The sequence below is a fragment of the Amycolatopsis pithecellobii genome, assembly GCF_009707865.1.
Classification (GTDB): domain Bacteria; phylum Actinomycetota; class Actinomycetes; order Mycobacteriales; family Pseudonocardiaceae; genus Amycolatopsis_E; species Amycolatopsis_E pithecellobii.
In genome coordinates, this window is record NZ_WMBA01000064.1 from 1 (window position 1) to 44,938 (window position 44,938).

Annotated in this window: 45 protein-coding genes; 23 read left to right on the forward strand and 22 right to left on the reverse strand. The window is 68.5% G+C overall.

Going from position 1 to position 44,938, the window contains the following annotated elements:
- Window positions 1-576: 576 nt before the first annotated feature.
- Together GKO32_RS30400 and GKO32_RS30405 are read right to left on the reverse strand one after the other, a co-directional pair.
- Entirely contained in the window at window positions 577-792 is a 216-nt protein-coding gene (locus tag GKO32_RS30400) for a hypothetical protein (RefSeq protein WP_154760353.1), read from the reverse strand.
- Window positions 793-876: 84 nt separating this feature from the next.
- The gene (locus GKO32_RS30405) at window positions 877-2,250 is read right to left on the reverse strand and encodes an NYN domain-containing protein (protein ID WP_154760354.1); all 1,374 of its coding nucleotides are present in this window, start codon (window positions 2,248-2,250) and stop codon (window positions 877-879) included.
- A 90-nt stretch (window positions 2,251-2,340) separates the two neighbouring features.
- Here GKO32_RS30405 and GKO32_RS30410 point away from each other — a divergent pair, with 90 nt between their 5' ends.
- Window positions 2,341-4,050: a DEDD exonuclease domain-containing protein gene (locus GKO32_RS30410; protein WP_154760355.1), complete on the forward strand. Its 1,710-nt coding sequence runs from the start codon at window positions 2,341-2,343 to the stop codon at window positions 4,048-4,050.
- A 3-nt stretch (window positions 4,051-4,053) separates the two neighbouring features.
- Here GKO32_RS30410 and GKO32_RS30415 read toward each other — a convergent pair whose 3' ends face one another.
- The gene (locus tag GKO32_RS30415; RefSeq protein ID WP_312868806.1) at window positions 4,054-4,461 is read right to left on the reverse strand and encodes a RidA family protein; all 408 of its coding nucleotides are present in this window, start codon (window positions 4,459-4,461) and stop codon (window positions 4,054-4,056) included.
- 38 nt (window positions 4,462-4,499) lie between these two features.
- On the opposite strand from GKO32_RS30415, the gene GKO32_RS30420 reads away from it, so the two are divergent.
- Window positions 4,500-5,141 carry a TetR/AcrR family transcriptional regulator gene (locus GKO32_RS30420; protein ID WP_154760357.1) on the forward strand — a complete coding sequence of 214 codons (642 nt, stop codon included), beginning with the start codon at window positions 4,500-4,502 and terminating at the stop codon, window positions 5,139-5,141.
- Between the two features lies 1 nt (window position 5,142).
- On the forward strand, window positions 5,143-5,424 hold the full coding sequence (locus GKO32_RS30425) for an Lrp/AsnC family transcriptional regulator (protein WP_312868807.1): 282 nt from the start codon (window positions 5,143-5,145) through the stop codon (window positions 5,422-5,424).
- Window positions 5,425-5,475: 51 nt separating this feature from the next.
- Here the strand turns inward: GKO32_RS30425 and qcrB are convergent, their stop codons facing one another.
- Genes qcrB through ctaE form a run of 4 tightly spaced genes read right to left on the reverse strand, consistent with a single transcriptional unit; the run spans window position 5,476 to window position 9,784 of the window.
- Entirely contained in the window at window positions 5,476-7,140 is a 1,665-nt protein-coding gene (gene qcrB / locus GKO32_RS30430) for a cytochrome bc1 complex cytochrome b subunit (protein ID WP_154760359.1), read from the reverse strand.
- Window positions 7,137-8,291, reverse strand: a complete 1,155-nt coding sequence (gene qcrA, locus GKO32_RS30435) for a cytochrome bc1 complex Rieske iron-sulfur subunit (RefSeq protein WP_154760360.1) — start codon at window positions 8,289-8,291, stop codon at window positions 7,137-7,139. The genes qcrB and qcrA overlap by 4 nt, the downstream gene beginning before the upstream one ends.
- Window positions 8,288-9,106 carry a cytochrome bc1 complex diheme cytochrome c subunit gene (gene qcrC, locus GKO32_RS30440; RefSeq protein ID WP_154760361.1) on the reverse strand — a complete coding sequence of 273 codons (819 nt, stop codon included), beginning with the start codon at window positions 9,104-9,106 and terminating at the stop codon, window positions 8,288-8,290. The genes qcrA and qcrC overlap by 4 nt, the downstream gene beginning before the upstream one ends.
- Window positions 9,107-9,154: 48 nt before the next feature.
- Window positions 9,155-9,784, reverse strand: a complete 630-nt coding sequence (ctaE, locus tag GKO32_RS30445; protein ID WP_154760362.1) for an aa3-type cytochrome oxidase subunit III — start codon at window positions 9,782-9,784, stop codon at window positions 9,155-9,157.
- Window positions 9,785-9,868: 84 nt separating this feature from the next.
- Between ctaE and GKO32_RS30450 the strand changes: the two genes are divergently transcribed.
- The 3 genes from GKO32_RS30450 (at window position 9,869) to trpD (ending at window position 11,779) form a co-directional block, all read left to right on the forward strand.
- Entirely contained in the window at window positions 9,869-10,282 is a 414-nt protein-coding gene (locus GKO32_RS30450) for a hypothetical protein (RefSeq protein ID WP_312868808.1), read from the forward strand.
- 64 nt (window positions 10,283-10,346) lie between these two features.
- Entirely contained in the window at window positions 10,347-10,757 is a 411-nt protein-coding gene (locus GKO32_RS30455; protein WP_312868809.1) for a response regulator transcription factor, read from the forward strand.
- Window positions 10,754-11,779, forward strand: coding sequence for an anthranilate phosphoribosyltransferase (trpD, locus tag GKO32_RS30460; protein ID WP_154760364.1), 1,026 nt, complete (start codon window positions 10,754-10,756; stop codon window positions 11,777-11,779). Before GKO32_RS30455 ends, trpD begins: the two co-directional genes overlap by 4 nt.
- A 64-nt stretch (window positions 11,780-11,843) precedes the next feature.
- Here trpD and GKO32_RS30465 read toward each other — a convergent pair whose 3' ends face one another.
- Both GKO32_RS30465 and ctaC read right to left on the reverse strand, forming a co-directional pair.
- Window positions 11,844-12,263, reverse strand: coding sequence for a cytochrome c oxidase subunit 4 (locus GKO32_RS30465; protein ID WP_154760365.1), 420 nt, complete (start codon window positions 12,261-12,263; stop codon window positions 11,844-11,846).
- A gap of 28 nt (window positions 12,264-12,291) precedes the next feature.
- Window positions 12,292-13,188 carry an aa3-type cytochrome oxidase subunit II gene (gene ctaC / locus GKO32_RS30470; protein ID WP_246244958.1) on the reverse strand — a complete coding sequence of 299 codons (897 nt, stop codon included), beginning with the start codon at window positions 13,186-13,188 and terminating at the stop codon, window positions 12,292-12,294.
- A 157-nt stretch (window positions 13,189-13,345) separates the two neighbouring features.
- On the opposite strand from ctaC, the gene asnB reads away from it, so the two are divergent.
- Window positions 13,346-15,280: an asparagine synthase (glutamine-hydrolyzing) gene (gene asnB / locus GKO32_RS30475; RefSeq protein WP_312868810.1), complete on the forward strand. Its 1,935-nt coding sequence runs from the start codon at window positions 13,346-13,348 to the stop codon at window positions 15,278-15,280.
- Window positions 15,281-15,595: 315 nt separating this feature from the next.
- Here asnB and GKO32_RS30480 read toward each other — a convergent pair whose 3' ends face one another.
- The gene (locus GKO32_RS30480; RefSeq protein WP_312868812.1) at window positions 15,596-16,585 is read right to left on the reverse strand and encodes a carbohydrate kinase family protein; all 990 of its coding nucleotides are present in this window, start codon (window positions 16,583-16,585) and stop codon (window positions 15,596-15,598) included.
- Between the two features lie 130 nt (window positions 16,586-16,715).
- Between GKO32_RS30480 and GKO32_RS30485 the strand changes: the two genes are divergently transcribed.
- Window positions 16,716-16,889: a hypothetical protein gene (locus GKO32_RS30485; RefSeq protein WP_154760367.1), complete on the forward strand. Its 174-nt coding sequence runs from the start codon at window positions 16,716-16,718 to the stop codon at window positions 16,887-16,889.
- Between the two features lie 54 nt (window positions 16,890-16,943).
- Here GKO32_RS30485 and GKO32_RS30490 read toward each other — a convergent pair whose 3' ends face one another.
- Window positions 16,944-17,309, reverse strand: coding sequence for a HesB/IscA family protein (locus tag GKO32_RS30490; protein ID WP_154760368.1), 366 nt, complete (start codon window positions 17,307-17,309; stop codon window positions 16,944-16,946).
- A gap of 161 nt (window positions 17,310-17,470) precedes the next feature.
- Here GKO32_RS30490 and GKO32_RS30495 point away from each other — a divergent pair, with 161 nt between their 5' ends.
- The gene (locus tag GKO32_RS30495) at window positions 17,471-18,127 is read left to right on the forward strand and encodes a DUF3043 domain-containing protein (RefSeq protein ID WP_312868813.1); all 657 of its coding nucleotides are present in this window, start codon (window positions 17,471-17,473) and stop codon (window positions 18,125-18,127) included.
- A gap of 45 nt (window positions 18,128-18,172) precedes the next feature.
- On the opposite strand, the gene GKO32_RS30500 is transcribed toward GKO32_RS30495, so the two are convergent.
- A complete protein-coding gene (locus GKO32_RS30500; protein WP_154760370.1) occupies window positions 18,173-19,270 on the reverse strand; it encodes a glycosyltransferase in 1,098 nt (365 codons plus the stop codon).
- Window positions 19,271-19,386: 116 nt separating this feature from the next.
- On the reverse strand, window positions 19,387-20,067 hold the full coding sequence (locus GKO32_RS30505) for an IspD/TarI family cytidylyltransferase (RefSeq protein WP_312868814.1): 681 nt from the start codon (window positions 20,065-20,067) through the stop codon (window positions 19,387-19,389).
- Here GKO32_RS30505 and cobT point away from each other — a divergent pair, their 5' ends adjacent.
- Window positions 20,068-21,126 (forward strand): nicotinate-nucleotide--dimethylbenzimidazole phosphoribosyltransferase, encoded by a 1,059-nt coding sequence (cobT, locus tag GKO32_RS30510; RefSeq protein WP_154760371.1) that lies wholly within the window; start codon window positions 20,068-20,070, stop codon window positions 21,124-21,126.
- A gap of 42 nt (window positions 21,127-21,168) precedes the next feature.
- Here cobT and GKO32_RS30515 read toward each other — a convergent pair whose 3' ends face one another.
- The gene (locus GKO32_RS30515) at window positions 21,169-22,272 is read right to left on the reverse strand and encodes a branched-chain amino acid aminotransferase (protein ID WP_154760372.1); all 1,104 of its coding nucleotides are present in this window, start codon (window positions 22,270-22,272) and stop codon (window positions 21,169-21,171) included.
- A 132-nt stretch (window positions 22,273-22,404) separates the two neighbouring features.
- Here GKO32_RS30515 and GKO32_RS30520 point away from each other — a divergent pair, with 132 nt between their 5' ends.
- Complete coding sequence (locus GKO32_RS30520; RefSeq protein WP_312868815.1) at window positions 22,405-22,689, forward strand: hypothetical protein; 285 nt, start codon at window positions 22,405-22,407, stop codon at window positions 22,687-22,689.
- Here the strand turns inward: GKO32_RS30520 and GKO32_RS30525 are convergent.
- On the reverse strand, window positions 22,658-23,632 hold the full coding sequence (locus GKO32_RS30525; protein WP_312868816.1) for a hypothetical protein: 975 nt from the start codon (window positions 23,630-23,632) through the stop codon (window positions 22,658-22,660). The two genes, GKO32_RS30520 and GKO32_RS30525, sit on opposite strands and share 32 nt — an antisense overlap.
- 77 nt (window positions 23,633-23,709) lie before the next feature.
- On the opposite strand from GKO32_RS30525, the gene GKO32_RS30530 reads away from it, so the two are divergent.
- Entirely contained in the window at window positions 23,710-25,215 is a 1,506-nt protein-coding gene (locus GKO32_RS30530) for a leucyl aminopeptidase (protein ID WP_312868818.1), read from the forward strand.
- Window positions 25,216-25,424: 209 nt separating this feature from the next.
- Here GKO32_RS30530 and GKO32_RS30535 read toward each other — a convergent pair whose 3' ends face one another.
- Window positions 25,425-25,748, reverse strand: coding sequence for an oxidoreductase (locus GKO32_RS30535; protein ID WP_312868820.1), 324 nt, complete (start codon window positions 25,746-25,748; stop codon window positions 25,425-25,427).
- Between the two features lie 187 nt (window positions 25,749-25,935).
- Here GKO32_RS30535 and lpdA point away from each other — a divergent pair, with 187 nt between their 5' ends.
- The 5 genes from lpdA (at window position 25,936) to lipB (ending at window position 31,434) form a co-directional block, all read left to right on the forward strand.
- Window positions 25,936-27,309, forward strand: coding sequence for a dihydrolipoyl dehydrogenase (gene lpdA / locus GKO32_RS30540; RefSeq protein ID WP_312868822.1), 1,374 nt, complete (start codon window positions 25,936-25,938; stop codon window positions 27,307-27,309).
- A gap of 56 nt (window positions 27,310-27,365) precedes the next feature.
- A complete protein-coding gene (gene sucB, locus GKO32_RS30545) occupies window positions 27,366-29,129 on the forward strand; it encodes a 2-oxoglutarate dehydrogenase, E2 component, dihydrolipoamide succinyltransferase (RefSeq protein WP_154760373.1) in 1,764 nt (587 codons plus the stop codon).
- A gap of 72 nt (window positions 29,130-29,201) precedes the next feature.
- Entirely contained in the window at window positions 29,202-30,071 is an 870-nt protein-coding gene (locus GKO32_RS30550) for a TIGR01777 family oxidoreductase (RefSeq protein ID WP_154760374.1), read from the forward strand.
- An 11-nt stretch (window positions 30,072-30,082) separates the two neighbouring features.
- A complete protein-coding gene (locus GKO32_RS30555) occupies window positions 30,083-30,700 on the forward strand; it encodes a phosphatase PAP2 family protein (RefSeq protein ID WP_312868824.1) in 618 nt (205 codons plus the stop codon).
- Complete coding sequence (lipB, locus tag GKO32_RS30560) at window positions 30,697-31,434, forward strand: lipoyl(octanoyl) transferase LipB (protein ID WP_312868825.1); 738 nt, start codon at window positions 30,697-30,699, stop codon at window positions 31,432-31,434. Before GKO32_RS30555 ends, lipB begins: the two co-directional genes overlap by 4 nt.
- A 188-nt stretch (window positions 31,435-31,622) precedes the next feature.
- On the opposite strand, the gene GKO32_RS30565 is transcribed toward lipB, so the two are convergent.
- Window positions 31,623-32,558, reverse strand: a complete 936-nt coding sequence (locus tag GKO32_RS30565; protein WP_312868826.1) for an LLM class F420-dependent oxidoreductase — start codon at window positions 32,556-32,558, stop codon at window positions 31,623-31,625.
- Window positions 32,559-32,571: 13 nt separating this feature from the next.
- Entirely contained in the window at window positions 32,572-33,162 is a 591-nt protein-coding gene (locus GKO32_RS30570) for a TetR/AcrR family transcriptional regulator (RefSeq protein ID WP_154760389.1), read from the reverse strand.
- A gap of 131 nt (window positions 33,163-33,293) precedes the next feature.
- On the opposite strand from GKO32_RS30570, the gene GKO32_RS30575 reads away from it, so the two are divergent.
- The 4 genes from GKO32_RS30575 (at window position 33,294) to GKO32_RS30590 (ending at window position 36,562) form a co-directional block, all read left to right on the forward strand.
- The gene (locus GKO32_RS30575) at window positions 33,294-33,800 is read left to right on the forward strand and encodes a hypothetical protein (RefSeq protein WP_154760375.1); all 507 of its coding nucleotides are present in this window, start codon (window positions 33,294-33,296) and stop codon (window positions 33,798-33,800) included.
- A 73-nt stretch (window positions 33,801-33,873) separates the two neighbouring features.
- Entirely contained in the window at window positions 33,874-34,812 is a 939-nt protein-coding gene (locus GKO32_RS30580; protein ID WP_154760376.1) for an oxidoreductase, read from the forward strand.
- 26 nt (window positions 34,813-34,838) lie between these two features.
- Window positions 34,839-35,840 carry a lipoyl synthase gene (lipA, locus tag GKO32_RS30585; RefSeq protein ID WP_312868827.1) on the forward strand — a complete coding sequence of 334 codons (1,002 nt, stop codon included), beginning with the start codon at window positions 34,839-34,841 and terminating at the stop codon, window positions 35,838-35,840.
- An 83-nt stretch (window positions 35,841-35,923) separates the two neighbouring features.
- Window positions 35,924-36,562 carry a DedA family protein gene (locus GKO32_RS30590; protein ID WP_312868828.1) on the forward strand — a complete coding sequence of 213 codons (639 nt, stop codon included), beginning with the start codon at window positions 35,924-35,926 and terminating at the stop codon, window positions 36,560-36,562.
- On the opposite strand, the gene GKO32_RS30595 is transcribed toward GKO32_RS30590, so the two are convergent.
- Together GKO32_RS30595 and GKO32_RS30600 are read right to left on the reverse strand one after the other, a co-directional pair.
- On the reverse strand, window positions 36,559-37,350 hold the full coding sequence (locus GKO32_RS30595; protein ID WP_312868830.1) for a copper homeostasis protein CutC: 792 nt from the start codon (window positions 37,348-37,350) through the stop codon (window positions 36,559-36,561). The genes GKO32_RS30590 and GKO32_RS30595 overlap by 4 nt on opposite strands.
- Window positions 37,351-37,359: 9 nt before the next feature.
- Window positions 37,360-39,267, reverse strand: coding sequence for an acyl-CoA dehydrogenase family protein (locus GKO32_RS30600; protein WP_312868831.1), 1,908 nt, complete (start codon window positions 39,265-39,267; stop codon window positions 37,360-37,362).
- A gap of 140 nt (window positions 39,268-39,407) precedes the next feature.
- Between GKO32_RS30600 and GKO32_RS30605 the strand changes: the two genes are divergently transcribed.
- Window positions 39,408-40,298 carry a patatin-like phospholipase family protein gene (locus tag GKO32_RS30605; protein WP_154760377.1) on the forward strand — a complete coding sequence of 297 codons (891 nt, stop codon included), beginning with the start codon at window positions 39,408-39,410 and terminating at the stop codon, window positions 40,296-40,298.
- 107 nt (window positions 40,299-40,405) lie between these two features.
- The gene (locus tag GKO32_RS30610; protein ID WP_376766014.1) at window positions 40,406-41,632 is read left to right on the forward strand and encodes a L,D-transpeptidase; all 1,227 of its coding nucleotides are present in this window, start codon (window positions 40,406-40,408) and stop codon (window positions 41,630-41,632) included.
- A gap of 48 nt (window positions 41,633-41,680) precedes the next feature.
- Here the strand turns inward: GKO32_RS30610 and GKO32_RS30615 are convergent, their stop codons facing one another.
- Both GKO32_RS30615 and GKO32_RS30620 read right to left on the reverse strand, forming a co-directional pair.
- Window positions 41,681-42,862: a low temperature requirement protein A gene (locus tag GKO32_RS30615; protein WP_154760379.1), complete on the reverse strand. Its 1,182-nt coding sequence runs from the start codon at window positions 42,860-42,862 to the stop codon at window positions 41,681-41,683.
- 322 nt (window positions 42,863-43,184) lie between these two features.
- Window positions 43,185-44,651 (reverse strand): MFS transporter, encoded by a 1,467-nt coding sequence (locus GKO32_RS30620; protein ID WP_312868832.1) that lies wholly within the window; start codon window positions 44,649-44,651, stop codon window positions 43,185-43,187.
- Window positions 44,652-44,938: the final 287 nt, after the last annotated feature.

The window sequence follows — 44,938 nt, forward strand, 5'->3', positions numbered from 1 at the left end:
GAGTTGGTGGGTGGGGCCTGGAGGGCGGGGAGGGTGATCGCGCTGGCCGGAACTCCGACACCAACCGCGGTGATCACCGCGGCCGCTGCGATGGCTCCTGCGACCACACGCTTGATCGGTTGCGACTGCACGCCGCGCGTGTCTCCTTTGCACTCGGCCACCTGCCGGTCGCCTGCAGAGGTCGGGGGCCCTCTGCTCACCGGAGCAGACACCACACACGTCCGGCGAACGGCATCGACCACGGTGCTCGCCTGATCCCGGCACGGAAGTACCGCACCTGGGTCCTGCCAGCGACAGTGGTTCCGGCACAGCTCCCCGACAAAGCTGTTTCGGCGGCGATCTCGCGTCGCTGTTGCGGGGGTGCCACAGCTACCGGCCGCGAGATCTCGGCTAGGTTACGAAACAGGGGCCGCCGCGTCCAGCAGCAGGCACGCAAAAACTCTGCGTAACCCACGCTTATTCCGTTCAGACCAGCAACGACAGTCCGAGTGTGACTGAGCTAACAATCGCCAGCGTGATGATTACAGACCGTTCGCCGAGGGATTCGACCTCCTGCCGCACTGGGGGATGTGACTGTCAGGCCGCGTGGTCCCGCCGCCGGACCGTCATCGGCACAAGCCGCAGCCGCGGAATCAATCCGCCTTCGGCAAGCGCCTCTATCGCGGCCATTTCCTCGTCGTCCCATTCGATTGCCGGTGGCGCGTTCAACAGCACGCTGACCGCACAGTCGGCGCAGCGGATTCCGCGCGCCACGCAACGGCCACAGTCCACGATCACGGCTTCTTCCTGCATCTCCTGCCTCCTTGTCCCATGTTCGGGCCGGACAGGAAACACGGTAAAGGCACCCACCGACAATTTCGTGCGGGTGTTCGAACGCTAGACGCGGCCGAGCCGGGTCAGCAGCACCGCGGAAGCCACCGGATGCGCACCCGAACTCCTGGTCGAATCGGCCACAGCGCGATCGGACGTGGCGACCACGAGCGGCCGCCCGGGCGGTTCGGCGATGACGAGGGCGCGGATCACGTCGTCGGCCAGCACGCCGGGATCGGAGAACAGGACCCGGACGCCGCGCGGCGCCGCGGTGGGCACCGACAGCACGCCGGCCCCGTCGAACACCACCGTGACTTCCGCGCCGGTCCGCGAGACGAGCGCGCCGAGCTGCCGGATGAGCCGGGTGCGCTGATCGGCCAGCGAAAGCTCGGGATAGCCGGTCTTGGTGACGTTGTAGCCATCCACGATCAGATGGACGGCCGGCAGCGCCAGCAAGTGGTCCAGCGCGGCGGGATCGCGCACCTGCGCCCCCCGTCCGCCGGACGCCGACGCTCCCCGCACCGCGTCCGCGGGACGCCGGCTGCTGGACCCGAGCGACAGCTCGCGCCGTAGCCCGGCGACGGCCCCGTCGATCGTGTCGGCGAGCAGCGCGAGCCGTACCTCGTCGGCTTCCCTGGCCTCGCGTGCCGACTGCCGCGCGATCTCCGCGTCGGTCACCGCCCGCTCCGCGCGCGCCCGCTCCGTCACGACCCGCTGCCGCTCACGATCCAGCTGTGCGGTCAGCGCGGCGATCTCCGCGTCCCGCCTGCCATCGGCCTCCGTCGCCCCGGCCTCGGCCGCCGCGGCGGCGTCCCGGGCCTGACGCAGCATCATGCCCTGCTGGCGCAACCGGCCACGAAGGCGGTCGAGCTCTTCCTCACGTTCCTGGCGGGCAGCCTCGACCGCCTCCAGCGCCTGCGCGAGCTCCTCCCGGGTGCGGGCGAGCTCGGCCTCGAGCTTCTGGTTGCGCGCCACCGCAGCGTCCCGCTCCGCGCGCAGTGCCGTCTCGGCCGCGTTCTTCGCGACCAGCCGGACGCGGGACGTGGCGCTCGACTCGCCGAGCAGGATCGCGGCCGTCGCGGCGACCACGGAATCCTCATCATTGGGATCGAGCGCGTCCTGCCGGTATTCGCGGACCCACTCCAGCACCGCGGTGCGGAACGCCGGCGAGTCCTGCAACGTCGTGAGCAGCGCCGTCGCGCCGAGCCGCGCGCGCTTGGCCGGCGCGAACTTCGCGACCGGGCGCAGCTGCTGCGGGATGTCGACCCTGGGCATCTTGCCCAGCGCCTCGGCGGCCAGCTCGGTGAGTCTGGCTCGGACGGGTTCCGGCAGCTCGCGCCAGGCGAAGGGCGGCGCCGGTTCCGCCTCCGGCCGCTGGGCAGCGTCCGAGGCCAGAAGACCGGGGTCTTCGGGCTCCGTGGCGTGCACTGAGGGCGGCATCCATCCAGGGTAGTCGGTCGGCTCCGAACTTCCCTCTTACTGGGATGCCGCGGCGCGGAATTGTCGGTACCTCTGCTTAGGGTGCCGATCATGCACGGCGCGCATGATCAGCTGACCTTCGACGAGCTGGGCACCCCCCTTCGCGACACCACGTTCGTGGTGTTCGACCTGGAGACCACCGGTACGAAACCCGGCCCCGACGGGATTACCGAGATCGGCGCGGTGAAGGTGCGTGGCGGCCAGGTTCTCGGCGAGTTCGCGACGCTGGTCAACCCGGGGATGCCGATCCCGCCGCAGATCGTCGCGCTGACCGGCATCACCGGCGCGATGGTGTACGACGCACCGCCGATCGCGCAAGTGCTGCCCGCCTTCCTGGAGTTCGCCGCGGGTGCGGTGCTCGTCGCGCACAACGCCCCGTTCGACACCGGGTTCCTCCGCGCCGCCTGCGCCGGTTACGGCTACGCGTGGCCGAAACCGGCCGTGGTGTGCACGGTCCGGCTGGCCCGGCGCGTGCTCAGCAGGCAGGACACGCCGAGCTACCGGCTGTCCGCGCTGGCCGCCCTGTTCGGCGCGAAGACCACGCCGAATCACCGTGCCCTCGAAGACGCGCGCGCCACCGTCGACGTGTTGCACGCGTTGCTCGAACTCGTCGGCCCGCTCGGTGTGCACTCGCTGGAGGAGCTGATCGACTACCTGCCGGAGGTCACCCCGGAGCAGCGCCGGAAACGCGGGATGGCGGCACATCTGCCGGAACTGCCCGGCGTCTACCTGTTCCGCGGCCCGAACGACGAGGTGTTGTACGTCGGCACCACGTCGAACCTGCGGCGGCGCGTGCGCAGTTATTTCACGGGCTCGGAAAGCCGCGGCCGGATCCGGGAAATGGTCGGGCTGGCCCAGCGGGTGGACGGGATCGAGTGCTCGCACGCGCTGGAAGCGCAGATCCGGGAGCTGCGGTTGCTCGCGGCGCACCGGCCCGCGTACAACCGGCGCTCGAAGAACCCGCGCAAGTCGTGGTGGGTGGTGCTGACCGACGAAGCGTTCCCACGCCTGTCGGTGGTGCGCGTGCCGAAGGACGGCGCGCTCGGTCCGTTCGGTTCACAGGCGATGGCGAAGCTCGCGGCGGATGTGCTGGCGAGCGCGTCGGGTTTGCGGACCTGCACCCAGCGCATCTCGGCGGTCGCCCCGTCCGGCAGGCCGTGTGCGCTGGCGGAACTGGGGCGATGCGGCGCGCCGTGTGCCGGGCGGCAGACGGCGGAGGCCTACTTTCCTTCCGTACAGGCGGTGACACAGCTGATCGGCGGCGAAGGCACGGTCCCATTGGAGGAGGCCCGGCGTCAGCTCGACGAGCTCGCCCGTGCGCAGCATTACGAGCAGGCCGCGCGGCGGCGAGACGAGCTGGCGATCCTGGTGCGCGCGGTCGCGAAGGCACACCGGTTGACGGCACTCGCGGCCATCCCGGAGCTGGTGGCGGCCGCACCGGATGGCAAGCGGGGCTGGGAATTCGCGGTCATCCGGCACGGCAGGCTCGCCTCAGCCGGGGTGGCCCGGCGGGGCGTGCCACCGATGCCGGTCGTCGACGCGCTGGTGGCATCCGCGGAAACGGTGACCGCCGGGCCAGGGCCGTTGTTCGGTGCGCCGGCCGAGGAGGCCGGCCTGCTGCTGCGCTGGCTGACCCGGCCCGGCGTGCGTCTCGTGCGGACCGCGATCCCGTGGGCCGAGCCCGCCCGCGGGGTCGGCGGCTGGCAGGACTGGCTCGAGCGCGCCGCCACCGCCACGGCACTGGAACAAGTGGCGAGCTGAGCCTCAGTCGAGAACCGCGATGGCCTCGACTTCAACCAGGATGTCGGGCTCGGCCAGTGCGGCCACCCCGATACCGGTGAGTGGCGGGAGCGAACTGACGCCCAGCTTCGCGGTGGCCCGGTCGACCCCTTCGGCGAACTGGGCCATCTTGTCCGGGGTCCAGTCGACGACGTAGACGGTCAGCTTCGCGACGTTCTCCAGGGATGCGCCGACTTCGGCCAGCGCGGCGCCGAGGTTCAGGTAGCACTGCTCGACCTGGGCAACGAGGTCACCTTCACCGACTTTGCCGCCGTCGGCATCGCGGGCGACCTGGCCGGCGACGAATACCAGCTTCGACCCGGTGGCCACGGACACCTGGCGATAGATGTCGACCTTCGGCAGTTTTTCGGGGTTCACCAGAGTAATGGGCACGCTCAAACTATAGCATAGCTATGCTATAGTTTGACTTCATGGCGAGGGCGAAGGATCCAGCGGTCCGCACCCAGCTCATCGAACGTGCCGCACAGATGCTGCGCACGCGTGAGCCCATCACCCTCCGGTCGCTGGTGGCTGGCACAGGCGTCTCCACAATGGCCGTCTACACCCATTTCGGCAGCATGGACGGACTGTGGAAAGCGTTGCGGCAGGAGGGTTTTACCCGCATGGCCGCCAGGTTCGCGCAGCTGCGGACCTCGGACGACCCGGTCCGGGACCTCACCGCGCTCATCGTCGCCTACCTCGGCAACGCCATGGACCATCCCGACCTGTACCGAGTCATGTTCGACGCGACCTTCGAACTCGAAGACCTCAAGGCAGCGGACGACACCCTGGAGTATCTGGTCCAGGCAGCCGACCGCGGCCGGCACACCGGCCGCTTCCGTGCCGACATCGTCCCGCTGGAACTGGCGACGCAGAGCTGGGTCATCGGCCACGGCCTGGTCTCGCTGGTCGAGCCCGGTCCACTTCCGCGCGAGACCCTCGGCCACGGCATCCTGTTACTGACCGCGCTGTTCACCAATGCCGGAGACGAGCCGGACCGGTGTCGCCGATCAGTCGAGGGCGCCTGGCGGCGATACGATCGGCCCGGCTGCAAACCACCGAGGAGGACGTGACGTGATCACCGCGATCGTGCTGATTCATGCCGTGGCGGACAGCATTCCCGAAACCGCACAGGCCATCGCGGACATCGACGGCGTTTCCGAGGTCTACTCGTGCGCCGGTGACGTCGATCTGATCGCACTGGTGCGCGTGTCCAGCCACGAGGAACTCGCCGACATCATCCCGGCGAAGATCGGCCGCGTGTCCGGCGTCATCGACACCGACACGCATATCGCGTTCCGGTCCTACTCGACCGCCGACACCGAATCGGCGTTCGCTCTCGGCGCCGAAGAATAAGAAGAAGCCGGCTCCCCCATGCGGGAGAGCCGGCTTCTTCATTGACGATTCTCAGGCTTCCGGCGTCTTCCAGCCCGCCGGGACCTCCTCGCTCGAAGCGACTTCGCCATTCTCGTGATGCCCGTTGGTCTCGCGGGCCCGCTCCAGCGCAGCGACCTCGTCGGCCGGGTCGGGTGCGAGCAGCGTGCCGGGCACCGGACGACCCGCGGCGCCGAGCTTGTTCATCTTCTTCGGCACCGACGCGCCCTGGTACTCCAGCGGGATCGCGTGGCCGTGGTCGTCCACACCGCCGAGCGGCTGGTGGATCTCGATGAACTCACCGTGCGGCAGGCGCTTGATGATGCCCGTCTCGATACCGTGCTCGAGCACCTCACGGTCGGCCCGCTGCAAGCCGAGGCAGATCCGGTAGGTGAGGAAGTACGCCAGCGGCGGGAGGACCAGCACACCGATCCGGCCCGCCCACGTGGTCGCGTTGAGCGAAATGTCGAACTGGTCGGCGATGATGTCGTTGAAGCCCGATGCCTCGATGACCCCGAAGAACGCCAGCGCCATCATGCCGATGCTGGTGCGGACCGGTGCGTCACGAGGCCGCTGCAGCAGGTTGTGGTGCGCCGTGTCGCCGGAGAGCTTGCGCTCGATCATCGGATACGCCAGCAGCAGCACGATCAGGACCGGCATGCCGACCGCACCGGCGAAGAACACCGCGGGCACCGTGTAGTTGCCGAGATACAGCTCCCACGCCGGGAAGATACGCAGCAGGCCGTCGGCCCAGGCCATGTACCAGTCGGGCTGCGAGCCCGCCGAAACCTGCGACGGGTTGTACGGTCCGATGTTCCAGATCGGGTTGATCTGGAACACGCCGGCAAGGAACGCGATCACCGCTGTGGTCACGGCGAAGAACGCGCCGGCCTTGAGCGCGAAGTAGGGCATGATCCGGACGCCGACGACGTTCGTCTCCTTGCGCCGGACGCCGGGGAACTGCGTGTGCTTCTGGTACCAGACCAGTGCCAGGTGCACACCGACGAGCGCCAGCATGATGCCCGGCAGCAGCAGGATGTGGATCGTGTACAGGCGGGGGATGATCTCGTTGCCGGGGAACTCCCCGCCGAACAGCGCCCAGTGCAGCCAGGTGCCCATCACCGGGACCGACAGCACGATGCCGGACAGGGTCGCCCGGATACCCGTGCCGGAGAGCAGGTCGTCGGGCAGCGAGTAGCCGAAGAAGCCCTCGAACATGCCGAGCACCAGCAGCAGCACACCGATCAGCCAGTTGGCCTCACGCGGCCTGCGGAACGCTCCGGTGAAGAAGATCCGGAACATGTGGACCATCATCGCGGCGACGAACACCAGCGCGGCCCAGTGGTGCAGCTGACGCACGAACAGGCCGCCGCGGACGTCGAACGAGATGTCCAGCGTGGTCGCGAACGCCCGCGACATCTCGATGCCCTGCAGGTTGCGGAAGCTGCCGTTGTAGGTGACCTCGGCCATCGACGGGTCGAAGAACAACGTCAGGTAGACACCGGACAGGATCAGGATGATGAAGCTGTAGAGCGCGATCTCCCCGAGCAGGAACGACCAGTGCGTCGGGAACACCTTGTTCATCTGGTGCCGCAGGCCCTTGGCCAGGCGATACCGCTGGTCCATGTTCGTGGCGGCCTCGTTGACCTGCCGCTGGACCAGGCTCGAGCCCTTCGTCGGCGTGGTGAGTGAACTCATTGCTTCCGCTCCCAAAAGGCCGGCCCCACGGGTTCGATGAAGTCACCACGTGCGACCAGGTATCCCTCGTCATTCACCGTAATGGGCAACTGGGCCAGCGCGCGAGTGGCGGGGCCGAAAATCGGCTTCGCGTACTGCAGTACGTCGAACTGCGACTGGTGGCATGGGCAGAGGAGCCGGTTGGTCCGCTGCTCGTACAGCGAGACCGGGCAACCGACGTGACTGCAGACCTTCGTGTAGGCGTAGTACTCGCCGAAGTTGAAGTCCTCCTGGCCCTTGCGCTTGACGACGCGCAAGGCGTCCTCGGGCCGCAGGCGAATGAGCATGACCGGCGAGTCGGAACGCAGGAACACCGCGGAGAGAGCCTCCGGGTTGCCGCGCTCGGACTCGCGGAACGGGAACACTGTCTCCAACCCGCCCGCGTCGAGGTCCTCCGGGCGAAGCAGCACGATGTCCTCAGGCCGGCCGGTGTTGCGCCGCATGTACACGACCTCACCGGGGTACTGCGGCTGCCAGGCGGTGTGCCACAGCGAATCCGGGCCGTTGGAGTCCTTCCACGGGTCCTTGATGAAGGACGCGACCGGCAGGCCGATCAGGCCGAGCCCCAGCGCGCCACCCGCGAAACCCATGCTCCGCTTGACCAGCGAACGGCGGGCGATGGTGCTGCGCGAGCCCGCGTCCTCCAGGTGCGCGACGATCGTCTTCTTGTCGATCTCCGGGGAGCCTTTGCCTTCGCCGTCGTGGCGCTCCTGGATCGCGAGCTCCTGGGGCACAAACTTCTTCGTGTACAGCAGGATGCCCACGCCGAGGCCGAGGATCGTCAGGCCCAGCGTCACACCCAGCACCGGGGTGTACAGCGAGTACAGGAAGGTGCCCGACTGGCCGGGGGCCTTGTACTGCCACGGCCACCAGATGAGCCCCACCACGAAGGCGAGCCCGGCAAGGCCCGCGATGGTGAACCACAACGCGATGAGCCGCTCCGCGCGCTTCTCCGCGCGGGTTCCCTTGACCGGCCACGGTTCCGGGTAGTCGACGAGCTCGACACCGTCGAGCTGGCCGCCCAGCTTGAGCAGCTGGTCCCGGTTCATTTCGGCGAGTTCGGCTTCGGAAGGCAGCCGCCCCGCGGTGTCTTCGCTGTCTTCGCTGCTCATGCCCTCGATCCAATCCACAGGGTGATGCCGATCAGCGCGGCGATCCCCACGATCCACGCGATCACACCCTCGGACGCCGGACCGAACCCACCGAGCGCGTCACCACCCGGATTGTTGTTGTTGTCCGACACCGACTTGATGTACGCGATGATGTCCTTCTTCTCCTCCGGCGACAGCTGCCGGTCGGAGAACTTCGGCATGTTCTGCGGGCCGGTCAGCATCGCGGTGTAGATCTGGTCCTCGCTCGCGGGGTCGAGGTTCGGCGCGAACTTGCCCGCCGAAAGCGCGCCGCCGCGGCCGGTGAAGTTGTGGCAGGACGCACAGTTGAGCCGGAACAGCTCACCGCCGCGGGCCGGGTCCTCGCCGCGCAGGGCCGCGCCGGTCTCCGCCGGGCGCTCCGGGCCACCGCCGTTGGCCTGGATGTAGGCGCCGACCGCGTCGATTTCCTCAGGGGTCAGCTTCGGTGGCTTCCGCTCGGCCTGGGCTTCCTGGCGCACCATCGGCATCCGGCCGGACGAGGTCTGGAAGTACACCGCCGCGTCGCCGACACCGATCAGGCTCGGGCCGCGGTCCTGCACACCCTGCAGGTTCGCCCCGTGGCAGGTGATGCAGGTGTTGTTGTAGACCTGCTGACCCAGCCGCAGCTGCGCCGGGTCCTCCTGGGCCTGCGCGGTCTGTGCCTTCGGCACGAAGACCGCGTACACCGCACCGGCCCCGAGCAGCGCGACACCCAGCGCGAGCAGGCCGGCGATCCGCCTGCGCAGCTTGCTACGCGCGCCCGGTCGGCGCCCGGAGGATTTGTTCGTGGTGGTCATCTTGCGGCAACCCTTGCTGTGTGAGGAGTCCGGGACGGGCTGGTGCGGTCAGGGAAGGATCTCGATGACCGCGAACAGGCCGATCCACACGATGTCGACGAAGTGCCAGTAGTAGGACACGACAATCGCCGAGGTGGCCTGCGCCGGTGTGAACTTGCTCAGCTTGGTGCGGATGAGCAGGAACACGAACGCGATGAGCCCGCCGATGACGTGCAGCCCGTGGAACCCGGTGGCGAGGAAGAAGACCGTTCCCCACGAGCCGGACGGGATCGTGACACCCTCGCTGATCAGGCTCGCGTATTCGCCGACCTGCCCGCCGATGAACACCAGCCCCATCAGCAACGTGATCACGTACCAGCGTCGAAGGCCGTAGACGTCGCCCTTCTCCGCGGCGAACACACCGAGCTGGCAGGTGAACGAGGACGCCACCAGGATGATGGTGAACGGCAGCGAGTACGGGATGTCGAGGTGAATCGGCTCGCCGGTCGCCGGATTGATCGGCGGCCAGACACCGCTGGAGTTCTGCGCCTTCACGGTGAAGAACATCGCGAACAGCCCGGCGAAGAACATGAGCTCGCTGGAGAGCCACACGATGGTGCCGACACTGACCATGTTCGGCCGGTTCAGCGAGTGCACCCGCTGGCTGATGTTGGGAGCTGCCGTTGTCACGAGTCGCATTATGTCCTCCCACAATGGAGGCGGCCCGGTCGGGTCTGCGCGTGGGTTGGTCACAACGACGAATGCGAAGGGTGAGGATTGCCGGTGAGTCTGCTCGATCGAGTGCGTGACCTGCTGAGAAAGCCTTCGGAGCCCCTCCTGACACCCGATTCGCCAGGCCTTTCCGTGGTGGCCGAAGCGTTCGAGGTCGCCGAAGCGGACTCGGCGGTGCTGGCAAGGTCACACCTGTGGGAACAGGAAAAACCGGCGGTGTTACGCCATCACCTGACCCTGCCCGCGGACCGGGTCGCCGAAGCCGCGGGCATTCTGGCCCAGGATGGGTGGGAATTACGCACCGTGTCCGAATCGGACGGTGTGCGTACGGTGCACGCCTTGCGGGTCCAGCGGCTCGACGCGTTGCACTGTGCGCAGGAACGGTCACGGATGGCGGGGCTGGCCCAGCGGCTCGGCGGCGACTCGCTCGGCTGGGACGCTTTACAGCCCAACAGCTCTCGGTGAAGCCGGGTCCTGCCGATAGCATCGGGTACATCACAAACAGTACGACGAGGCCGGAGGCCTGATTGTGACCGAGCAGCCCATGAGGATCCTGGTGTTCAGCCACCGCGCAGAGGTCCGTGAGTCGATCATCAACGCGATCGGCCGCCGGCCGGCCACCGACCTCGGCCGCGTCGACTACGTCGAGGCCGCCGGCGTGGCCGATGTGCTGCAGGAGATGGACGAGGGCGGCGTGGACCTGGCGATCCTCGACGGCGAAGCGCAGCCGACCGGTGGTATCGGGCTGTGCAGGCAGCTCAAGAACGAGATTCCCGACTGCCCGCCGATCGTGGTTTCGGTGCGGCGTAAGGACGACCGGTGGCTGGCCACGTGGTCGCAGGCCGACGCGGTGCTCGTGCACCCGCTCGACCCCCTCACCGCGGCGGAAACCGTCGCGGACGTGTTGCGGGGCCAGCGGGTCCCGGCTGTCCGGGCATGACCGAGCACACCTGGCCCGCGCTGCTGTCGCGGCTGATCGAGCGGTCGGATCTGTCCGAAGAGGACACCGCGTGGGCAATGGACCAGGTGATGTCCGGGGAGGCGACGCTCGCGCAGATCGGCGGCTTCGCAGTCGCGTTGCGGGCGAAGGGCGAGACGCCGGCCGAAATCGCCGGGATGGCCGAGGCGATGCTCGCGCATGCCCGGCGTGTGCACGTCGAAGGCCGTGCGGTGGACATCGTCGGCACGGGCGGTGACCGCTCCGGTTCGGTGAACATCTCGACGATGGCGGCCATCGTGGTGGCCGCGGCGGGTGCGCCGGTGGTCAAGCACGGTAACCGCGCGGCCTCGTCGAAGTCGGGCGCGGCGGACGTGCTCGAAGCTCTCGGCGTCGCGATCGATCTGCCGCCGGAGGGTGTCCAGCGTTGTGTCGCCGAGCTGGGCATCGGGTTCTGCTTCGCGCCGGTGTTCCATCCGGCGTTCCGGCACGCGGGCCCGGCACGCAGCCAGCTCGGCGTGCCGACGACGTTCAACCTGCTCGGCCCGCTGACCAATCCCGCGCAGCCGGACGCGGGCCTCATCGGCTGTGCCTACGCGGACCGGAGCGAGCTGCTCGCCCAGGTCTTCGCGCGCCGTGGTGTCACCGCCATGGTGGTGCGCGGGGACGACGGTCTCGACGAGATCACCACCACGACCACCAGCACGCTGTGGCTCGTCTCGGACGGCGAGGTGCGGCAGGAACTGTTCGACCCGCAGTCGCTCGGTATCGCATCCGCGACGCAGGAGGACCTCCGAGGTGGCGATGCGGCGGCGAACGCGGACGTCGTGCGCGATCTGGTGGCCGGAAAACCCGGCCCGGTACGGGAAGCGGTGCTGGTGAACGCCGCCGGTGCCCTCGCCGCGCACGCGGGCTTTTCCGGGTCCCTGAACGACGATCTGTCGGCCGCGTTGAGCCGGGCCGCCGAGGCGATCGATTCCGGCGCCGCGGCGGCGTTGCTGACCCGCTGGGCCGCTTTTCGCTGACGCCACAACGAAAAGGGCGTATCCCCCGGCTTGAGGGATACGCCCTTTTTGACGCTGGTGCGGATTATTCGTGGCTGGGGCCGGTGTGGTACTCGAACACGAGACCGCCCACGGTGATCAGGATCAGCACGATCGCGATCACCAGCAGCCAGATGTGGAAGAACGCCAGCGCGAGACCGGCTGTCGCGGCGGCACCGGCCATCGCGATCGGCCAGTAGCTACCGGGGCTGAAAAAGCCCAGCTCACCGGCGCCGTCGCTGATCTCGGCGTCCTCGCGGTCTTCGGGGCGGGCGTCGATGCGGCGCGAGATGAAGCGCATGTAGCTGCCGGCCAGCAGCGAAAGCCCACCGGTGAGGATCAGCGCGACCAGGCCGACCGGCTCGACGCCGAACCCGCTCCAGTAGTACGTGGTCACGCCGTAAACGATCGCGATGAAGAAGGCAAACACCGTGACGATGTCGAAAATCCGGGCTTCGACCTTCATGAAGCTGTCCTTACTCCTGTGTCCGGCGTCAGCGTGCGGTGCGGTCGGTGTTGAACGGCTGCGTGGTGACCGCTTGCGGCGTGCACAGCTGCCCGCAGTTCATCCTCGCCAGCGCCTCGGCCGCGGTGTAGGGCACCCCGGTCACCGGGTTGACCTGCGTCCGCGTCTGAATGTACTGCTGGTACAGGTTGGCCGGCAGGGCGCGGACCTCGAAGTTCATCATCGCGTGATAGGTGCCGCACAGCTCCGCGCACCGGCCGACGAACGAACCTTCCGTGTCGATCGTGTTCTGGAACGACGAGTCCTGGTTGTTCTTCTCCGGGTACGGGAAGACGTCACGCTTGAAGTGGAACTCCGGCACCCAGAAGGAGTGGATGACGTCGGTCGAGCGCAGGTTGTACTGGATCGTCTTACCGGTCGGCACCACCAGCAGCGGGATCTCGCTCGAGCTGCCCACGGTGCGGATCATCTGGCCGGCCGCGTCCTTGGGCTCGTTCGGGTAGTCGAACTCCCAGTTCCACTGGAACGCGGTGACGTTGATGGTGACGTCCGGGTTCGGCTTCTTGGCGAGCACCTGGCTCTCGGTGGTGGCGGTGAAGAAGAACAGCACACACACCATGACCAGCGGGGTGATGACGCAGAACAGTTCCAGCGGCACGTTGTACTGGAACTGGCGCGGCAGGTCGGTCGGGTCCTGGTTCTTCTTCCTGCGGTGAAACGCCGACGACCAGAAGATGAGGCCCCACACGATGACGCCGACAGCGAGCGCGGCGATCACGGACCACGTCCACAGCCACCGCATCTTGTCGGCCTGCTCGGTGACGCCAACCGGCCAGCCGAAGCGCAGTACCTCGTCACCGGAGCACCCGGTCGCCAACAGGGCAACCAGCCCTGCCAGCGCGGCGACCTTACCGACCCTCTTCAACCCAGGCCTCCTCGAAATCTTCGCGTGACAGCCGGAGTCTAAGGGGCCGCGCGAAGCGTGTCGGTGGAGGGTCGTGGTGGGCTGACGGGAAGGGCCGGGCACACCCGGCATACTGGCGTGCACTATCCGGCCACGACCTGAAGGTGTGTGAGTAGACGTGTGCGGCCTGCTCGGACTGGTCTGTCCCAGTGAGAACGAAGCGGCGAAGGCCCGCGAGTCGGTCGGGGCCGCCCTGCGCTGCCAGCGGCATCGCGGTCCGGACGAGACCGACACCTGGGCCGACGCCGAAATCGTCTACGGCTTCAACCGGCTCGCGTTCATCGACGTCGAGCACGCCCATCAGCCCCTGGTGTGGGGCCCGCCGGAGGCGCCGCAGCGGTACACCCTGAACTTCAATGGTGAGATTTACAACTATCGCGCGTTGCGGCAGCAGCTGATCGCCGAGCACGACGTGAAGTTCTTCACCGAGGGCGATGGCGAAGCCATCGTCGCGGCGTTCCACTACTGGGGCCCGAGTGCGGTGGGCAAGCTGCGCGGGATGTTCGCGTTCCTGTTGTGGGACGCGCAGGAGAAGGTGCTGCACGGCGCGCGGGACCCGTTCGGCATCAAGCCGCTGTTCTACTCGGCCGGCCCCGGTGGCGTCGCGTTCTCCAGTGAGAAGAAGAGCCTGCTGGAGTTGTCGGATGTGCTCGGGGTGCGCGAAGAACTCGACACGACGGCGCTGCAGCACTACTTGACGCTGCAGTACGTGCCGGAGCCGGAGTCGTTGCACACGAGTGTCCGGCGGATCGAGTCCGGTACGTCGTTCACCATCTCGCCCGGTGGCGAAGTGAAGCAGGAGCGGTACTTCTTCCCCCGGTTCAACGCCCGCCCGGTGACCACCGAGGCGGAGGCTTCGGCGCTGCACAAGCGGATCGCGGATGCGATGCGTGATTCGGTGCGCAAACACATGATCGCCGACCCGGACATCACGGTCGGCGCGTTCCTGTCCGGCGGGATCGACTCGACGGCGATCGCCGCGCTGGCGAAGGAAGAAAACCCGAATCTGATCGCTTTCACCACGGGTTTCGAGCGCGAGGGATACTCGGAGGTCGACGTGGCCGCCGAGTCCGCAGCCGCGATCGGGGTCAAGCATGTGATCCGCACGGTGACCGCGGACGAGATGATGGATGTGCTGCCGCTGATCGTCTGGTACCTGGACGACCCGGTGGCCGATCCAGCGCTGGTGCCGTTGTGGTTCATCGCCCGGGAGGCACGCAAACACGTCAAGGCGGTGCTGTCCGGGGAGGGCTCGGACGAACTGTTCGGCGGTTACACCATTTACAAGGAACCGATCTCGTTGGCACCCTTCGAAAAGGTGCCGGGCGGGATGCGGAAACTGCTGGGCAAGGTGTCGGAACGAATTCCGGAAGGCACGCGCGGCAAGGATTTACTGCGGCGCGGTTCGCTCACCATGGAAGAGCGATATTATGGAAATGCTCGCATCTTCCGCGATGACCAATTGCGCCGCGTGCTGCGAAACTATGTTGATGGTATCGGGCACCGCGATGTGACGGCCGAGCATTACCGGACTTCCCGTGGCTGGGATCCGGTTGCCCGTATGCAGCACGTAGACTTGTTCACCTGGCTACGCGGTGACATCCTGGTCAAGGCAGACAAAATGACCATGGCAAACTCGCTCGAACTGCGCGTACCATTCCTCGACGCCGAGGTATTCAAGGTCGCCGCCGATATCCCGCTCGATCAGAAGGTCACCAAGGAAACCACAAAGTACGCGCTACGCCGGGCACTCGACGGAATCGTGCCCGCACACGTGCTGAACCGACGGAAACTCGGCTTCCCGGTGCCTATCAAACACTGGCTGCGCGCGGAAATGTACGACTGGGCACGCGGCATCATCAACGACTCGAAGACCGACGCGCTACTGGACAAGCCCGCAATACTGCGAATGCTGGACGAACACCGTGACGGCACCCTCGACCACAGCCGCCGCATCTGGGCACTGATCGTATTCATGTTGTGGCACGGAATCTTCATCGAGCACCGCATCAAGCCAGAAATCCCGGAACCGGCCTACCCAGTAAAAATCTGAGGGGGGTTGAAAAGCCCCCAGAGTTGGGATGACCACACAACTCGACCACCCTGCCAAGGTGAGGTCCCGTTGGGTCTGTCATCCCGGCGCCAGCCCGTCCGGCATCCCGTCCGGCGAGGACATCGTTTTGGGTCGCGCTCCGCGCGATGCCCTGGTGGTTCCTTGGGGTACGGAGGTGACCGGGCGCTGGGCGCCCTCGTTGGGGGCCCACCCCCGCCCCACTTCGCCTGAAGTGGCCGGCTTTCGTTGCCAGGCGGCGGTTTGTGGGGGGAGTGGGCTGCTTCGCGCCACACGCCGCGCTTTCCGGCCCGCGCCTCAGGCGCCGAGAACCTCGCCGATTTCCACCGCGGCGTCCGAACCGTAGGCGTCGGCAACACGCTTGAGGTCGGCCGGTGCGTCCAGGTGCCATTCTTGGGTGCCGATGGTTTCCAATACCAGCACCGCGATCAGCGAACCGAGCTGCGCCGCGCGTTCCACGGTCAGGCCTCGGTGCAAGCCGGCGAGGAATCCTGCCCGGAAACCGTCGCCGACGCCCGTGGGGTCTGCCTTCTTTCGTTCCGGAACCGCCGGGACCTGCAGATTCAAGCCGTCCGGGCCGATGATTTCCACGCCCTTCTCACCGAGTGTGGTGACCCGGATACCAACATGGTCAAGAATGTCATCGACATCCCAGCCAGTTTTCTGCCGCAGCAGGCCCCACTCGTATTCATTGGTGAACAAGTACTTTGCGCCCTCAACGAAGCTGCGCGCCTGCTCGCCGTCCATCCTGGCCAGCTGCTGCGAGGGGTCCACCGCGAACTCGTAACCACGTTGCCGGCATTCCTCAGCGTGCCGCAGCATGCCTTCCGGATCATCCGGGCTGATCAACACCAGACCGAGCCCGCCACTACGGTCGGCAATCGGCTCCAATTCGATGTTCCGGGCTTCCGCCATCGCACCGGCATAGAAAGTCGCGATCTGATTCAGATCTTCATCCGTGGTGCACACAAACCGCGCCGTGTGGGCGATTTCGGAGACCAGTACACCGGACGTGTCCACACCGTGCCGTTCCAGCCACGAGCGGTAGTCGGCGAAATCCTCACCCACCGCACCGACCAGCACCGGCCGAACCCCCAGCACACCCAGGCCGAACGCGACGTTCGCACCGATGCCACCGCGGCGGACCACCAGGTCGTCGGCGAGAAAGCTCAGCGACACCTTGTGCAATTGGTCAGCGATGAGCTGCTCGGCGAACCTGCCGGGGAAGTGCATCAGGTGGTCGGTGGCGATACTGCCGGACACCGCGATTCTGGCGTTCGTTGGCACCAGTGCTCCCTGCTCTCGACACGAGGATTCGCGCACGAATTAGCCCACGAGAGCGAATCCGCCGCGCGACCCGACACTACCGTTTGGTAGCTCTGTCGCGGCAGAGCCGTTCGGCATTAACGTCCCGATCGTGAATACTTTGACCGAACCCGAAACACTCGCCGAGCTGATCAGCGACTGCGCGTCCATCCCCGCTGATCTTCGCGAGCAGCGGCCGTCCACGCCCACCCCGCCGGCCCCACGGCCCTGGACGGTCGACGAGACCTGCCACTCTCAGGTCGAGGGCCTCGGCGAATACGTCTGACATGCGAAAACGGGCGCCGACCAACCGGTCGGCGCCCGTTTCGGCTACGAAGACTCAGTGGAACGAGTCACCACAGGCACAGGAGCCGGTGGCGTTCGGGTTGTCGATCGTGAAGCCCTGCTTCTCGATGGTGTCCACGAAGTCGATGACGGCGTCCTGCACGTACGGGGCGCTCATCCGGTCCACGGCCACACGCAGGCCGTCGAAGTCCCGGAACAGGTCGCCATCCAGCTCACGCTCGTCGAAGAACAGCTGGTAGCGCAGGCCGGCACAGCCACCCGGCTGGACGGCGATGCGCAGGTGCATGTCGTCGCGACCCTCCTGGTCCAGCAGTGCCTTCGCCTTGGCAGCGGCCGTGGCGGTCAAGGACACGCCGTGGGTGGCCTCGGTCTGCGGGGCGCCGGTCTCAGCGGTCGTCATGGCTCTCCCTCAGGTGTTGCTTGTGACGGGTACGGATGCCTCCTGTAACCAGGCAACATCGCTCATGCCCATTCTGTTCCACGCTACGCGTCAGATTTCCATCGTCGCACATCCTGCGACCGGCCGAACACCTGCGCACACGCCTGGAATATCCTGGTCCGGTGAGGTTCCTACGCCGCAACGGCACGACCACCGAAGACAGCCCCGAAACCGAGGCCGCCGAGGTGGCCGAAAGCGTCGAATCTCACACTCGTGGGTACACGCCGGGCAAGGGCCGGGCCACCCCGAAGCGCCGCGAAGCCGAGGGCAAACGCCGCGGGCCGGTCGGCGCGCCGCCGAAGACCACGCGCGAGGCGATGCGGCGCAACAGGGAGTTGCGCAAGGCCAACCCGCAGAGCAAGGACGAGCGCCGGGCCGCGGCCAAGGAACGTCAGGCACGGATGGCCGCCGGTGACGAGCGGTACCTGCTGCCCCGCGACAAGGGCCCGGTCAAGGCGTACGTGCGTGACCTCATCGACACCCGCCGCAACCTCACCGGACTGTTCATGCCGCTGGCCGTGCTGGTCCTGATCGCCATGATCGCGCCGGTCCCCGTGCTGCAGCAGTACGCGACGCTGCTGTGCACAGTGGTCCTGCTGGCGATGGTCGTCGAGGGCTTCTTCACCGGCCGCCGCGTCGCGCGCCTGGCCCGCGAGCGGTTCCCGAAGGAGACGATCAACGGCCGCTCGATCGGTTGGTACGCGTTCGTCCGCTCCAGCCAGATCCGCAAGCTGCGCATGCCCAAGCCGCGCCTCAAGCCCGGCGACCCGATCCCCTGATCCAGCGCAGCTGGGGGGCGACCGGCCGCCGAGCTTCGCGGCCGATCAGCCCTGCGGCATACGGCCGAGCAGCTGCCGTAAAACCTGGTCCGCGTCGGGAAGCCGAGCGAGTTCGGTTGCGACCGCCATGGCCGTGCGACGATAGTTTTCGTCATCGAGGGCCTTGCGCACGGCTTCGCCGGCGGTCGCCGGGTCCTCGATGGCGACCGCAAGCCCCAGACGTGCCATGCGCTCGGCATTCCACGGCTGATCGGCGAGGAACGGGCGGATCACCAGTGGTTTGCCGGCCGCGAGCGCGGCCAGCACCGTGCCGCTCCCGCCGGCGCTGACCACCACGTCCGCTACCGGCAGCAACTGTGCGAGCGGGACGAACCCGATCGCCCGCACGCGTTCGCGCACCGAATCCGGGACGTCGAGGTCGGCGACCGTCACGAGCACCGACGCCCCGGCCTCCGCGACCGAGGTCACCAGCGCCGCCAGCGCCTCCGGCTCGCGCACCGAAGTACCGAGTGTCACCAGCGCGACAGGGCCGGGCAGCTCCGGCAACTTCACGGATGGTCCACTGCTGTGCGGTTGCGGCCGGAGCGCGACCCGTCCGGGCGCATGGTCGCGTTCCGCCTCGTCGAGGAGCACGTCCGGGAATGGGTCGACCACCGCGAAGGGCACCGGCCTGACCGCGCCGAACGAGGCATACCCGGTGAGCGCACGGTCCGCGACCGCCCCCAAGAGCTCCGCGGGGAGCGGGCCGCTGATGCGATGCTCGACCATCGGCACCTCGAGGACCGCTGCGACCAACGGGCCGACCACATCGACCACGTCGTGGACCACCAGGTCCGGGGCGAACTCGCCGGAGACGCGGACGGCCTCGTCCCCGTAGCCCTCCATGCGGACTCCGCCGAACATCTCGATCGCGCCGAGACCCGGCTGGGCGCCGTCGTCCCCGCTGAGGCGCTGCGCGGTCTTGGCCATCGCCTCCTCGACCGACGGGCCCACCTCGAACACGTCGAACCCCGGGACCATCTCCGCTGCCCCGCGCCCCGACAGGAACGCGACGTCGTGCCCGGCCCGGCGCGCGGCGTCGGCCAAGGGCAGCAGGGGCAGGACGTGGCCCGACGCGGGCACGACACTGAACAGGATGCGCACTCAAAGACTCCATTTCACGAGCTGATCGTCGCCATGATGGCCGCGTCAGGGACCACTTCGGGTGGATCGCCCCCACCCGGGTCCGTCAGAGCCTGGGTCCTACCCCATCGCGCACCCTAAGCCGAGAGGACCTGCTCGGCGACGACCAGATCATGCGGGTAGGTCACCTTGAAGTTCCGCTCGTCGCCGCGCACCCAGTGCACCGGCAGGTTCGAGCACTGTTCCATGACCGACGCGGTGTCCGTGCCCTCGAAACGCGTGCGCGCCGCCTCCTCGTAAGCGGCCAGCAAGGGCCCGGCGCGAAACGCTTGGGGTGTCTGCGCACGAACGACCGTCCCGGACAACCGGGGGCCGTCCTCGGCGATGATGTCGTCGGCTTCGAGCCCGGGCAGCGCGCCCCCGTGTTCCCGCGCGGTCCGCAGTACCTCCGCGATGAGCGCGGGCGTGACCAGCGGGCGCGCGCCGTCGTGCAGTAACACCGTGTCGATCCCGCCGCCGCTGATACGTCCGGCGAGATGCCGCAGCGCGCGCAGCTCCGACTCTTGCCGGGTGCCGCCGCCGTGCACGACCTCGATCGGCACGCCCTGGTCAGCCACCACTTCGGCGACCAGTTCCGCGTCCTGCGGCCGGGTCACCAGCACCAGCACCCCGATCTCGGGCACCTTTGCGAAAGCCGACAGCGACCAGGACACGATCCGACGGCCCGCCAGCGGGAGATACACCTTGTTCAGGCTCGCGCCGACCCGGGTCCCGGAGCCGCTGGCCAGCACGACCCCGGCCGCAGAAGGTTCTGTCACATGGGGGAATCTAGCTCCGTGACCCGACCCGAGTTCACCGATATCCCCCAGCCTGACGAGCTCGCCCGCGCCGAGGCACGGCGGCGGCACGCGACGCTGATCAAGCCCGCCGGTTCCCTCGGCAGGCTCGAGGAGCTGGGTGCGTGGATCGCGGCCTGCCAGGGTGCCTGCCCGCCGCGCCCGTTCAAGCGGCCGCGTGTGGTGATCTTCGCCGGGGATCATGGGGTCGCGGCCAAGGGTGTTTCGGCGTATCCCGCCGGGGCCACGGCGCAACTGGTCGACGCGCTGCTCAAGGGTGACGGCGCGCCTAACGCGCTCGCCGGCGTTGCGGGAGTCGGCGTCCGGGTCGTCGACCTGGCCGTCGACGCCGAAACACCAGTGCAGGAATTCAAGGTACGAAAGGGTTCCGGCTCGATCGACACCGAGGACGCGCTCACCGAAGCCGAAGTCGAGGCGGCGCTGCGGGCCGGGGTGGCGATCGCCGACGCGGAGATCGACGCCGGTGCGGATCTGCTCGCCGCGGGCGACGTGGGGGCCGGGGTGAGCACGCCGGCGTCGGTGCTGGTCGCGGCGTTGACCGGGAGCGAGCCGGTGGCGGTCGTCGGCCGCGGCTCCGGGATCGACGACGACGCGTGGATGCGCAAGGCCGCTGCGATCCGCGACGCGCTGCGGCGGGCGCGCGCGGTGCTGGTGGACCCGATCGCGTTGCTGCGCACCGCCGCGGGTGCGGACCTCACCGCGATGACAGGGTTCCTCGCACAAGCCGCGATCCGCCGCACGCCGGTACTGCTCGACGGCCTCGCCTCCGCGGCGGCCGCGCTCGTCGCGGAGGAACTGGCGCCGAACGCACGGTCGTGGTGGGTCGCGTCGCATCGCTGCGCGGAACCGGCGCACACGCTGGCGCTCGACCATCTGGACGCGAAACCCTTGCTGGACTTGGACATCCGCCTCGGCGCCGGCGCGGGGGCGCTCGCCGCCATGCCGCTGCTGGCGATGGCCGCCCGGTTGCTCACCGACGTCGCCACGTATGAAGACGCGGGCATCACCCCGCCGCGTTGACGGAAAGGCCGCCGTCACCGAAGCGACGGCGGCCTGCCCGGCTCAGGACAGCGGGCTCATCCAGCCGTGCGGGTCGGGACGGGTGCCCTCCTGGATGCCGATGAGCTCGCCGCGCAGCTTCATCGTCAGCTCGCCCGGCTCACCGCCGTTCACCAGGAACTCGCCGCTCGCGTGCTTGACGCGGCCGACCGGGGTGATGACCGCCGCGGTGCCGCACGCGAACACCTCGGTCAGCTCACCGGAAGCAGCGTCCTTTTCCCATTCCTCGGTGGAGATCCGCCGTTCCTCGACCTGGTGGCCGAAGTCCTCCGCCAACCGCAGCAAGGAACTGCGCGTCACGCCGGGCAGCAGCGAACCGCTCAGCTCGGGCGTGACGATCCGGGCGTTCGCGCCGGAGCCGTAGACGAAGAACAGGTTCATGCCACCCATTTCCTCGACCCAGCGCCGCTCGACGGCGTCGAGCCAGACCACCTGGTCACAGCCCTGCTCGACGGCCTGCGCCTGGGCGAGGAACGACGCCGCATAGTTGCCGGCGCACTTGGCCTCGCCGGTGCCGCCGGGCGCCGCCCGCACGTACTCGGTGCTCAGCCACACGCTCACCGGCTTGATGCCACCGGTGAAGTAGGAGCCGGCCGGCGAACCGATCAGCGTGTACAGGTAGTCCGCGGCCGGCGAGTTCACGCCGAGCCCGATCGAGGTGGAGATCATGAACGGGCGCAGGTACAGCGTGTCACCCGGCGTTGTGGGCACCCAGCGCGAATCAGCGGCGATGAGCTCCCGCAGCGAACCGAGGAACAGCTCGTCCGGCAGCTCCGGCATCGCCAGCCGGCGCGCGGAGTTGCGGAACCGGGCCGCGTTGGCTTCCGGCCGGAAGGCCGCGATCGAACCGTCGGGCTGGCGGTATGCCTTGAGCCCTTCGAAGATCGCCTGGCCGTAGTGCAGCACCGAGGTGGCCGGGTCCAGGGTGACCGGCTCGTACGGGCGAAGGCCCGCGTCGTGCCAGCCCCGCTCGGTATCCCAGCGCACGGTGACCATGTGATCGGTGAAGTAACGACCGAAGCCCGGGGCCGCGAGTACCTCGGCTACCTGCTCATCGGAAGCAGGAGCCGGGTTCAGGGTTCGCGTGAAGGGCACAGTCGTAGTCATGCCGCACAGAATATCTCTTAGTTGGACGTCCGAGAATTCCCGCTTCCTTCGGGCCTCGTTTCACCACGCAGACGGCTTGCACCGCCACCCGCACCGGCTGGAAGACGCATTCCGGCCAGTATCATCGGCAGCGTGACCGAAAACAGCGTCTCCGCGGGTACGGGCTCGGACATCCGTACCCTGGCCGCCGCCGCACTGCTCACCTATGCCGGTGGCGTGCTGCTGCTGGTCGGCTACCTGCTGCTGTCCGTCTTCGGCGCGATCCTCGCGGTGGTCGGCGGGGTTTTCGGGGTCATCTGGTGGCGCAAGTCCCATGGCGACCGGGTCTTCCCCCGTGACCTCTCCGTCAAGTCGCTGCTCATCCTGGTCGGCGTCGGCGCGGTCCTCACCGTGCTGGCGATGGCGCTGGCCGCCTGAGCAGCACGCCCACCGCGATCGCGGCGACGGCGATCAGCAGGTCCACCGGCGGGAGCCAGGCCAGCAAGGTGATCGCGAGCGCCGCACTCAGCACCGAACGCACATCCCGCCGCCGGGCGGACAGCGTGAGCAGGCTGCGCACCAGCACTTCGGCCACCGCCAGCGTGGCCGCGACGAGGACCGCCTGCCGGGGTTCGAGCAGTGCCGCTCCCGCGGCGGCCAGTAGTCCACACACGACAGACCCCACAGGCCGAGGCAGGTCACCCCGCGCCTCGGTCAGCGCACCCAACGCCGCCGGCACCGCCGCGATCACCACGACACCGGCGAGCAGCGGTTCGATCGCCTGCCCGTCGACGGCGGCCAGCAAATCACGCAGCGGCGCGTCGGACAGTCCCAACCGGACCGGACCCAGTTGGTACAGCGCCACCGCGCACACCGCCGCCCCGGCCATGACGCCACCCACGGTCCAGCGCACGGGCCGGCCGAGCAGCGGGACCAGCACCGCCGCGGCCGCGAACAACCCCGTGACAGCGGGCCCCTGCCCCGCCCCGCGCTCGGGTGCGATCGCCAGGCACAACGCGATCACCCCGGCCGCCGCGAGGAGCAGGATCCCCAGAATCCAGCCACGCACGAACCGCGGCAGGACCAACCCGAAGGCGTCCACCATTGTCACCACCACGACGACCCCGACCGCCACCGGCACGCGGTACTGCGGCACCAGGTAGACCCCCACAGCCGAGGCGAACACCGGTACCAAACCCAGTCGTGCCACCAGCCGCGCGCCGTCAGCGAGCGGGGCGACCCGTGACGGCAGTTCGGCGCGCGGCGCCAGGAGCACGAGCACACCGGCGAGTCCCACCGCGGCCGGCAGCCACCAGCCGCCCGCGGCCGCGCCCACGGCGAGCGCAATCCCCAGCCCGGCACCGAGCCGCACCGCTGCCACCTGCCTTTCTCCGCATCCGGTTCATTCATTAGCATGGCAAAACATCCACATCATCCGATGCGCGCGAGGAGCCATAAGTGACCGTGCCGAAGTTTGCCCTGTACGAAAACACCGAGACCGCGCTGGGCAAGAGCCGGGCCGAGGCGGTTGTGATCGGCACGCTCCAGGGTGAGAAGGCAGCCGTCCTCGCGCCCGGCACCGAGGCGATCGACGCCGCGTTCGACGGCAAGCTCGCCGGGGTGCTGGCCACGCTCGGCGCGACCGGCAAGGCCGAGGAGATCGTGAAGCTGCCGACACTGGGCAAGCTGAACGCCGACATCGTCTACGCGGTCGGCCTCGGCAAGGCCGGTGAGGACGGTGCGGTCACCCCGGAGCAGGTCCGCCGGGCGAGTGGCGCGGTGGCCCGGTCGCTGGCCGGTACTACTCGCGCACTGTTCCTTCCATCCATTGTGGACCTTCGGGCCGCGGTGGAGGGTGTCGCGCTCGGCGCCTACAAGTTCACCGAGTACAAGTCCGACCGCGGTGACGCGCCGGTGTCCACAGTGGACTTCGTGCAGCCCGCCGACGGAACTTCCCGTGCGCACAAGGCAACCCTCAAGGCGGCGACCGCGGTTGCGGAGTCCGTCATCATCGCGCGCGACCTGATCAACACCCCGCCGAACGACCTGTTCCCGGCCTCATTCGCGGAGCGGGCCAGGAAACTGGCCGAGGACAACGACCTCGAGTTCGAGGTCCTCGACGAGAAAGCGTTGAAGCGCAAGGGTTTCGGCGGCATCCTCGGCGTCGGCGGCGGTTCCTCCCGGCCGCCGCGGCTGGTGCGCGTGACCTACCGGGGACCGAAGGCCGGCAAGAAGATCGCGCTCGTCGGCAAGGGCATCACGTTCGACTCGGGCGGTATTTCGATCAAGCCCGCCGCGAACATGGACAACATGACCTCGGACATGTCGGGCGCCGCCGCGGTGCTCGCGTCGGTGGTGCTGGCCGCGAAACTCAAGTACCCGCTCGAAGTGACCGCCAACATCCCGCTCGCGGAGAACCTGCCCTCGGCCACCTCGTACCGGCCCGGTGACGTGCTGAACATGTACGGCGGCAAGACCGTCGAGGTGCTCAACACCGACGCCGAGGGCCGCCTCGTGCTCGCCGACGCGATCGTGCGCGCCGCCGAGGACGACCCCGACTACCTCATCGAAACCTCGACGCTGACCGGCGCGCAGGTGGTCGCGCTCGGCACCCGCACCGCCGGGATCATGGGGTCGGACGAGTTCCGTGACCGGGTCGCCACTCTGGCGCAGGCGATCGGTGAGGGCGGCTGGCCGATGCCGCTGCCCGCGGAACTGCGCGGTGATCTCGACTCGCGGCTCGCGGATCTGGCGAACGTCACGGGGCACCGCTGGGGCGGCATGCTCGCGGCGGGGATCTTCCTGCGTGAGTTCGTCGCCGAGGGCTTGCCGTGGGTGCACATCGACATCGCGGGCCCGGCGTACAACACGGGCGGGCCGTGGGGTTACACGAGCAAGGGCGGTACCGGGGTCCCGGTCCGCACCATCGCTGCCGTCTTGGCGGACATCGCCGAAAACGGCTGACCCCCGCCTTCCGCGAGTTGCACGTTCCGTGCGCGCGAGTCGTGCGTTGCACGCGGCCGAGTTGTGCGTTCGGCGCGACGGGAACGCGCAACTCGCGCCACGGGAACCTGCGACTCGCCCAACCGGAACGCGCAACTCGCCCAACCGGAACGCGCAACTCGCGCGGCGGGAACGCGCAACTCGCGCGCATGCAACGTGCGACTCGCGAGTTAGGCTTGGGATCGTTTTTGGCGCTGGGTGTATTCGCGCATTCGGTTGGGGTAACCGACCTTCGCCACCTCGTACACCGGGATCCCGCGCTTGCGGCCGAAGTTCTGCGCCGCATCGAGACTGCCGATCCGGCGGCGGGTCCACTCGCCGTCGTGTGCGATCAGGACCACCGTGGTTTCGGTCACGGTCGTGCGAGGTTCCACATAGGCCTCGACCCCGTGCCGCGCCGCGGCCCAGGCATCGAGGTGCCGCGTGTCACGCTCACTGGCCCCGCGCAACGTGCCTGCCCTGCGTTTCCGGCGCAGCGAGTCGAACAGGCCCACCGCCGACCACCCCTCTCCGCGTTCTCACCAGTCATTATCCCGGCTCGGGAGAATGCGCCGAGTAACACACCCGGCTACCTCGCAACTGGGAAGTCCGTAGTGACAAGATGATGAGGGTTCGGACGTAATACGACGTTGAACCCATGCGGAACGAGCATCGCCGACGAGCTCTTCGAGGAGAAGTCAAGTGACCGACGCTGGCGCCGACCTGGTGATCCTTGGTGGCGGATCAGGCGGCTACGCCGCGGCCTTCCGGGCCGCCGAGCTGGGCCTGTCCGTGACACTGATCGAGAAGGACAAGCTGGGCGGGACATGCCTGCATCGCGGCTGCATCCCGACGAAAGCCCTGCTGCACGCCGCGGAGGTCGCCGACTCGGCGCGTGACGGCGAGCAGTTCGGGGTGAAGACGGTCCTCGAGGGCATCGACATCGCGGGCGTCAACAAGTACAAGGACCAGATCATCGCGCGGCTCTACAAAGGACTGCAGGGTCTCGCCGCGGCGCACAAGGTCAACCTGGTCGAGGGCACCGGTACCTACGTCGGTGGCACCACCGTCGAGGTCGACGGCCGCCGCCACACCGGCAAGAACCTGCTGCTGGCCACCGGCTCGTACTCGAGGACGCTGCCCGGGCTGGAGCTGGGCGGGCGGATCATCGCGAGCGAGGACGCGCTGTCGCTGGACTACATCCCGGAGAAGGTCGTCGTGCTCGGCGGCGGCGTGATCGGGGTCGAGTTCGCCAGCGTGTGGGCCTCCTTCGGGGTGGACGTGACGATCGTCGAAGCGCTGCCGCGCCTGGTCCCGAACGAGGACGAGTTCGCGTCCAAGCAGCTGGAACGCGCCTTCCGCCGTCGCAAGATCGCCTTCAAGACCGGCGTGAAGTTCACCGGCGCCAAGCAGGACGACAAGGGCGTGAGCGTTTCGCTCGAATCGGGCGAGACCATCGACGCGGACCTGCTGCTGGTCGCCGTCGGCCGCGGCCCGAACACCGCGGGCCACGGCTACGAGGAGGCCGGGGTCAAGCTGGAGCGCGGGTTCGTGCTCACCGACGACCGGCTGCGCACCAACATCCCGAACGTCTACGCCGTCGGCGACATCGTGCCCGGCCTGCAGCTGGCGCACCGCGGTTTCGCCCAGGGCATCTTCGTCGCCGAGGAGATCGCGGGCCTGTCCCCGCGCCCGGTCGACGAAGCGGGCATCCCGCGCGTCACCTACTCGCACCCGGAGGTCGCCTCGGTGGGGCTGACCGAGGCGGCGGCGAAGGACAAGTACGGCGCTGGGGTCACCACGTTCACCTACGACCTCGCCGGCAACGGCAAGAGCCAGATCCTCAAGACGTCCGGCGCGGTGAAGCTGGTCAAGGCACCGGAGGGGCCGGTCGTCGGCCTGCATCTGGTGGGCGACCGTGTCGGTGAGCTCATCGGCGAGGCCCAGCTGATCTACAACTGGGAGGCGTTCCCGGAGGATGTGGCGCCGCTGATCCACGCCCACCCGACCCAGACCGAGGCTCTCGGCGAAGCACACCTTGCCCTGGCGGGCAAGCCCCTGCACGTGCACAGCTGACGTACCTCCACCAGACCAGACCACGGAAACAAAGACGTAAAGGGAGTCAGCGAACGATGGCCTACTCCGTCACACTGCCGGAGCTCGGGGAGAGCGTCACCGAGGGAACTGTCACCAGGTGGCTGAAGCAAGAGGGTGACACGGTCGCCGTCGACGAGCCGCTACTGGAGATCTCCACGGACAAGGTCGACACCGAGGTGCCCTCGCCGGTCGCCGGTGTCGTGGCGCGGATCGTCGCCAAGGAGGACGACACCGTCGAGGTCGGCGGCGAGCTCGCGGTGATCGACGACGGTTCGGGCGGTGCCGAGGCGAGTACGCCGGCGCCCGCCGAGCAGGCGCAGCCGGAACCCGAGCCGGAACCCGAGCCGCAGGCGGCGCAGGGTTCGCCGGAGGTCGGTGACGCGCCGAAGCCGACCGCGCAGCCGGCGCCGGGTGGTTCCGCGCAGGGCACCCCGGTGACCTTGCCGGAGCTGGGCGAGAGCGTCACCGAGGGCACGGTCACCCGCTGGCTCAAGCAGGTCGGTGACACGGTCGCGGTCGACGAACCGCTGCTGGAGATCTCGACGGACAAGGTCGACACCGAGGTGCCTTCGCCGGTCGCCGGCACGGTGCTGGAGATCAGCGTCGGTGAGGACGAGACGGTCGAGGTCGGCGGGCAGCTCGCTGTCATCGGCGACGCCTCCGCCGCGCCCGCGCAGCAGGAGCAGCCGAAGCAGCCCGAGCCGCAGCAGCAGAAGGCGCCGGAACCGGAGGCGCCCAAGGCCGCGCCGAAGCCGGAGCCCACGCCCGCACCGGCTCAGCAGCCCGCCGCGCAGGCACCCGCCCCGCAGGCACCGGCGCCGAAGCCGGCGGCCGAGCCGCAGGACAACGGCAGCGGCCCGTATGTCACTCCGCTGGTGCGCAAGCTCGCCACCGAGCACGGCATCGACCTGACCTCGCTGACCGGCAGCGGGGTCGGCGGCCGGATCCGCAAGCAGGACGTGCTCGCGGCGGCCGAGGCCAAGCAGCAGCAGGCCGCGCCCGCTCCGGCCGCAGCCGCCCCGGCGGTGCAGCGTCCGAGCGCCCCGGCCGCCGCGGCGTCGCCGGAGCTGGCCGCGCTGCGTGGCACGGTGCAGAAGGCCAGCCGGATCCGTCAGGTCATCGCGCAGCGCACCCGCGAGTCGCTGCAGACCTCGGCCCAGCTGACCCAGGTGTTCGAGGTGGATGTCACCAAGGTCGCGCGGCTGCGCCAGCAGGCCAAGGCGTCCTTTGCCGAGCGTGAGGGCGTCAAGCTGACGTTCCTGCCGTTCTTCGCGAAGGCGACGGTCGAGGCGCTCAAGCAGCATCCGAACGTCAACGCGTACCTCAACGAGGAAACCAAGGAGATCACCTACTTCGGCGAGGAGCACCTCGCGGTCGCGGTGGACACCGAGCGGGGCCTGATCTCGCCGGTGATCCACAACGCCGGTGAGCTGAACCTGGCGGGCCTCGCCCGCGGGATCGCCGACATCGCGGCGCGCACGCGGAACAACAAGATCAAGCCGGACGAGCTGTCGGGCGGCACCTTCACGGTGACCAACCTCGGCAGCAACGGCGCGTTGTTCGACACGCCGATCATCAACCAGCCGCAGTCCGGGATCCTGGGCGTCGGCGCGGTGGTGAAGCGGCCGGTCGTGGTGACCGACGCCGACGGGCAGGACACGATCGCGATCCGGTCGATGGCCTACCTGGCGCTGACGTACGACCACCGGCTCATCGACGGTGCCGACGCCGGGCGGTTCCTGACCACGATCAAGCACCGCCTCGAAGAAGGCCACTTCGAGGACGAACTCGGGCTCTAGGCAAGGAAAGGGGCCGCTTCGCGACAGTGTTTCGCGAAGCGGCCCCTGCTTGTTGCGGCTTAAGGTGAACCCATGCGTGTCCTGGTCGCGGGTTCCCGCGGGCTCATCGGTAACGCCCTTGTCGAGGCGCTGAACGACGCCGGGCACGAGGTACGCCGGCTCGTGCGCGGCAACGGGGAGTACAGCTGGGATCCGCCGGCCGGGCGCATCGACGACAACGCGCTCAAGGGCGTGGACGCGGTGGTGAACCTGTGCGGTTCGACGATGGTGACGCGGTGGAGCGCGGCGCGGAAACAGCTGATCGCCGACAGCCGGATCGAGCCGACGGAGGTGCTCGCCGAAGCGGTCGCTGAACACGGGATTCCCGTGCTGCTCAACGCTTCCGGGGTGAACTACTACGGTGACTGCGGCGCGATCGTGGTCGACGAGAGCACCCCGGTCGGCGAGGGTTTCCTGGCCCATCTGTGCGAAACGTGGGAAGCCGCGACAGCTCCCGCGGCACGCGCCGGAGCGCGGGTCGTCTCCGTGCGAACGGGCCTCGTGCTCAGTCGCCGCGGCGGGTTGCTGGGGCCACTGAAACCGCTCTTCCGCCTCGGCTTGGGTGGCCGGCTCGGCAACGGCGCGCAGTACCAGTCGTGGATCGCCGAGCGGGACGAGATCGGGGCGATCCGGTTCCTGCTGGAGCACGACAGTGTGGCCGGTCCGGTCAACCTCACCGGACCGGAGCCGGTGACCAATACGGAGTTCACCCGTGCGCTCGGTCGTGCGCTGCACCGACCGGCACCGTGGTGGGTGCCCGGTCCGGCGCTGCGGCTCGCCCTCGGCGAGGCCGCGGACGACATGGTGCTGGCGTCCGTCCGCGCGGTGCCCACGGTGCTGCGGCAGGCGGGTTACCGGTTCGAACATTCCACTGTGGACTCCGCACTGGCGGCCGCACAGTGATCCGCTGGCCGGTGACCGGCGTGCTGTTCCTCGGCCTGTTCGTCGCGCTCGGTCTCGCCGTCGCGAAGCAACCGCTGGGCATCGATCTGACGGTGACCGGCGCGTTCCAGGGGTTGTGGCGCGGCACTTTCGGCAACCTGACGAAGATCGTGAGCGACCTGCTCGGCCTCGTGCTGCCGGCCGCCGCGGTGGCCGGCCTGCTCGTGGGCGCGATCCTGGCGTGGTACCGGGGACTGCGCCGGGAGGCCTTGATCGTCGTGCGGGTACTCGTTGTCTATGGCGCGGCGCGGCTGACGAGCTGGCTGGGGAAGCCGATCTTCGTGCGGGAACGGCCGCGTGCGTACGCCGAGTTCAGCTATCCCAGCGGGCATGTGGTGGCGATCGCGAGTACCGCGCTCGCGGCGACGTTGCTGTGCCGGTGGCTCGCCCCGGCGCTGACAAGGCGGGTGGCGGTCGGATCGGGCCTGTTGACGGTGCTCGTCGCGCTGACCAGGCTGGTTCTGGGCGTGCACTGGCTGTCGGACACGGTCGGTGCGGTGCTGGGTGTGCTGGGTGTCGGTTTGCTTGCTGCCGCTGTGGTGCGGCTCCTACCGGGACCCGTCCCTGAACGGCGTAGCCTGCCTTTGTGAGCGTTTCCTCTTGCCGCGCCGGCACCGAACCGGTTGACGTCCGCACCATCGGTGTCATCGACTACCTCGAAGCCTGGGAACTGCAGCGCACCCACCTGAACGCCAGAGCCGATGGCTCGGCGCCGGACACCATGTTGCTGCTGGAGCACCCGTCGGTCTACACGGCGGGCAAGCGGACCGAGCCGGAGGACCGGCCGGTGGACGGCACCCCGGTCATCGACGTGGACCGCGGCGGCAAAATCACCTGGCACGGGCCGGGTCAGCTCGTCGGGTACCCGATCATCAAACTCGGTGACCCCATTGATGTCGTGCACTACGTTCGGCGGCTGGAAGAGGCACTGATCAAGGTGTGCGACCAGTTCGGCGTGCACACCGGCCGGGTCGAAGGCCGCAGCGGCGTGTGGGTCCCGGCCGATGACCGTGGACCGGAACGCAAGATCGCCGCGATCGGCATCCGGGTCCAGCGGGGCGTCACCATGCACGGGTTCGAGCTCAACTGCAACGCTGATTTGGGCGCATTCGACAAAATCGTGCCGTGCGGCATCCGCGATGCGGGTGTGACGTCGCTGTCCTACGAACTGGAGCGGGACGTCACGGTGGCGGAGGCACTCCCCCTGGCACGCGACGCGGTCTTGGCGGCGCTTGACGGCGAACTGGCCGTGAGCGACGACCGCTGGCTGCCGCGCCCGGCGGCACCGGAAGCGGCCGGAGTGACTTTCGCCCTGCAGGGCTGAAATCGAAGGACGCCAGCCGCCGGCCGTGGGCGAAAGCCGAAGGGGCCCAACGCCCATACCCACGCTGGAACGAGGGCGCCCAGCGCCCGGACACCCGCCAGAGCCCGAAGGGCATCGCGCGAAGCACGACCAAAAAGAATGCCTCGCCGGCGGGCTGGCTCCGGGACAACTGGCCCAACGGGACCTCGTCAGTCCAATTTGGACATCACTTCGGCTGCGATCAGTTCCAAGTGGCCCAGGTCCGACAAGTCCAGTACCTGCAGGTAGATCCTGCTGATTCCGGCTTGCTCGCGTAGCACGCCGATCTTGTCCAGTACCTCCGCCGGTGTGCCGGCCAGGCCGTCGCGCTTGAGTTGGTCGACGTCCCGGCTGATTGTCGCAGCGCGGCGGGCTACCTCGGCGTCGGTGGCGCCGATCGCGACGGTTTGGGCTATCGAGCGGGTGATTTCCTTGGGATCGCGGCCGGCCGCGCGTGCGGCTGCGTCGACCAGTTCGAGTTGGGCGACGGCGCCTTCGGGGTCCCGGAACGCAACGTTGAACTCGTCGGCGTAGCGGGCGGCGAGCGCTGGGGTGCGCTTCTTGCCCCCGCCGCCGATGATCACCGGTGGCCGCGGGCGCTGCGCCGGCTTCGGTAGCCCGGGGGCGTCCACGAGCTGGAAATGCTTACCGGAGAAGCTGAACGTCTCCCCCTCCGGAGTTTCCCAGAGGCCGGTGATGATCGCGAGCTGCTCTTCGTACCGGTCGAATCGTTCCTTCAACGGGGGCAGGTCGAAACCATAAGCCTGATGTTCGGCCTCGTACCAGCCCGAACCGAAGCCGAATTCGACCCGCCCGCCTGACATCTGGTCCACCTGGGCCACCGAGATCGCGAGCAGCGATGGGTGCCGGAAGGTCGCCGCCGTGACCAGGGTGCCGAGCCGGATCCGGGACGTCTCGCGGGCGATCGCGCCGAGCGTCACCCAGGAGTCCGTGGGGCCGGGCAGACCGGAAACGCCGCCCATGCTGAGAAAATGGTCGGATCGGAAGAACGCGTCGAAACCCGTTTCTTCGGCTTTCTGCGCCACACGCAAAAGGTCGTCATAGGTGGCCCCTTGCTGGGGCTCAGTGAAGATCCGTAAGTCCACGGCCCCACAGTACTCAGTTCCGCCGCACCCGAGTGAGCAGCTGAGTGATCACCGTCTCGACCTGAGCACCGACCTTCTTCGGGTCGGGCGAGCTCGCGATTTCCGTTGCGGCGGCGGACAAAGCGCCGAAAAGCAGCCGTGCGGTGATCTCCACCGGCACGTTGTCCACCTCACCTGCTTCGATGAGATCTTCGAGGCTGGAGCGGATCAGACCGAAGCTCGCCCTGTCCTCCGCCTCGCGCCAGCGTTCCCAGCCCATGACCACGGGCGCCTCGTGAATGGCGATGCGCTGATAGGCCGGGTCGAGACAGCTGGAAATGAATTCCCGCAACCCGCCCAGCGCCCGTTCCCACGCCGCCTGCGGGCCGTTCATGATTTCTTCGAGCCGCCCGAAAACCCCGCTTTCCACCTGTGCGAACGCGGCTTCGAAGAGCGCCTGCTTGCCGCTGAAATGGTGGTAGAGCGCGCCTTTCGTCACCCTTGCCCGCTTGGCTACCTCGTCCAGCGACGTGCCCGCATACCCGCGTTTGGTGAACAGTTCGACGGCGCTGTCCACCAGCGCGGATCGCGTGGACTCCGAATAGTCGAGCCGCCTGGACCGCATTGTCGCCACCGCCACAGCTTACGCCAGGGCATAGCTTCACATACTCGTGGTATGTTCGCTGACGTCGGTGACATACCGACAGTATGCGGAAAACCCGCAGTATGCAGTGGGTCACAGAAGGGGAAAGACCCATGGGCTGGAACGACTTCTACCAACGACGAGATATCGCCGACGCGGTTTTGCGACAGGCTGCGCGCGATCCACAGGCGCCCTTGCCGTTCGCCGGAATCCCGGGCGCGACCGAGGTTTTCGGCGACGAGGAGCAGCTGTTGCTCGCCCTCCAGCACCGCTGGAACCGGCTGCTCAGCGGCTATCTGCGCACTGAGTTCGAGGGCGAGACCACCGACCACGTCGAGGCCGTCACGCGCGCATGGCGCCGGGCGGTGCGCGCGAACCGCACCCTGCGCGCGGTGCTGGACGCGCATGTCGCGGACTATCCGGCGCCGCGCCGGATGCACGAGGCCGAGCAGCGCATGCTGGCCGTCGCGGCAGGCATGGCCGACCCTGGCGAGCCGGCCGAGGAACTGACAAAAGTCGGCGCCGCTGTCACCGCGCTACTGCGGCACGGTCCCGGCCTCGAAGCACCGCGGCGCACTCCGCTGGGCCAGCTGCTGAAGATGCTCGCGCCCACGGCGTAGCTGTAGTTAACCCCGCCCGTCACCCGACCGCCGCCCCTCATCGAGACGCTTCGCGCCGCTCTAACATCCATCTATGTCGAAGTGGACGGAAGCCGACATCCCGGACCAGTCCGGGCGCACGGCACTGATCACCGGCGCTAATTCGGGACTCGGCCTGCAGAGCGCGAAAGTCCTCGCGGCCAAGGGAGCGCGGGTGCTGCTCGCCTGCCGCTCCGCCGGACGTGGTGAACAGGCACTGCGCGCCGTCAAGGCTGTCGCGGCCGTCGAGCCGGAGCTGATCCGGCTCGACCTCGCCGACCTCGCCTCCGTCCGCCGGGCCGCTACCGAGGTGCGGGAACTGAGCGGCGACAGCCTCGACATCCTGATGAACAACGCCGGGCTCATCGCCGCGGCGCGCGCCCGCACCAAGGACGGGTTCGAGCTGCAGTTCGGCACGAACCACCTCGGGCACGCCGCGCTGACCTGGCTACTGATGCCGGCCCTGCGTGGTGGTACGTCCGCCAGGGTGGTGACGCTGACCAGCATCGGCGCCGCCGGCGTGCAGCTCGACTTCGACGACCCCGGCTACGAGCGCCGACCCTTCAACCCCGCGGCCACCTACGGCCGCTCCAAGCTGGCCAACCAGGTGTTCGCGCTCGAGCTCGACCGGCGGCTGCGCACGGCGCAGGTCGACATCTCCAGCGTCGTGGCCGCGCCTGGGTACGCGGCGACCGAGCTGGTCCCGACGATGGCGAAGTCGTACCCCTGGCCCCTCGGCGCCCTGCTCGGCGGCGCGAGCAAGCTCGGCGACCTGCTGATCGCGCAGACCGTGCGAACCGGCGCACTGCCGCAGCTGTACGCGGCCGCCGCACCGGGCGTCAACGGCGGCGACTACGTGGCCCCGGCCCTGCTGCAGATGTGGGGTCAGCCCCGGTTCGTCACGCCGGTGGCAACCGCTCTCGATCACGCGACGGGCATCGCGTTGTGGGAGCTCACCGCGAAGTTGACGGGCGTCACGCCGGACCCGGACTGAGGGCGCGGAAGCGTACTCTGGCTCAGGTGAGTGTCGTGCCTGAAGGTCGGAAGCTGCTGCGGCTCGAAGTTCGTAACGCCGAGACGCCGATCGAGAAGAAGCCGTCCTGGATCAAGACCCGCGCGAAGATGGGCCCCGAGTTCACCGAGCTCAAAGGTCTGGTCCGCCGTGAGGGTCTGCACACCGTGTGTGAGGAGGCCGGCTGTCCCAACATCTACGAATGCTGGGAAGACCGCGAAGCGACCTTCCTCATCGGCGGCGACCAGTGCACCCGACGCTGTGACTTCTGCCAGATCGACACCGGCAAGCCCGCCGCGCTGGACCGCGAGGAGCCGCGCCGCGTCGCCGAAAGCGTGCAGGCGATGGGGCTGCGCTACTCGACCGTCACCGGCGTCGCCCGCGATGACTTGAAGGACGGTGGCGCGTGGCTGTACGCGGAGACCGTGCGCCAGATCCACGCGCTCAACCCCGGCACCGGCGTCGAGCTGCTGATCCCCGACTTCAACGCCGAGCCCGCGCAGCTGGCTGAGGTGTTCGGCGCGCGGCCCGAGGTGCTCGCGCACAACGTCGAGACCGTGCCGCGGATCTTCAAGCGGATCCGCCCCGGTTTCCGGTATGCGCGCTCGCTCGAGGTCATCACGAAGGCGCGCGAGGCCGGGCTGGTGACGAAGTCGAACCTGATCCTCGGCATGGGCGAGACGCCGGACGAGGTCGAGCCCGCGATGCGTGACCTGGTGAACGCCGGCTGCGAGATCCTGACGATCACCCAGTACCTGCGCCCGTCGGTGCGGCACCATCCGGTGGACCGCTGGGTCAAGCCCGAGGAGTTCGTGGAGCATTCGCAGGTGGCCGAGTCGCTGGGGTTCGCCGGGGTGATGGCGGGTCCGCTGGTGCGCTCGTCGTACCGCGCGGGCCGGCTGTACGCGCAGACGAAGCAGCACCGTGGTGAGCCGCTGCCGTCGAATCTCGCCCACCTGGCCGAGGCCGGGCCCGCCGCGCAGGAGGCCGCGAGCCTGCTGACTCGCTGAATTCAGGGTTCGCCCCTGATGCCACTCCCCCACCGGCCGCGCTAGGTTGAGGCCAACGCGACAAAACGGACAGGGGAGCGAGCGTGGTCACCGACATCCTGAACTGGCTGCAGAGCCTTCCGCAGCCGGCGCTCGTCGGCGCCACCGGCCTGCTGGTGTTTCTGGAATGCACCATCGGGCTGGGCTTTCTCGCGCCCGGCGAATCGGGTCTGCTGGTGGCCGCGACGACGGCGCACACCGTGCCGCGGTTCTTGATCCTCTGGGGCGTGGTCACCGTGTGCGCCACCTTGGGCGACACGATCGGCTTCGCCATCGGGCGGCGGTGGGGGCCGCGGCTGCGCGAGACGAAACTGATCCAGAACCACGGAGTGGACGCGTGGGACAGGGCGACCGGCATCCTGCACCGGCGCGGCGCGCTGGCGGTGTTCTTCGCCCGTTTCCTGCCCGTGATCCGGACCTTGATGCCGGCCGCCGCCGGCACTTCCGGCCTGCCGTTCCGGAAGTTCCTGCCCGCCTCGTTCGCCGGCGCGCTGTCGTGGTCGGCGCTGCACATCAGCATCGGGGTGGCGCTCGGTGAGGCCGCGAAGAAAATCGAAGGCGCGATGAGCACGGGCGGGTTCATCATCCTGGCCGTGCTCGCCGCCGTCGGGGTGTTCTTCTTCTTGCGGTGGCGCAAAAAGCGCGCCGCGACGCCGAAGGAAGAGACGGACTCGACGGTTTAGCGGACCAGCTCGATCAGCGCCCGCGCGGCTTCCTCGTCCAGTAACGCATGCGCGCCATAGCCTGCCGCCGATGTGGGGGCCGGGCGGCGCGGGGCGGCGTGCAGGTCGCGGACCCCGGTCTCTTCCGCGACAGCAAGGGCACTACCAATCCGACCGAAAGTAGGCGGATACGGTCCGCGGCCGACCTGCTCGTGGAAACCCGTTCCGCCGTGGCTGCCGTCGGATTGGTAACGAACGGCACAGTGTGGCCGGATACCACCGCAGGCCATCACCGCGAGCCGGTCGCCGGCCGCGGCGACCATGTGCCGTAGCACCGGGATGCCGTCCTCCGCACGTGGCGCGCCGCCGGAGGACAGCACGCGGTGGACACCGAGGGACGCCGCGACTTCAACCGCCGCAACGGGATCGCGGCAGACGTCGATCGCGCGGTGGATCGTCACCGGGAGGCCGGCGGCGGCGATCAGGTCCGCCAGCACCGCGGTATCCAGCTCATCCCGTGCGGTCAGCGCCCCGACGACGACACCCGCCGCGCCAGAGCGCACCGCGTGCCGGACATGGGTCAGCATGGCGTCCACTTCGGACGGTGAGTACGCGAAATCGCCTTCCCGCGGGCGGATCAGGACATGCACCTCCGCGCGGTGACATCGCGCGAGCGTCGCCGCGAGCAGGCCAGGCCCCGGGGTCAGCCCGCCGAGCGCGCCCGCGCAACACAGCTCGATCCGGTCCGCGCCCAGCTTGTCCGCCACGACCGCGCTCTCGACGGTGTCGGTACTCAACTCGATCCGCACAGCGCCCGATCATAGAAGCACCCGCCGGTGCACGGATTGTTCCGCCGACGCACCGGAACGCCAGTCCGCGATCCACGGGCCCGTGCCCTCACTCGGGTCGAAAACGCCGTCCTCCAGCCATTCGTACCGTCCATTGAGGACACCCACGGTGAGCTCACGCGCCTCGTCGTCGGCGTTGTCCCACAACGCGTCGAACAGCGACTCGATCCGCAACCGCGACTGGCGGCAGAACACGTCCGCCAGTTCCCGTGCACTGTCGGTACCTTCCCGCTCAGCCCGCACACAGCTCGCGGACATCGCGAACAGCTCGGCGCCGATGTCGACGATCCGGCCGAGGAAACCTTGCCGCCTCTCCAAACCCGCCTGCCAGCGCGCCATCCCGTAGAACGTCGAACGCGCGAGTTTCCGCGCCGTCCGGTCGATGTAACGCAGGTGCGGGGCGAGGACCCCGAACTCGTGGAACGAGGTGGGCACGTTGCCCTTACCGGTCACCAGCCGCGGCAACCATTTCGCGTAGAAACCACTCGCCTTGGCCGCCGCTTTCGCTTTGTCCCGTGGTGAAGCGTCGGCGTCGGCCAGCGCGCCCGCGGCCGCCAGATGGGCGTCGACCGCCTCCCGCGCGATGAGCAGCTGCATGATTTCCGTGGACCCTTCGAAGATCCGGTTGATGCGCAGGTCCCGCACCAGCTGCTCGACACCCACCGCCCGCTCCCCGCGCGCGGCGAGCGACGCGGCCGTCTCGTATCCGCGGCCGCCGCGGATCTGGAGCAGCTCGTCGGCTACGCGGCACGACATCTCGCTCGTCCACAGTTTCGCCAGCGCCGCCTCGATGCGGATGTCGTTGCGTCCCTCGTCACTCAGGTGCGCGGCCAGCTCCTGCACGCTGTCCATCGCGAACGTGGTCGCGGCGATGAACGAGATCTTGTTGGCCACCGCGGCGTGCTCGCCGATCGGCTTGCCCCACTGAACGCGCGCGGCCGACCACTCGCGCGCGATCTTCACGCACCATTTGCCCGCCCCGGCACACATCGACGGGATCGACAGGCGGCCGGTGTTCAGCGTGGCGAGCGCGATCTTGAGCCCCTTACCTTCGCCGCCGACGACATTTTCCTTGGGCACACGCACTTTGTGGAAACGCGTGACGCCGTTTTCGATGCCACGCAGGCCCATGAACACGTTGCGCCGCTCGACCGTGATGCCCGGACTGTCCATCTCCACGATGAACGCCGTCACGCCACCACGATGCCCCTCGGACTCCGGGACCCGTGCCATTACGACGACCAGCTCGGCCACGACCCCGTTGGTAGTCCACAATTTGACGCCGTCCAGCTCGTAGGCGTCGCTGTCTTCGGTGGGCACCGCGGAGGTCGCGAGCCGTGCCGGGTCGGAGCCGACGTCGGGTTCGGTGAGCAGGAACGCCGTGATCGCACCCTGCGCGCAGCGGGGCAGGAATTTGGCCTTCTGCTCCGGTGTTCCGGCGAGCTTGAGCGGTTCGGGCACGCCGATCGACTGGTGCGCCGAGAGCAGCGCTCCGAGCGACGGATGCACCGAGCCGACCAGCATCAGCGCCCTGTTGTAGGCGACCTGCGTCAGCCCGAGACCGCCGTACTCCTCGGGAATCTTGATGCCGAAACACCCGAGCTCGGCCAGCCCTTTGACGTACTCGTCGGGGATCTGCGATTCGCGTTCGATGACGCTGCCGTCGATGGTCGCGCAGTATTCGCGCAGCCGCCGCAGGAACTCCTCGGCCTTCGCGGCGGCTTCCGGCGCGAGGCGCGGATGCGGGTGCACCAAGTCGAGCCGCAACCGGCCGAGATAGAGCTCCTTGGCGAACGAGGGCTTGTGCCAGCCGCTCTCCCGGGACTCCTCGGCAAGCGCGCGGGCCTCTCGTTCGGTCACCTTCGGTTGCGTCGTCACGGCACGCCTCCTCGACTTCGTTGTCACCACGAGTGTTACCCCCGGGTAGGGGTCGGCGAAACCCCCCGCTGGTTGCGCTACTCACGTCGAATGGCCACGCCCGCGAGCGCGGGGGACCATGGTCATCGGGAGGGAGTCCGATGTCCGATCTGACCTTGCCGCGGCCGGTCGCGTTCGTACTCGGCGGCGGCGGGAGCCTCGGCGCGATGCAAGCCGGCATGCTGGCTGCGCTCGACGAGCACGGCATCCGGCCGGATCTGGTCGCCGGCACGTCCGTCGGCTCGCTCAACGGCGCCTTCCTCGCCCACGACCCGGAGGATGCCGTGCGGCGGCTACCCGAGATCTGGACGCAGCTGACGCGGCAGGAGGCGTTCCCCGGCGGCCTGCTCAGCCAGGTGCGGACGTTGCACCACACGAAGATCAACCTGTTCCCCAACACCGGTCTCGCCACGATCCTGCGTGAGCACCTCGGCGAAGGCACCACGTTCGAAGACCTGAAACTGCCGCTCGGAGTCGTGACCACCGACGTCGACACGGCCGAGCCGCGCCTCATCCGCTCAGGCGAGCTGCTGCCGGTTTTGCTGGCGAGCGCGGCCATTCCCGGCATCTACCCGCCGGTCGAACACGAGGGCCGGCTGCTCTACGACGGCGGCCTCGTCGCGAACGTGCCGATGCGCCAAGCGCTGAGCATGGGCGCGAAATCGCTCGTCGTGCTCGACTGCGCGTTCCCCGGTCAGATCCCGTCACCGCCGCACACATTCGCCGAAGTGCTGATGTACACCGCGATGATCAGCATGCGCAACCAGGCCGTGCTCGAAGCCCCGATCGCGGCCGCGCAAGTGCCGGTCGTGTACCTGCCGGGACCGGTGCCGGTCCGGATGAGCCCGCTGGATTTCAGCCATACCGCGCAACTGCGCGCCGCCGCTTATGAAGCGGCCGCGCGATATCTCGGCGGACTCGTCGTGGACGGTCCCGGTCTTTATGGCGGGCCGGGCGTGAAGATCGTGTCAGACGGCGAGAATCGTGCGTGACACACGCCACTTTCCCGCAACAAACCACGTGGTCGGACGTCTGAGCCAGCGCGGTACTTTGAAGCCGGCCCGCTCCTGTCGACCCCACAAAAGAGACCCTGATGTTCTTGAACAAGCATTTACCTGCCGCAGGCAGATTCCGTTCCGGCGTGCTCACCGGGTTACTGGTGGGTGCACTCGCACTTTCGGCGTGCACGTCCGGCAATTCGGGCAGTAGCAACGGAAATACGGGCAACCCCGCGGCGTCGTCGAATGCGGTCTCGGCGGTGAAAGTTTCGATCGAGCCGGCCGCTGACGCCACGAACATCAGCCCTACCACCCCCATCGTCGTGAAGGCCGCGGGCGGCACCCTGACCGACGTCACCGTCACCAACTCCGCCAAGGGCACCGCGGTCAAGGGCGCCCTTTCCGCGGACAAGACCACCTGGACCTCGAGCGACGAGCTCGGCTACGGCGCGAAGTACGCGGTGGTCGCGCACGCGACCGACCCGTCGGGCAAAGCCGTTGAGCAGCAAAGCACGATCAGCACGATCGCACCGGCGAAACAGGCCAACGCGAACCTGATCCCCGCGCCTTCGTCGGTCGCGCAGACCGGTGTCGGCGTCGGCCAGCCGATCGTGTTCCAGTTCAGCTACGCGGTGAAGAACAAGGCGGCGGTGGAAAAGCAGCTGTCGGTCAAGTCGAACCCGCCGCAGCAAGGCAGCTGGTACTGGATCGACGACAAGAACGTGCACTACCGCCCGAAGGACTACTGGCAGGCGGGCACGACGCTGACGGTGGACGCGAAGATCTACGGGGTCGACTTCGGGAACGGCGTGTACGGCGCGGAAGACCGCACCGAGACCTACCACGTGCACGACTCGTGGATCGCCAAGGCGGACGGCAACACCGAGCAGATGCAGATCTTCCACAATGGACAGATGGTCAAGTCCATGCCGATCTCGATGGGCAAGGACGTCACGCCGACCCATCTTGGCGCGCACGTGATCTCGTTCAAGTCCGCGAACTACACGATGGACTCGTGCACCTACGGCGTTTGCCCGCCCGACCCCAAGGCGTACCGGTCGGTCGAGAAGTGGTCGCAACGCATCTCCAACGACGGCGAGTTCGTGCACGAGAACCCGAACAGCGTTGGCTCCCAAGGAAGTGCGAACGTGTCGCACGGCTGCATCAACCTCAACGGCGACAACGCGCAGTGGTTCTTCAACAACCTCAGCCTCGGTGACGTCGTCGAGGTGACCAACTCAGGCGGCCCACAACTGCCGGTTTGGGACCTCTATGGCGACTGGTCGCTCTCGTGGGATCAGTGGCAGAAGGGCAGTGCGCTGAGCTGACTCGACGCGCCCACGGCCGGGATCTCCACACGGAGGTCCCGGCCTTTGCTATTCCCCGACCGGATGCCCGTGCCGCGCGATGACCGTCGTCGCGACCAGTGCCGCGATGACGACCGCCGCGAGGTGCACCGGGAGCGGGGTGAAGGACATCGCGACGACGAGCACCGCGGCGACCGGGTAACCAATGGCGATCGGGCGGCATTCGTTGCGTGGCCCGACATGCAGTAGCCACACGCTCAGCAGGTACAACGCGACCGGCACGGTCAGCGCGAGTGCCGTGGGGATGCCGCCGAGGTGGCTGGCGTGCGTGTCGTAGTCGATCACCAGCTCCAGCCCGACCCCGACGGCCGCGGCGGAACTGAAGATCACGTAATGCCCGTAACCCCACACATAACCGTGCCGGAACTGGGTCAGCCGCACGTGCGGGGACTGGTCGAAATACAGCCACCACATGGAAAACACGATGACCGCGCCGACCGCCGCGACGGAGATCAGGGTGCCGGCGGAATGCCCCTCGCCCAATGCCTCCTGGAGTGCGTTGCTCGCCGCGAGCACCGACTCCCCGAGCACGATCAGCGTGAACAGCCCGTACCGCTCGCCGATGTGGTGCGGATGCCAGCTCGTCGGGTTCGCCCGTTCCGCCCACACCGGCACCAGCAGCTCGGCCGCGGCGAGCACGAGGAAGCTCGGGTAGAACCACGAGTCCGGCACCGCCAGCCGCAGCAGCCAGCCCACCTGCACGACCGTGATCCCCAGCGCGTAGCGCAGCGCAACCGCACGGTACGAGCTGTCCTGCCGGGCCGCGCGCAGCCATTGCCCGACCAGCGCGAGCCGCATCAGGACGTAACCGGCGGTGATGGTGGTGAGGTCGCCGTGCCACGCGCCGGACACTCCGGCCGCGACCACCAGCACCCCCAGGATCTGCACGAAAGTCGCGACCCGGTACGGCACGTCGTCGGTGTCGAAAGCGGACGCGAACCAGCTGAAATTGACCCAGCCCCACCAGATCGCGAAGAACACCACGAGGTACGAGGCGACGCCGTGGCCGATGTCGTGCTCGGCCAGCGAATGGTGCAGCTGAGCGCCCGCGGTGCTGACCGCGACCACGAAACACAAGTCGAACAGCAGCTCGAGCGGGGTCGACGCGCGGTGTGCCTCCGCCGGATCGCGGGCGATCATCGGCCGGTGCCACACCCGGATCGTGTGCGGGCGCGCGGGTTCGTCGGGCATCTCGGCTCCTCCGGTAACGGACACGGCGGCCGATATCCCATCACGCTCACGGCTATGGGCTCGGGTGGGCTCAGCTCCCCCTGCTGCGAGCCCACCCGAGCGGGTGCCTTCGCGCTGCCGCCGAACGGTCCCCCGCGGACGCCGACCACGGCGCCGAGAAATGAGCGTGCGTGTCCAACGGACTACTACGACTCGTCCCGCTGGTGGCCCCATCCCCGGACCGCCAACCGGACCGCCACTTTCTGTAGCGAATCCCTCGAAGTGAAGGCCCGACCAGGTTTACCCGGTCGCTCTCAGTAGCGCTACCGGATTGAGGAGAGCATCACTCAGATGGAGCAGCGTAGGTAACATCCTGTAGTCGCTCGGCCGAGCGCTGTGCTCGTCGGGCCCGGAGTTCGCCGGCGCCGAGGGCGAGCGCGATGAGCACGAACCCGGCTGAACACAGCATCGCGATCGCCAGTGACGCAGGATAGTTCCCGTGTGTCGCGGTGACCATCAAGCGGTAGACGCCGGCCAGCACGGCGGTCCCGATGGCGGTGCCGATCCGTTGGCCGGTCTGCAATGCGCCGCCCGCGACCCCGGCCATCCTGGTCGGCACGCACTCGAGGGTGAGCGTGGTGTTGGGCGCGACCACCATGCCGCCGCCGATGCCCGCGACAAGTAACGGCGCGGCCAGGACGAGGCTGGCGTTCGCGGCGGGGTCCCGCCAGGCCAGCAGGGCGACGACACCGATTCCGGTGATGACGAGACTGAGCCCGGTCACGGTGAGCTTGCGCCCCCATCGCGGAACCAGCCGGCCCGCGAGCGGCGCCGACACAGCGGATCCCAGCGCGAACGGCGTCACCGAGAGGCCGGATTGCAACGGAGAGTAGCCGAGGCCCTGCTGAAAGAACAGGGCGAACACGAGCCAGATCCCCGCGAAGCCCGAGAAGTAGACGGCGCCGAGCGCGGCACCCGACGCGTAGCCGGGGGTCGAGGTGAACAGACGGATGTCGATCAGCGGGGACCGTTCGTGACGGACGACGCGGTGTTCCCACCACACGAACGCGACGCCAGGGATGAGCGCGGCCGGGAAGAGCCACCAGAGTCGGCGCAGACCGTCCTGTTCGGACTCGACCAGCGGGAGCAGCACGGCGAGCACGGCCAGGCCCAGCAGGAGGATGCCGGCGAAATCGATCTCGGACCGGAGTTCGGTGCGGCGGCCGGCTTTCGCGGGGACCAGCCGCATGGCGAGGATGAAGGCGACGGCGCCGATGGGAACGTTGACGTAGAACACCCAGCGCCAGCCGTCCTGTTCGCCGAACAGGGCGAGGATCACGCCGCCGAGCACCGGCCCGATCGCGGTCGAGATGCCGACGACGGCGCCGAACATGCCGAACGCGCGGCCACGTTCGGCGCCGCGGAAGAGATCCTGGATGAGGCCGGAGTTCTGGGGCGTGAGCAGCCCGGCGGCGCAGCCTTGGAGGAGGCGTCCGACCACGAGGACGACGTCATTGGGGGCGGCGCCGGACAGTGCACTGGTGGCGACGAAGGCGGCGAGCGCGATCAGGAACATCCGGCGCCGCCCGATCGCGTCCCCGAGGCGACCACCGGAGACGAGCACGAGGCCGAAGGTGAGGGCATATCCGGAAACGACCCACTGCACAGTGCCCGCGCCCGCACCGATGCCGCGCTGGATCGACGGGAGCGCGACGTTGACGATGCTGACGTCGAGGAGCGTCATGAAACCGGCGGTCAAAGTGACCGCAAGCGCCTTCCAACGCCGGGGGTCCGGGGTGTAGTCGCTCACTTAGCCATGGTGGCGCAGCCGGGGTCGGCGCGCTTCGCGGCTTTCGGGCCCGGGTGGGGTGGCGCGCTGGGTGCGATGGGGTGGCGGCCGGGCAGGGCCCGACCAGTGGGCCCGGACGAGGCGGGCGCAGAACGAGGTCGCGCATCACAGGCCCGGGCGCCGGCGGTGCGGACAGCCGGCACCGGGGCGGGTGGAACGCTGGCGGCGGGCGTGCTGGGTTGAGGCGAGCGGGGCGCGACACCGAACCACGACGCGCGCAACGGTTGGCGGGCCGGCGTGAGCCGGGT

Bases quoted from the DNA above. Each gene is read 5' to 3' on its own strand.
- trpD (WP_154760364.1), top strand. From the start codon at position 10,754: ATGACCGAGCACACCTGGCCCGCGCTGCTGTCGCGGCTGATCGAGCGG.
- GKO32_RS30410 (WP_154760355.1), top strand. From the start codon at position 2,341: ATGCACGGCGCGCATGATCAGCTGACCTTCGACGAGCTGGGCACCCCC.
- GKO32_RS30575 (WP_154760375.1), top strand. From the start codon at position 33,294: ATGGGCTGGAACGACTTCTACCAACGACGAGATATCGCCGACGCGGTT.
- GKO32_RS30550 (WP_154760374.1), top strand. From the start codon at position 29,202: ATGCGTGTCCTGGTCGCGGGTTCCCGCGGGCTCATCGGTAACGCCCTT.
- GKO32_RS30420 (WP_154760357.1), top strand. From the start codon at position 4,500: ATGGCGAGGGCGAAGGATCCAGCGGTCCGCACCCAGCTCATCGAACGT.
- GKO32_RS30465 (WP_154760365.1), bottom strand. From the start codon at position 12,263: ATGAAGGTCGAAGCCCGGATTTTCGACATCGTCACGGTGTTTGCCTTC.
- GKO32_RS30570 (WP_154760389.1), bottom strand. From the start codon at position 33,162: ATGCGGTCCAGGCGGCTCGACTATTCGGAGTCCACGCGATCCGCGCTG.
- GKO32_RS30515 (WP_154760372.1), bottom strand. From the start codon at position 22,272: ATGACTACGACTGTGCCCTTCACGCGAACCCTGAACCCGGCTCCTGCT.
- sucB (WP_154760373.1), top strand. From the start codon at position 27,366: ATGGCCTACTCCGTCACACTGCCGGAGCTCGGGGAGAGCGTCACCGAG.
- GKO32_RS30405 (WP_154760354.1), bottom strand. From the start codon at position 2,250: ATGCCGCCCTCAGTGCACGCCACGGAGCCCGAAGACCCCGGTCTTCTG.
- ctaE (WP_154760362.1), bottom strand. From the start codon at position 9,784: ATGCGACTCGTGACAACGGCAGCTCCCAACATCAGCCAGCGGGTGCAC.
- GKO32_RS30400 (WP_154760353.1), bottom strand. From the start codon at position 792: ATGCAGGAAGAAGCCGTGATCGTGGACTGTGGCCGTTGCGTGGCGCGC.
- qcrC (WP_154760361.1), bottom strand. From the start codon at position 9,106: ATGACCACCACGAACAAATCCTCCGGGCGCCGACCGGGCGCGCGTAGC.
- qcrB (WP_154760359.1), bottom strand. From the start codon at position 7,140: ATGAGTTCACTCACCACGCCGACGAAGGGCTCGAGCCTGGTCCAGCGG.
- GKO32_RS30605 (WP_154760377.1), top strand. From the start codon at position 39,408: ATGTCCGATCTGACCTTGCCGCGGCCGGTCGCGTTCGTACTCGGCGGC.
- cobT (WP_154760371.1), top strand. From the start codon at position 20,068: ATGGGGGAATCTAGCTCCGTGACCCGACCCGAGTTCACCGATATCCCC.
- GKO32_RS30490 (WP_154760368.1), bottom strand. From the start codon at position 17,309: ATGACGACCGCTGAGACCGGCGCCCCGCAGACCGAGGCCACCCACGGC.
- GKO32_RS30580 (WP_154760376.1), top strand. From the start codon at position 33,874: ATGTCGAAGTGGACGGAAGCCGACATCCCGGACCAGTCCGGGCGCACG.
- GKO32_RS30615 (WP_154760379.1), bottom strand. From the start codon at position 42,862: ATGCCCGACGAACCCGCGCGCCCGCACACGATCCGGGTGTGGCACCGG.
- qcrA (WP_154760360.1), bottom strand. From the start codon at position 8,291: ATGAGCAGCGAAGACAGCGAAGACACCGCGGGGCGGCTGCCTTCCGAA.